The following is a 41,111-nucleotide window of genomic DNA, read 5'->3' as shown; positions in this document are numbered from 1 at the left end:
ACCCCGGCGGGCGGCTATGCCCCGAGCGGCTCGGCGATCAGCGGCGGCACGCCGGGCGCCGGCGTCACCCCGGTGTTCCGCCCCGCGCCGACCCCCGATCAGGCCTTCCCGGCCCCGGCGCCGCTCGCCAAATATCCGATCTGCAAGAAGGGTCAGTACGACCAGTGCATGCAGCGCGGCGGCAAGTAAGCCACGGCAGCCGGATCGACCGGTTGCCATCTGAAACCTGATCTTTAGGACAAGGCGCTCCAACCTTCGTGCGGGAGCGCCTTTTCCATGTCCTCGATCCGCTTCGACGGCCGCGTCGCCATCGTCACCGGTGCCGGCGGCGGCCTCGGCCGTCATTATGCGCTCGACCTGGCCGCGCGCGGCGCGAAGGTCGTGGTCAACGACCTCGGCAGCGCGCGTGACGGCACCGGCCAGTCGGATGCGGCGCTGGCTGTGGTCGAGGAGATCCGCGCCGCGGGCGGCGAGGCGATCGCCAATGGCGGCGACGTCGCCGATTACGAGCAGATGGCGGCGATGGTCGCCGAGGCAAAGGCGCGGTGGGGCGGCGTCCATATCCTCATCAACAATGCCGGCGTGCTGCGCGACAAGACCTTCGCCAAGATGACGCCGGAGGATTTCGCCTTCGTCGTCCGCGTCCACCTGCTCGGCACCGCGCTCACCACCAAGGCGTGCTGGGATACGTTCCGCGAGCAGAATTACGGCCGGGTGCTGATGACCAGTTCGTCGAGCGGCCTGTTCGGCAATTTCGGTCAGGCGAATTACGGCGCGGCCAAGCTCGGCATCGCCGGACTGACCCGGACGCTCGCCATCGAGGGCGCGCGTCACGATATCCGCGTCAACACGATCGCGCCGACCGCGGGCACGCGGATGACCGAGGATCTCTTCCCGGAGGCCGCCTTCGCCGCCTTCGCTCCCGAAAAGGTCGCGCCCGGCGCGCTCTATCTTGTCAGCGAGGACGCGCCGACCAACGTCATCCTCGGCGCCGGCGCCGGCGCGTTCCAGGCCGCCTATATCACGCTGACGCCGGGCGTGCTGCTCAGCGGCGACGATCTCAGCCCCGAGGGCGTCGCCGCGCATTGGGACGCGATCGTCGACCGCAGCGGCGAGATCGTCCCCCGATCCGGCGCCGAACAGGCGATGTCGATCGCCGCGCTGCTGCCATCCTGAGGTGTATTGAACCTGCAATACACGTCCGCTACCCTCGCGCGGATAACGGGGGAACGGCATGTACAGCGAAAGCGATATCGACGGCGCGGTCGGGGCAGGCGCGATCACCCCGCAGGCAGCCGCGGCGCTGCGCGACTATGTCGCCGCGCGTCAGGCCAGCCCGGCGGTGGACGAAGAGCATTTCCGGCTGCTGACCGGCTTCAACGACATCTTCGTCACCATCGCGTTGGTGCTGCTGCTCGTCGCGCTCGGCCAGATCGGCCAGACGGTCGCGGCGTTCGGCGGCGGCGTCCTGCTCGCCGCCGCGTCCTGGGGGCTGGCCGAATATTTCACCCGGCAGCGGCGGATGGCCTTACCGAGCATCCTGCTGCTCGGCAGCTTCGTCGGTGGAATCGGCTGGACGATCCTTGGCCTGCTCAGCGCCGTGCTGCCGAACCTGACCGATCGCGCCGGGGCGCTAGGCATGGCGGCGGCGAGCCTGGCGATGGCGGCGGCAGCCTGGCTGCACTGGCGGCGCTTCATGGTGCCGATCACCGTCGCGGCGGGGGCGGCGGCGCTGGTCGGCACCGCGATCGCACTGCTTCTCGCCGCCGTCCCCGGTATCGATCGGGCACGCTGGCCGCTGCTGCTGATCGGCGGGCTGATCGTCTTCGCGGTCGCGATGCGCTGGGACATGAGCGATACCGAACGCAAGACCCGCCGCTCCGACGTCGCCTTCTGGCTGCATCTCACCGCCGCGCCGATGATCGCGCATTCGGTGTTCCAGCTGCTCGGCGTGTTCCGCGGCGACATCGGCGTCGGCATGGCGGTGGTCGTGCTGGCGCTCTACATCGGCTTTGCGGTGATCGCGCTGGCGGTCGACCGGCGCGCCCTGCTCGTGTCGGGTCTCGCCTATGTGCTGGCGGCGCTCTACGCGCTGTTCCGGACCGCCGGCGCGATCGAGCTCAGCGCGGCGCTCACCGCCTTCGTGATCGGCTCGGCGCTGCTCAGCCTCTCCGCCTTCTGGCAGACGATGCGCCGCGCGGTCGTCATCCGCCTGCCGGACGGGACACGCCGCCGCCTGCCGCCGGTCGCGTGACCGGCGTCGCGCCGTCCCGGCTATTCGACCAGCTTCATCAGCCGCCGCTCGACCGGCGCGAGCACCGGACCCAGTTCGTGGCCACGCTTGAGCACATTGCCCTGCTCGCCGATCAAGGCCCACATCCCCTGCCGCTGGCGCAAGGCGGGGCGCTTCTCGATGCGGAATTCGGGACGTTCGGCGGCGCGGCGGAAGGCGGCGAAGACCGCGGCGTCCTTGCCCAGCTCCATCGCATAATCCTTCCAATGCCCCGCCGCGACCATGCGTCCGTAGAGGTCGAGGATGCGTGACAATTCGATGCGATCGAAGCCGACCTGCGACGGTTTGCCGGCATGCGGGAACGGGGTGACGATACCCATCAGGCGCGATCACGCTCCGCTTCGGGCACGGATTCGCCGAGCAGCGCATCGAGCCGCTTGCGCATCGCCTCCAGCTCGCACCGCATCATCTCCATCTTCTGCGTCGCCGGGTCGAACACCTCGCTGCACGGCGTGCCGTACGGGACGAAGCGCGGCGGCTGCGCGGCGCCGCCGTCGACCATCGTCGCCCGCGCCGGGATGCCGACCATCACCGCGCCCTCGGGCACGTCGCGCGTCACCACCGCATTGGCGCCGACCCGCGCGCGCTCGCCGACCAGGATCGGCCCGAGCACCTGCGCGCCGGACCCGATGATGACGCCGTCCGACAGCGTCGGATGCCGCTTGCCCGCGACACCATTGTCGGGGCTCGTCCCGCCGAGTGTGACGCATTGATAGATGGTGACGTCGTCGCCGATGTGCGCGGTCTCGCCGATGACGACGAAGCCGTGGTCGATGAAGAAGTTACGCCCGATCGTCGCGCCGGGATGGATGTCGATCGCGGTCCAGGCGCGGGCGATATGGTTGACCAGCCGCGCGAAGAAGAACAGCCGGCGCCGGTACAGCGCATGCGCGATCCGGTGCAGCCCGAGCGCCCAGACGCCAGGGTAAAGCAGGATTTCGGCACGCGAATGGGGGGCGGGATCGCGCGCCTTGATCGAATCCAGATAGGCGGCCAAGCGTCGCAACATGCGCCAACGTCTCCTTGCAGACGCGTTGATGTAATCGGTCCATCGCCGAATTGCCATAAGCGCACGCAGCGCTTTGGGGGGCGACAAAGCCTAGCTTTCTTGTAGGCAATCGCCTCCGCGTGCAGGACAGCATATTGTCCCGCCGTCCCGTCCCCCGATCCACCGGAAAGATGTTTGCCGATGCTCGATTATGTCAGCACCCTCGACTGGTCGCAGATCCTGCCGTTCATTGCGATCGGCTTTGCGGCGCAGGTCGTCGACGGGGCGCTCGGCATGGCGTTCGGCGTGATCAATTCGACCCTGCTCGTCACGGTGATGGGCGTGCCGCCCGCGGTCGCCTCCGCCAGCGTCCATGCGGTCGAGACCTTCACCACCGCCGCGTCGGGGATCAGCCACGTCGCGCATCGCAACGTCGACTGGAAGCTGTTCCGCAAGCTCGTCATCCCCGGCGTGATCGGCGCGATCCTCGGCGCGACTTTGCTCAGCACGATCGACGCCTCCGTCGCCAAGCCGTTCGTCATGGCCTATCTCGCCTGTATCGGCCTCTATCTGCTGTTCCGCGCGATCCGGGGCCGGATCGAGCCGCGCAAGCCCCGCGTCATCGCGCCGCTCGGCCTGGTCGGCGGCTTCCTCGACGCGGCGGGCGGCGGCGGCTGGGGGCCGGTCGTCACCTCCAACCTGCTGATACAGGGCGCGACGCCGCGGCATACGATCGGCACCGTCAATACCGCCGAATTCTTCCTCACCGCGACCGCCTCGGTCACCTTCTTCATCGCGCTCGGCTGGTCGGCGTTCACGCTGCATACGCTCGGCATCCTGATCGGCGGCCTCGTCGCTGCGCCGATCGGCGGCGTCCTCGCCAAGCGCGTGCCGACCCGCGGGCTGATGGCGCTGGTCGGCGTGCTGCTGACCTTGACCAGCGCCTGGTCGATTTACGCCGCAGTTGCGAAGGGATGACGGCGCAGGTGCAGCACCTTTAGAACGCGCAAAAAGCACGGCTTTCCGCTACTGATCGTCCAGTTCGATCAGCACGAGCGAACAGATTGATTTTGCACTGCGGCAAGCCGCCCTATATCCGGTTCACGTCATTCACACCGGAGACCCGACATGGCCCTTATCGGCAGCAAACTGAAGCCGTTCACCACCCAGGCCTATAAGGAAGGCAAGTTCGTCAGCGTCAGCGACGCCGACGTGCTCGGCAAGTGGGCGGTCTTCTTCTTCTATCCGGCCGACTTCACCTTCGTCTGCCCGACCGAGCTCGAAGACCTCGCCGACGTCTATCCCACGTTGCAGAAGATGGGCGTCGAAGTGTTCAGCGTCTCGACCGACACGCACTTCAGCCACAAGGCATGGCATGACAGCTCGCCGGCGATCGGCAAGATCAACTATTACATGCTGGGCGATCAGAACCACACGATCAGCAACAATTTCGAGATCCTGCGCGAAGGCCAGGGTCTGGCCGACCGCGGCACCTTCGTGATCGATCCCGAGGGCGTGATCCAGCTGATCGAGGTCACGTCGGAAGGCGTCGGCCGCAACGCCGCCGAGCTGCTCCGCAAGATCAAGGCCGCGCAGTACATCGCCGCGCATCCGGGCGAGGTCTGCCCGGCGAAGTGGGAAGAGGGTGAAGAGACGCTCGCCCCCAGCCTCGACCTCGTCGGCAAGATCTAAACCTATCCCTGCCTCTCCCCGTGGCAGGTGATCGCGGCCCGGGGTGGTTCCCTCCGCCCCGGGCCGCTTGTTTCTGAAGACCCATTGTTTCGGAGTCCCCTATGCTCGACGCCAATCTGACGCAGCAGCTGAAGGCCTATCTGGTCAACATCCGCGAGCCCATCGAACTGGTCGCGAGCCTGGGCGACGACGCCAAGTCGCGGCAGATGCGCGAGCTGATCGACGAGATCGCCGCGCTCTCCGACCAGATCACCACCGCCGAGGGCGACGATGCGCGCCGCCCGAGCTTCCTGATCCGCCGCACCGGCACCGATATCGGCGTGCGCTTCGCGGGCCTGCCAATGGGGCATGAGTTCACCTCGCTGGTGCTCGCGCTGCTCCAGGTCGGCGGTCATCCGTCCAAGGCGGCGCCCGCGCTGCTCGATCAGGTGCGCGCGCTCGACGGCGACTATCACTTCGAGACCTATTTCTCGCTGTCCTGCGCCAATTGCCCTGACGTGGTGCAGGCGCTCAACCTGATGGCGGTGCTCAACCCGCGCGTCACGCATACCGCGATCGACGGCGCGCTGTTCCAGGACGAGGTCGCCACCCGCAAGGTGATGGCGGTGCCCACCGTCTTCCTCAACGGCGAGGTCTTCGGTCAGGGCCGCATGGAGCTCGAGCAGATCGTCGCCAAGCTCGACACCGGCGCCTCGGCGCGCGCCGCCGAGACGATCGCCGCCAAGGAGCCGTTCGACGTGCTTGTCGTCGGTGGCGGCCCGGCCGGCGCGGCGGCGGCGATCTACACCGCGCGCAAGGGCATCCGCACCGGCATCCTCGCCGAACGGTTCGGCGGGCAGGTCGCCGACACGATGGCGATCGAGAATCTCGTCTCGGTACCGCACACCGAAGGTCCCAAGTTGGTCGCCGACCTCGAACGCCACGTCCGCGAATATGATGTCGACATCATCAACCTGCAGCGCGCGAGCAAGCTCGTCCCCGCCTCGGCCGGCGGACTGCATGAGCTGACGCTCGCCAATGGCGCCTCGCTCAAGGCGCGCACGATCATCCTGTCGACCGGCGCGCGCTGGCGGCAGATGAACGTGCCGGGCGAGGATGCGTATAAGAACAAGGGCGTCGCTTATTGCCCGCATTGCGACGGACCGCTGTTCAAGGGCAAGCGGGTCGCGGTGATCGGCGGCGGCAATTCCGGCGTCGAGGCGGCGATCGACCTCGCCGGGATCGTCGCGCACGTCACGCTGATCGAATATGACAGCCTGCTCCGCGCCGATGCCGTGCTCCAGCGCAAGCTCGCCAGCCTGCCCAACGTCACCGTCATCACCTCGGCGCTGACCACCGAAGTGCATGGCGACGGCGACAAGGTCACCGCGCTCTCCTATCGCGACCGCACCCACGGCACGATGCACCGCGTCGAGCTCGCCGGCATCTTCGTGCAGATCGGGCTGGTGCCCAACACCGAGTGGCTCGCCGGCACGGTGGCGCTCAGCCCGCGCGGCGAGATCGAGATCGACGATCGCGGCCACACCTCGCAGCCCGGCATCTTCGCCGCCGGCGACGCGACGACGGTGCCGTTCAAGCAGATCGTCATCGCGATGGGCGCCGGCTCGACCGCAGCGCTCGCCGCCTTCGACCACCTCATCCGCCTGCCCGCGGAAGAGACGCACGACTGGGAAGAAGCGGCGGAATAGCCGTTAAAGTTAGTTCCCCGGCGCGGGGAGGTAGCCGGGATGCGGTGACGAAGGGGCTTCCGCAACTGCGACGTTTGCGGAAGCCCCCCATTCGCTTCGCGAACGATCCCTTCCCCGCACCGGGCAGGATAAGGGGTAGCGCCCTCCGCCCCGCCCGCCTATCTCGCGGGCCATGGCGGCGACCTACCTTCCCACGCTCAAGCAGCTGCAATATCTCGTCGCGCTCAAGGATGCGGGCCATTTCGGCCGTGCGGCCGATGCCTGTTTCGTCACCCAGTCGACGCTGTCCGCGGGTCTGCGCGAACTCGAGACGCTGATCGGCGTGACCCTGGTCGAGCGCACCCGCCGCGTCGTCCGCTTCACGCCGCTCGGCGACCGGATCGCCGACAAGGCGCGGCGGGTGCTGCGCGAGGCGGAGGAATTGGGCGACATCGCCCGCGCCGCCGGACGGCCGCTGTCGGGCGAGATGCGGATGAGCGTCATCCCGACGATCGCACCGTTCATGCTGCCGCATATCCTGCCGCGGCTGCGGCGCGACTATCCCGACCTCAAGCTGTTCCTGCGCGAGGAGCCTTCGGGCGCGGCCTGCGAGGGGCTGCACAACGGCCGTACCGATTGCGTGCTGCTCGCCCTGCCCTTCGCCTGCGGCGACGTCGCGTCGGAGCCGCTGTTCGACGATCGCCTGTTCGTCGCCTACCAGCCGCAGGACATGCCGAGCGACCCGCCGTCGATTCCCGCCGCGCTGATCGACGAGACGCGGCTGCTGCTGCTCGAAGACGGGCATTGCCTCAAGGATCACGCGCTGTCGGCCTGCAACCGGCCGGAGCTGCGCGCCGAGGCGACGATGCTCGGCACCTCGCTGCATACGATCGTGCAGATGGTCGACAACGGCCTCGGCATGACGATGCTGCCGGAGATGGCGCTCAAGGCCGGCATCCTCGACCATACCAATATCGTCGCGCGACCGCTCGATGCCGACAATGCGGTGCGGCGCATCGCGCTGGTGTGGCGGCGGGCGAGCCCGCGCGAGAAGGACTTTCAGCTGCTCGCCGCGGCCCTCGCCGAGGCGCGGTGACGCAACCGCGACGCGGCTCGGGCGTAGAGGCCTGCGCATGAACCGTTTTTCGTATGCCCGGCCGCTTGCCGTCGTCGCCCTCGCGCTGCTTGCCGGCTGCGTGCCCCCCGCCACCGCGCCGGTCGCCGCGCCGCCGCCGCCCGCCGCCGCCGCCGCGCCGGTCGCGGTCGATCCGTCGCGGATCGAATCGGAGGCGACGATCGCCGCCTCGATCGCGGCGACGCCGGGGCTCGGCACGCTCGCCAGCGAACTGCGCACCGCCGAACTTGACGCCTTGCTGTCCGGCACCGGCCCCTATACGCTGTTCGCGCCGAGCGACACCGCCTTCGCCCGCCTCGCGCCGGGGATCGCCGGCGATCTGCTCGCCCCCGCCAACCGTGCCGCGCTGGTGACGCTGCTGCGCTATCATATCGTCGCCGGCACGCTGACCACCGAGCAGCTGACGCAGCGGATCCGCGCCGGTGGCGGTCGCGCGACGCTGGTGACGCTCGGCGGCCAGCCGATCACCGCGACGCTGACCGGCGACGTGATCACGCTGACCAGCGCCACCGGCAATCGCAGCTATGTCGAGGCCGCCGATATCGCGCAGGTGAATGGCGTGATCCATGTGGTCAACGGCGTGCTGGTGCCGACGCTGCCGCAATAAGCGTGCCCTCGGCCGGTCAGGGCCGGAGCGGCGATCCGGACCATCGCCGCGCCACCCGCGCCTGCCACAGCATCAGCAGCGGCACCGCGCCCAATTCCATCGCGAAGCCGAACAGATGCCCCGACGACGGCACGCCGACCGCGACGAGCGACACCACCCGCGCCAGTCCGCCCGCGACGATCAGCGCGCCGAGCAATCGGAACCGCGCGCCGCGCGCCTCGATCTGCGGCACGCAGCTCGCGAAGGCGACGCCGACCGCGAAGAAGATGCCCGAGACATAGCGGAAATGGCTGTCGAGATCGGTCGGGATCACCGGCGGATGGCCTAGGAACCCCGGCCCGTGCAGCACGCTCTGCCCGCCGACGATCAGCGGCACGAGGCAGGCGATCGCCACCACCCCCTGCAGGGCGCGCCGCTCGATCGCGGGGCTCACGACAGGATCTCCTTGCGCACGTGGATGGCGCGCAGCGACACGCGCACCTCCCACATGAAGGCGGTGAGGCAGCAGATCAGCAACGACACCGCGACGATGAACACCAGAGCGATCCACGTCCCGATGTGGAATTTCGCGATATTGGCGATGAACAGCAAGGCGATGACGAGGCAGGCCATCACCGCGCTCGACACCGCGAGGAACAGCGCCGCGTTGATGATCGACATGCGCTCGTCGAGCAGCTTGAGCTCCCAGATGTAGCGCGTGCGGTCGGCGGGCACGTCGATCTCCACCACGCGCTCTTCGAGGATCCGCGCGCGATCGATCACCCGCGCCAGCCGGCCGGCGAGAACGTTGAGGATCTGGCCGATCGCCGCGAGCATGAACACCGGCGCGAGCGACAATTGGATCGTCTGGGCGATCGTCGAAACCTGGAACAGCACGGGCATGATGCTATCATAAGCTGCATCCGCGATCGGGGAAGGGCTGGTGCACCGCATGGTAAGACGCCGCAGCCTATGCGTGGCGACGTGATGCCCCCCGCCCCCATCGCCACGCTCGTCGACGGGCTGCCCGCCGCGATCGATACGGTCGCCGCAGCGGCGGCACCGACACATCGCTTTCTGCGGCGCGGCTGGTATCGCGCGGCGATCGCCGCTTATGGCGGTACGGCGCGGACGATGCTCGTCACCGCGAGCGGGATACCGGTCGCCGCGCTGCCGATCGTCCCGCTCGGCCCACGGCCTGCGCGCCTTGCCACGATACCGGGAAGCTATTGGCCGTTCCGAAGCTTCCCGCTCGCCGCCGATTCGGACGATGCCGTGCTCGACGCGTTGCTCGTGATACTGGCGCAGACCGTCCGCGCTTTGCGCATCGGCCCGGTCTATGACGGCGACGCCGCCGCCGCGCGGCTGATCGCACTGGCCCGCGCGCGTGGCTGGAGCGTGCTCGACCGGTTCGTCGCCGACAGCTGGCTGCTCGACATGGCGGCAGCGCAGGCCCAGGGCTGGCCACGCAATTCGACGCTGCGCAAGAACCGCTTCCACGAAAAGCATCTCGCCGAACACGGTACGCTCGCCTGGCGCTTCCTCGATGGCGCCGACTGGCCGGCGGGGTTCGACCTGCTCGCGGACGTCGAACAGGCGAGCTGGATCGCCGCGCGCACCGACGGGTCGGACGCCAAGTTCACCGCGACCGGCCATGGCGCCTTCTGGCGCGCCGCCGCCGCCGACCCGGCGCTCGCGGCGATGTTCCGCGCGGCACTGCTGACGATCGACGGCAGGCCGGTGGCTTTCTCCTTCGACCTCGACGCCGGCGCCCTGCGATATGCCATCGCGAACAGCTATGACCCGGCCTATGCGAGACATTCGCCCGGCAAGCTGCTCTCCTACCGCAATCTGGTCGCTGCGCTCGGCCGCGGCGTGACGCGCGTCGACTGGGGCGCCGGAGACAGCGGTTATAAGCGGGTGATCGGTGCCGAGCAGGGACCCGCGATCCGCGACTGGCTGCTGCTCCGCCCGGGCGCGGCGCGATGGGTCCGGCTGCTGCTCGCGCTGGCGTGGCGGCGATCGGCGCGCGACTGATCCCTTTCGCGCCGCTGCGCGTTGCACAGCCATGTACGTCTTCCTCGACTTCGAAGCCTCCTCCCTCGCCAAACGCAGCTATCCGATCGAGGTCGCCTGGGTGTTCGAGGACGGGCGCGAGGAAAGCCACCTGATCCGCCCCGCGGCGCAATGGACCGACTGGGACGATGCCGCCGAGGCGATCCACCATATCCCGCGCGCGACGCTGGCGGCAGACGGCGTCGCGCATGACGTCGTCGCGCGGCGGATGGTCGAGACGCTCACCGGGCATGACCTGTTCGCGAGCGCGCCGTCGTGGGACGGCAAATGGCTGAGCGCGCTGCTCCGCGCCGCCAAGCTGCCGCGCCACGCCCTGCGCCTGCGCGACACCGAGGAGGCGCAGCGGGCGACCGCCACCGCTTTGCTGCGCGACATCGTGCCGGCGGATATGCTCGGCCGGACCGTGGCGGATGTCGTCGCGCTCGCCGAGGTGCGCGACCGCGACGTGCCCACGCATCGCGCGCTCGCCGACGCACGCGACGAATGGCGGCGCTGGTGCCTCGTCCGTGACGCGGCGCAGGCGCGCGCGTGACGCCCCTCCCCCGCCCGGCCGCGCTCTGCTAGGCGGCGGCATGGCCGAGATCATCAACCTCCGCACCGCGCGCAAGGCCGCCGCCCGCGCCGCTGCCGACCGCACCGCCGCCGCCAACCGCGCCAAGTTCGGCCGCACCAAGTCCGAGCGCGCTGCCGATGATGCCGATCGGGCGCGCGTCGACCGGATCGTCGACGGGGCGAAGCTCGAGGATTGATAGAATTCACCTGGAGGCGCGGAGGTAGCTAGGCGCCGCGAGCGCAGCTCTTCCTGTCTGCCGGTGAGGCGAAACTGACGCGAGCCTCCAAACAGTCTCCGCGCCTCCGCGCCTCCGCGCGAACCCTCACCGGTCTGATGAACCGGCCGACGGCCGCCGCACCCGCCATGCCATCAATGCAACCAGCGCCGCGAGCCCGAACCAGGTCAGCGCATAAACGAGATGGCTGTTGCGGAAGGTCACCACCGTCAGCCCGCCGCGTGGGAAACCCACGTGCGGCTCGCGCGCGTCGATGAAATAGGGCGCCACCGTCCCCAGCCGCCGCGTCGCCGCGATCGCCGCGACATCGCGCGAATACCAGCGATCCGCAGCCGGATCATTGTGCCGCAGGAAGCCGCCACCCGGCTCGCTGAGCCGCAGCAGGCCCACCACCGTCTGCGGGGCGGCGGGCACGGCGATCCGGCCGCGTCGCTCCGCCGGCACGAAGCCGCGGTTGATCAGGACGGTGAAGCCGCGCGTCTCGAAGGGGGTGAGCAGCCAGAAACCGCCGCCGAGCTCGGTCACCGCCTGCACATAGGTGTCGGCGCCGGCGCGATAACGGCCGGTGACCCGCACGGGCCGGTAGACGTCGTCGCTGCCGACCGCCGGCCAGGCCGCCGGCCCCGGCGCTGCGACCGGCGGCTGGCGGAGCTGGCGTTCGGTATGCGCGATCAGCGCGAGCTTCCACGTCCGCCGCTCGAGCTGCCAGATGCCGAGGCCGATCAGCAGCGCGATCGCGACCAGCGTCAGGCCGGTCGCCAGCGCAGAACGGGACGCCCGCCCGCTCACATCGCGCTCGCGTCTCCGCCCATGTTCGGCATCATGTTGAGGTTCATGTGGTACATCACCCACATCGACCCGGCGAGACAGATGGTGAGGACGATGATCGTGAAGATCAGCGCCATCAGCGTCCAGCCCTGTTCCGACTTGGCGTTCATGTGCAGGAAGTAGATCATGTGGACGACGATCTGCACCAGCGCGAACACCATGATGATGCCGGCGGTGATACGCGGATCGGCGATCACGCCGCTCATCACCAGCCCGAACGGGATGGCGGTGAGGATCACCGACAGCACGAAGCCGATCAGATAATCCTTGCGGCTGCCGTGCGCGCCTTCCGACGAATGGCCATGGCCATGCGCATTGTCGTGCGGGTCGTGACCGTGCGCGCCCGGCGCATGGCCATGATCGTGATGCGTGTCCGCGCTCATCGCAGCACTCCCAGCAAATAGACGAAGGTGAAGACGCCGATCCAGATCACGTCGAGGAAGTGCCAGAACAGCGACAGGCATTGCAGGCGACGCTGGTTGGCGGCGATCAGCCCCTTGCGGCCGACCTGGACCATCAGCGTCACCAGCCAGATGATGCCGAAGGTGACGTGCAGCCCGTGCGTGCCGACGAGGGTGAAGAAGGACGACAGGAAGGCGCTGCGCTGCGGCCCCGCGCCTTCCTGGATCAGCGTCGAGAATTCGTACAGCTCGATGCTGAGGAAGGCGAGGCCGAACAGGCCGGTGATCGCCAGCCAGCCCTGCACGGCGCGCACCTTGCCGTCGTTCATCGCCAGCATCGCAAAGCCGTAGGTGATCGACGACAGCAGCAGCATCGACGTGTTGAGCGCGACCAGCGGCAGCTCGAAGATCTCGTGCGGCTGCGGTCCGCCGGCATAGCTGCCGCCGTAGACGCCATAAGCGGCGAACAGCATCGCGAAGATCAGACAGTCGCTCATCAGGTACAGCCAGAAGCCCAGCATCGTGCTGCCGCCGGCGTCGTGATGATGTTCGTCGGTCTCGTAAAAGACCGGGGCCTGGGTGCCCGGTGGAATGGTTGCTTCGCTCATGATCCTCAGGCCCCCGCGACCGCAGCGTGTCCGGTCAGCTGCCGGGTATGTTCGTCCTCCGCCGTGGTGACCTCGGCGGCGGTGATGTAGAAATCGCGGTCATAGTTGAAGGTGTGGCCGACCGCGACCGCCAGCAATCCGACGAACGCCAGCGCGGCGAGCCACCAGATGTACCAGATCATCGCCAGCCCGATCACCGTCGACAGACCGGCGAGGATGACGCCGGCGCCGGTGTTGCGCGGCATATGGATGTCGCGGAAGCCGTTGACCGGCCGCGCGGCATTGTTCGACTTCATGTCATACCAGGCGTCGAGATCGTGGACGACCGGGGTGAAGGCGAAATTATAGGCCGGCGGCGGCGACGAGGTCGCCCATTCCAGCGTGCGCGCATTCCACGGATCGCCCGTCCAGTCGCGCAGCGCCTCGCGGTTGCGGAAGCTGACGTAGAACTGGATCAGGAAGGCGGCGATGCCGACCGCGATCATCGCGGCCCCGATCGCGGCGATGATGAACCAGATCTGCAGCGACGGATCGTCGAAGTGGCGCAGGCGCCGCGTCACGCCCATCAGGCCGAGCACGTAGAGCGGCATGAACGCGACGTAGAAGCCGATCACCCAGAACCAGAAGCTGATCGTCCCCCACTTCTTGTCGAGCTTGAAGCCGAACGCCTTCGGGAACCAGTAGTTGATCCCCGCGAACATGCCGAACAGCACGCCGCCGATGATCACGTTGTGGAAATGCGCGATCAGGAACAGCGAATTGTGCAGCACGAAGTCGGCGGGCGGCACCGCGAGCAGCACGCCGGTCATGCCGCCGATCACGAAGGTGATCATGAATGCGATCGTCCACATCATCGGCAGTTCGAAGCGGATCCGCCCCTTGTACATGGTGAACAGCCAGTTGAAGATCTTCGCGCCCGTCGGGATCGAGATGATCATCGTGGTGATGCCGAAGAACGAATTGACGCTCGCCCCCGACCCCATGGTGAAGAAGTGGTGCAGCCAGACGAGGTAGGCGAGGATGGTGATGACCAGGATCGCGTAGACCATCGACGTATAGCCGAAGATCCGCTTGCTGCAGAAGGTCGAGGTGACCTCGCTGAACACGCCGAACGCGGGCAGGATCAGGATGTACACCTCCGGGTGACCCCAGATCCAGATCATGTTGACGTACATCATGGGGTTGCCGCCCATGGTGTTGGTGAAGAAGTGCGTGCCGACGTACCGGTCGAGGCTGAGCATCGCCAGCACCGCGGTCAGCACCGGGAAGGCGGCGACGATCAGCACGTTGGTGGCAAGCGCGGTCCAGGTGAAGACCGGCATCTTCATCAGGCTCATGCCCGGTGCGCGCATCTTGATGATCGTCGCGAGCAGGTTGACGCCGGACAGCAGCGTACCGACGCCGGCGATTTGCAACGACCATATGTAATAGTCGACGCCGACATCGGGCGAATAGTCGAGCCCCGACAGCGGCGCCATCGCCAGCCAGCCGGTCCGCGCGAACTCGCCGACGAACAGGCTCGCCATCACGATCACCGCGCCCGCGGTGGTCATCCAGAAGCTGAAATTGTTGAGGAACGGGAAGCTGACGTCGCGCGCGCCGATCTGCAGCGGCACGACATAGTTCATCAACCCGGTGACGAACGGCATCGCCACGAAGAAGATCATGATGACGCCGTGCGCGGTGAACACCTGGTCGTAATGGTGCGCGGGCAGGAAGCCTTCGTTCGGGCCGAACGCCATCGCCTGTTGCGCACGCATCATGATCGCATCGGAAAAGCCACGCAGCAGCATGACGATGCCGAGGATCATATACATGATCCCGATCTTCTTATGGTCGACCGAGGTGAACCATTCCTTCCACAGATAGCCCCAGACCTTGAAATAGGTCAGCGCGGCAAGCATCGCGGCGCCGCCCATCGCGACCACCGCGAAGGTGCCGATCAGGATCGGTTCGTGGATCGGGAAACTGTCGAGCGTCAGGCGCCCGAATATCGTCTTGAGCAAGGCATCGGACATCATCTGGGTCCTACGAACGGTCAGCGGCGGTGAGGCCGGTGATGGGGGCGGGCAGCGGATCGGCGGCGGTCATCGAACGATTGTCGGCGTTGCCGGGTTTGCTGCTGCCGGGCGCGGGAGCGCGCGGGGCGTTGCGGTGCGGGCTGCTGCCCTTTTCCTCGGGCTCCTTCTGCAAGGCGCCCTTCGACTCGCTGCCACGCATGTGGCCGCTGTCGTTGACGGTCATGCCGTGGCCACTGTCACGATGCGGATCCATCGCACCGTCCTTCATCATCGTCGCCTGCATGCAGGTCTCACCCGGCTTGGTGCACATGCCGACGATGCGGTCGAACAATTGCGGCTGGACCGCGGCGTAACGGATCGCCGGCACCTTCTCGCTCGGCTTCTCGAGCTGGGCATAGGTCGGCATGTCGAGCCGCTGCTGCGCCGATCGCGCCTCCGACGCCCATTTGGCGAAGGCCGCATCGTCGACGCTGTCGACGGTGAAGTGCATGTAGGAGAAGCCGGCGCCGCTGTAATTGGCGGACTGGCCCTCGAACCGGCCCGGCTTGTTGAGCACGGCGTGCAGCCGCGTCTCCATACCCGGCATCGAATAGATCATGCCGGCCATCGCGGGCACGTAGAAGGTGTTCATCACCGACGACGAGGTGATGCGGAACTGCACCTGCCGGTTGGTCGGCAGCACCAGTTCGTTGACCGTCGCGACGCCCTGTTCGGGGTAGATGAACAGCCACTTCCAGTCGAGCGAGACGACCTGGATCTCGAGCGGCTTCCCGTTCTTCGCCACCCGCTGGCCCGGTGCGATCCGGCCGAGCGGGCGGTAGGGGTCGAGCGCATGCGTGCTGATCCAGGTCATCGCGCCCAGCGCGATGACGATCATCAGCGGCGCCGACCAGATGATCAGCTCGAGCCCGGTCGAATGGTCCCAGTCGGGCTGGTATTCGGCGTCCTCGTTGGTGTGGCGGAACTTCCACGCGAACAGCAGGGTCAGCACGATCACCGGCACGATGATGAGCAGCATCAGCCCGGTCGACCACAGGATCAGATTGGCCTGCTGGCGGGCGACGTCGCCCGACGGGTTCATCACCACCCAGTCGCAGCCGCCGAGCAGGGCGGGCGCAGCGAGGACGGCGGTGGTGCGCAGGGCGCGCATCACCCGCGGTGCGGCGGTGCGCCGGGCGCACGCGAGAAGAGACGGGGTTCGCATCACCATCGCCCGTACTCCTGCGTGCTGCACCGCAAAATAGGACATTTTGTCCTATCCCGCCCGCGCGCCGGCTGCGCTACACAAGGACGCTGGCGTTGCGTCCGTTTGCGGGCAAGGCGCGTTGATGACGGCTGGCCCTCGGGCTGTGAGACGACAGGATCGTGATACATGTCAGTGGCTTCTGCCCATTCCGGGGCGCTCGAACGCGATGCCCGTGCAATCAACACCAATGGCGACCATGAGGTCCGTCCCGGTGAGATCGCGATCGGCGTGGTCATCGGCCGGACGTCGGAATTCTTTGACTTCTTCTGCTATGCGATCGCCTCGGTCATCGTCTTCCCGGCTTTGGTCTTCCCCTATGTCGACCGGCTGACCGGCACGCTCTATTCGTTCGCGCTCTTCCCGCTCGCGTTCATCGCGCGGCCGATCGGCACGCAGATCTTCATGTGGGTCGACCGCGAGCACGGCCGCGGCACCAAGCTGACCATCGCCTTGTTCCTTCTCGGCACCTCGACCGTGTCGCTCGCCTTCCTGCCCGGCTATGCCGAGGTCGGCATCTGGTCGGCGATCCTGCTCGCCGCCTTCCGCATCGGCCAGGGTCTCGCGCTCGGCGGCGCCTGGGACGGCCTCGCCTCGCTGCTCGCGCTCAACGCGCCGCCGGAGAAGCGCGGCTGGTATGCGATGGTGCCGCAGCTCGGCGCGCCGCTCGGCCTGATCGTGGCGAGCGCGCTGTTCGCCTTCCTCCTCGCCAATATGGAGGGCATCGACTTCCTGTCATGGGGCTGGCGTTACCCGTTCTTCGTCGCCTTCGCGCTCAACGTCGTCGCGCTGTTCGCGCGGCTGCGCATCGTCGTCACGCCTGAATACAGCCGGCTGTTCGAATCGCGCGAGCTGACGCCGTCGCGCGTCACCGCGACAGTCAAGGCGCAGTGGCGCAACATCGTCATCGGCGCCTTCGCCCCGCTCGCCAGCTTCGCGCTGTTCCACATGGTGACGGTATTCCCGCTGTCGTGGGTCGCATTGTTCACGCGTGAGGATATCGCGCGCTTCCTCGGCATCGAGATCATCGGCGCCTTCTTCGGCCTCGGCGCGGTGGTGATCTCGGGCCTGCTCGCCGATCGCATCGGCCGCCGCTCGGTGCTCGGCTATACCGCCGCCGCGATCGCGGCGTTCAGCGGCTTCGCGCCGCAGCTGCTCGCCGGTGGCGATGCGGGCGAGCTCGCCTTCATGATCGGCGGCTTCGTGCTGCTCGGCCTGTCGTTCGGCCAGTCGTCGGGCGCGGTGACCAACAATTTCCCCAAGCGTGCGCGCTACACCGGCGCGGCGCTGACCTCGGACCTCGCCTGGCTGTTCGGCGCCGGCTTCGCGCCGCTCGCCGCGCTGGTGCTGGCGAGCCAGTTCGGTCTGCTCGCGGCGGGCGGCTATTTGCTGTCGGGTGCGTTCGCGACGCTGGTCGCGCTGGGGCTCAACAAGGAATTGGCCCGCCGGCTCGACTGATCGGCGACGGGGCGGCCGGCGCGTGCCGCCGCCCCGGATCGTCGGCGACGCGGATTGCGTATCGCGATCCGGCTCTGATCTGTTGCAACGCCGCAGGTCAGTCATTGTCTGTGCGGCGGACCGATGGCCCGCCATAAGCCGAACCCTATGACGGGTCGCTCCACTCGGCGGCAGCACCAGTGTTCCCGCGCGAGCCGAACCTCAATAGCCAGTCAAAACGACGGCTTATGGCAAAGCGCCACTGGGCTTCCGCCTTCGCGGGAGCATGATGAGATATCGGCAGCGATTTCGAACATGTCCGGAATGACGGAACGCTCGGGGTAAGGTCAGAGCGGTCAGGCCTCGTCTCAGCAGCACGATCGTGCGACTCGGCCGATTGCTGCGCTCTTCCGGCTGCGACGGGCTTATTCCTCGCCGCGGCCCATGCCCGTCATGTCGCCGCCGGGGCTGCCGAAGCCGCCGCTGCCCATGCCGCCCATGCCGCCCATGCCGCCGCGCCCACCATGGCCGCCCCGGCCGCCGCGCCCGCCACCGCCGCCGCCACGTCGGCGGTCTTGCGCCGAGACGCGGCCCGAGACGTGCGGCAATTCGTCCCACGCCAGCTTGCCGTCGTGGTTCGTGTCGAGCGATCCGAACCGCTTGGCTGCGGCCTCGGCGAATTCGCGGGCATCGACGCCGCGGTTGAAGTTGCGATCGGCGGCGGTCACCGGCTCGGGCAGCTCGAAATAGCTGAACCGCGCCGCGCCGAGCTTGCCCGCGTCATAGCTCGGCGCCTTGCCGCCGCCCTCGCCATCCGGATTGCTCATCACATAGCCGCCGCCGCCACCCGATCGGACCTCCGGCGCGACGGTGCTTTCATAATAATCGATATCGTCGGGGTCGATCTCGCCATCATGCTTGCGGTCGAGCTGCGCGAAGAAGCGGCTGGCATCCGCCTGGAATTCGGCGCGGCTGACGAAGCCGTCGCGATCGGCGTCCGCCGCGTCGAACCAGGCACGCTCCGGGTCGGGCGCGGCGTCGGTGCCGTGGAACGGCTGGCCCATCGGGCTGATGAAGGTGCGGTGGTTGCCGTGCGCGGGCGGCGGCGGTGCCGGCGGCTGCTGCGCCGCGACGCTGGCGGAGCAGGCGAGCAATGCGGCGAAGGCGATGCGACTCATGATCGGTGTCCCCTGTAGTTCAGTGCGGTCAACCAGCCCAATGTTGCGGCTGGATGTCCACGCCGCCGGAAGAGACTATGATCCGGTTATTCGGGAGAAACATTTTGCCGCCAGAAGGGGAGCATGATGAGCCAACAGCATAATGCGACGGCGGCGGGGGACGAAGCGGCGGCGATCCTGGTGGTCGACGACGATCGTGAGATCCGCTCGCTGCTGACCGAAAGCCTCGGCGCGCGCGGCTATCGCGTGCAGGCCGCCGCCAACACCCGCGAGATGGACAGCGTGCTCGAACGCGAGCGGATCGACGCGGTACTGCTCGACGTGATGATGCCGGGCGAGGACGGCATCTCCGCCTGTCGCCGGATCACCCGCGACGGCGGCCCGACCGTGATCATGCTGAGCGCGCTCGGCGAGGAGCGCGACCGGATCGTCGGGCTGGAGATCGGCGCGAGCCACTATCTCACCAAGCCGTGCAGCGCCCGCGAGGTGATCGCCACCGTCCGCGCCGCCTTGCGCAGCCGTCATCAGGCGGAGCCCGCCGACCGGTCGCGACTGACCTTCGATGGCTGGACGATGGACCTGATGGCGCACGAATTGTTCGATGCGCAGGGCGTGCTGGTCGGCCTCACCGACGGGGAATTCGCGCTGCTGCGCGTCTTCGCCGAACGGCCGCGGCGCGTGCTGTCGCGCGAATTGCTGCTCGAGGCGGCGCGCGGCCCCAATTCCGATGCCTTCGATCGGGCGATCGATGTCCAGATCAGCCGGCTGCGGCGCAAGCTGCGCAGCGGCGGCGACGACATCATCCGCACCATCCGCAACGAAGGCTATCTGTTCGTGCCGGCGGTGGCGCGCGCATGACCGCCAACCGGCCGGTCCGGCCGGCGGTGCGTTGGGTAAGCAAGTCGCTGTTCTGGCGCGTCTTCCTCGTGATGCTGCTGAGCGTCGCGGCGGTGCAGGCGCTCAACGTGGCGCTGGTCGTGTTCCTCACCCCGCCGACGCCGCGCATCTTCTCGGTGCCGCAGGTCGCCAATGCGCTGCGCTCCGGGCAGGATGCGACCGGCGAGGTGCTGGTGACGCGCGAGGCGAGCAACCCCGCCCCTGCCGATCCGCGCGGCACGCGGATCAGCCGGCTGATCGCGATGCAGCTCGATCTGCCGCCGGCGCGCGTCCACGTCCAGTTCGGCGGGCCGCCGCCACTCGTCTTCGGGCCGCTGCCGCCGCGCGGCGGGTTCGGCGACCGGCCGCCGCCCGACGCGCGCAACCAGATCCTGTTCGGCCATTTCACCGTCGCGGTGGAGCAGCGCGACGGCAGCTGGCGGGTGGCGCGCGCAGCGCATACCGGCTTCGAAAGCTGGCGGTGGCGCGCCTTTCAGTGGCTGCTCGCCGCGCTGCTCGCGGTCGCCCCCTTCGCCTGGCTGCTCGCACGACGGCTGACCAAGCCGATCGCCGCCTTCGGCGCCGCGGCGGAGCGGCTCGGCCGTGATCCGCGCGCCGCGCCGCTGCCGCTCGGCGGGCCGGCGGAGATCGCCGAGGCGGCGGCGGCGTTCAACCGGATGCAGGCGCGGCTCAACCGCTATGTCGAGGACCGCACGATGATGATCGCCGCGATCGCGCACGATCTGCGTACGCCCCTGATGCGGCTCGGCCTGCGGCTCGAACGCGCGCCGGAACCGCTGCGCAGCGCGAGCGAGGCGGACATCCGTGACATGCAGGCGATGATCCAGGCCGCGCTCGCCTTCTTCCGCGACGGCACGCAGGCGGTCGAACGCCGCCGGCTCGACCTGCGCTCGCTGGTCGAGAGCGTCACCGACGACCTCGCCGATCATGGCGAGCCGGTGGTGCTCCACGACGGCGATCCGCTGGTGATCGAGGGCGACGCCGCCGCGCTGAAATCGCTGGTCGCCAATCTGGTCGGCAATGCGCTCAAATATGCCGGCGACGCCGAGGTGACGCTGGCGCGGATCGATGGCCATGCGCTGATCGAGGTGCGCGATCACGGCCCCGGCATTCCGCCCGAGGACGTCCACCGCCTGTTCGAGCCGTTCTTCCGCGGCGAACGGTCGCGCAACCGCGACACCGGCGGCATCGGCCTCGGCCTCAGCAGCGTCCGCGGCGTCGCCCGCGCGCATGGCGGCGACGCGACGATCGCCAACCACCCGCAAGCGGGCGCGGTGGCGCGGGTGACCTTGCCGGTGTGAGAGCGGCCGGCTGTAAGCCGGTGCCGCCGGAGCGCAACGTTGCGGCTATCGCCCTCGCAACGCGCGCTCGCCCTCGAACATATAATCCCGCGTGATCGGCAGCGCGGTGCGGCTGCGGCTGAACTGGATCTGGAAATTGACCAGCCCGCCATTCTCGAAGGCATTGGCCGCGCCGGCGAGATAGAAGGTCCACATCCGGTAGAAGCGCTCGTCGTACAAGGCGACGATCGCGTCGCGCGCCGCCACCGTGCGGCGATACCATTCGTGCAGCGTATAGGCATAGTGCAGCCGCAGGATCTCGACGTCGGTGAGGAACATCTTCAGCCCCTCGAACGCCGCGATCGTCTCTGACAAGGCGGGGTTGTAGCCGCCCGGGAAGATATATTTGGTCGTCCAGTCGTCGGTCACGCTGGGCGGCCCGAGCCGGCCGATCGTGTGGATCAGCGCGACACCCTCCGGTGTGAGGAGGTCGCGGCATTTGCGGAAGTAGGCCCGGTATTGCGGCGGGCCGACATGTTCGAACATGCCCACCGAGACGATGCGGTCGAACTGGCCCTCGACGCGGCGATAGTCGATCAGCTCGAACCGCACCTTGTCGGCGACGCCCGCCGCCGCGGCGCGTTCGCGCGCGATCTTGAGCTGTTCTTCCGACAGGGTCACGCCAAGCACCTCGACGCCGAAATGCTTGTTGAGATACAGCGCCATGCCGCCCCAACCACAGCCGATGTCGAGCACCGTCATGCCCGGCTTCAGCGCCAGCTTGGCGGCGATATGCGCGAGCTTGTCCGACTGCGCCTGTTCGAGGCTGTTGTCGGGATCGGTATAATAGGCGCAGCTATATTGCTTGTCGGCATCGAGAAAGAGATCGTAGAGCCGCGCCGACAGATCGTAATGATGCGCGACATTCTGCTTGGAGCGGCGCTCCATGTTGATCCGGTCGAGCCGGTGCTTGACCGCGCCGACGCCGCGCACCACCGCCGAGGGCTGGAGCGCGTTCTGGCCATGCTCATAGGCGCTGTTGTGCTTCATCAGCCGGACGAGGCCCATAATGTCGTCGCCGTCGACGGTCATCCGCCCGTCCATATACATCTCGCCCGCGGCGAGCGCGGGGTTGCGGACGATGCGACCGGCGACGCCATTGTCCTGAAACCGCAGCTGGATATGACCGAGGTCGGGATCGGGCGTGCCGAAGGTGGCGGGGGGTTTGCCGGGACGGTGGAGGGTGAGTTGGCCACGCTTGACGGCGCGGCTGAGGAACATGTCGATCAGCGCCATGCGCGCCGCCATAATCGCCTATATGCCAGCATACCAATCGTAATCGACATTGTCCTCCCAATAGCCGCCCTTGCCCTTGCCGATCGCGGCGAGGCTGGCCACCGCGGTGATGCCGGTGACGTATTTGGCGTGCTTGTAGCCGAGCTGGCGCTCGACGCGCAGCCGCACCGGGGCGCCATGCGGGACGGTGAGCCGCGCGCCGTTCATCTTGAGCGCGAGAATCGTCTGCGGGTGGAAGGCGTCGACGGTGTCGATCGATTCGTAATAGGGCTGGCCGTTGTAGAGGTCGGCGCAGGTAAAGACGACGTAGCGCGCCGAGCGGCGCACCCCCGCGGCCTGGAGCACCGTGCCGAGCATCGGCCCCTGCCACTGGCCGATCGCGCTCCACCCCTCGACGCAATCGTGGCGGGTGATCTGGCTGCGCGCGGGCATCGCGGCGAGCTGATCGAGCGACAGCGACAGCGGCCGGTCGACCAGCCCGTCGACGGCGAGCCGGTAGCTGCTGAACTGGTCGGCGACCATTGCGGCATAAGCCGGCGTACCGGGATCGCGCGTGCCGTTGGCGCGGAAGATCGGCGACATCTGCTCGCGGGTGAATTCCGGCGCGAGCGCGCCGCGATCGAGCAACGCACGTTGCAGGCCGCGATGCATGTCCTCGCCCGCGAACAGGATCTTGCGCGCCTGCGGGATCGCGGCGACCTTGTCGCAGCCGGCGAGCAGCAGCCCGGCGCCTGCCGTCAGGAGCGAACGACGGGGGAGGATCATGCCTCGGGGACCTTCCACTTGCCGGTGATCATCGAGCGCAGTTCGTTGCCGGCGCCGGCGAGGATGACGAGGGCCACATGGACGACGATGAACGCGCCGACCAGCGTGGCGGTGACGAAATGCAGCGAGCGCGCCGACTGGCGGCCGCCGAACAGATCGAGCAACCAGGGCCAGGCCGCGTCCATCCCCGGCGACAGCGCCAGCCCGGTGGCGATCATCATCGGCAGCGCGACGAAGAGGACGAGGATGTAGCTCCACTTCTGGAGGCTGTTGTAGGCGGCAGGATCGTCGGCGTCGTGAAAGCGCAGGTTGAAATGATCGCGCACGTCCGCGGCCAGATGCGCGGGGCTGACATCGGCGCGGCGCAAAGCGAGCTTGCGCGCGAAATGGCGGTTGATCAGGCTGACGATCATATAGCCGAGCAGGCCGAAGGCGAAGACCAGCGCGAACAGCAGGTGCCAGCGGCGCGAGATGGCGAGATTGTAGTTGGCGGGGATCGTTATCCACGCCGGAAAGCGCGGCAGCTGCGCCCAGGCATGGTCGAAATTCGCCCCGTAACGCCCCCAGTAGAGCCGCGGATGCGCGTTGGAGATGCCAAGGCCGCTGCCGAGCAGGATGACGACCGATACGGCGTTGACCCAATGCCACAGCCGCGTCGCCAGCGCGTGGCGGACGATCGACGTTCCGGGAGTGTTTGCGTCCATTCCCGCATCATAGCAGTTAAGCAGCGATGATCGACTGGCATTTCTACGAACCGCGCGACGGCCACCGGCTGCCGCATGATCCCCTCAACGCGATGGTCGCGCCGCGTCCGATCGGCTGGATCAGCAGCGTCTCGGCGGACGGCGTGCGCAACGTCGCGCCGTACAGCTTCTTCAACCTGATCAATTATACGCCGCCGCTGATCGCCTTCTCCTCGATGGGCTGGAAGGACAGCGTCGCCAATATCGCGGCGACCGGCGAATTCGTCTGGAACCTCGCGACGCGCGATCTCGCCGAGGCGATGAACGCGACCGCGGCGGCGGTGGCGGCGGAGGTCGACGAGTTCGACCTCGCCGGGCTGGAGACGCTGCCGTCGCGGCTGGTCGCGCCGGCACGGGTCGCGGCGAGCCCGGTGGCGTTCGAATGCCGGCTGACCCAGCTGATCCGCCTCAAGGACCGGCAGGGCACCGACCTCGACCAATATCTGGTGATCGGCGAGGCGGTCGGCATCCATATCGACAGTGCGATGCTCGACGACGGCGTCTACCAGACCGCCCGTCCCCGCCCGATCCTGCGCGGCGGCGGTCCGGCCGATTATTTCGAGGTGACGCCCGAGACGCGCTTCACGATGCGCCGGCCGGGCTGAGGGCGCGGGCGGGGGCGCGGATGCGCCTTCCCCGTTGGCGTGCCCCGCTCCGTCCGCTATGCCGATCACAATAGCGCCACGATTGAAGGCCGTTGATCGCATGTTGAATGCCATGGGGTTGCTGAAGCAGCGCCGCTTCCTGCCCCTCTTCACCACCCAGTTCCTCGGCGCCTTCAACGACAATCTGTTCAAGACGTCGATGGTGCTGTTCGCGACCTATGCGATCTTCAACGATCCGCATATGGAAACGAACTTCAACGCGCTGGCGACGGGGATCGCCATCCTGCCGTTCTTCCTGTTCTCGGCGCTCGCCGGGCAGCTCGCCGACAGCCACGACAAGGCGCGGATCATCCGCATCGTCAAGACCGCGGAAATCGGCATCATGCTGCTCGGCGCGGCGGGGCTGATGGTGGCGCGCGCCGGCCTGCCGACGCTCGGCGTCGGACTGATGCTCGGCGCGGTGCTGTTCCTCGGCGTCCACTCGACCTTCTTCGGCCCGATCAAATATGCGATCCTGCCGCAGCACCTCAAACCGCACGACGTGCTCGGCGGCACCGGGCTGGTCGAGGCGGGGACCTATCTCGCCATCCTGCTCGGCACGATCGTGGCCGGCTATGTGCCGATCGAGGGCGCGGCGATCCTCGTGCTGGTCGTCGCGGCGATCGGCTGGTTCGCGGCGCGCTTCGTGCCGCCGGCGCCGCGCGAGGGGCCGCGGCTGACGCTCAACTACAATCCCTTCTCCGCCTCGTGGCGGCTGATCCGCACGACGATGCACATTCCGCGGCTGTTCCTGGCGATCTGCGCGATCAGCTTCTTCTGGACGATCGGCGCGGTGCTGATCATTATCTTCCCGCCGCTGGTCAAGAACGTGCTCACCGCCGACAAGATGGTGGCGAGCGGCGCGATCGCGGTCTTCTCGGTCGGCGTCGCGATCGGATCGGTGGTCATCAACACGATGCTGCGCGGACGGATCAGCGCGCGCTATTCGCCGCTGTCGGTGATCGCGATGGGCGGATTCGTCGTCGTCTTCTCCTTGCTCTGCCGCACCTGGGTGCCGGCGCCGCCGGGGCAATTCTACGACTGGACGCAATTCGTCGCGCAGCCGCGCAGCATCCCGATCATGCTATCGCTGCTCGCGATCGCCACCACCGGCGGCATGTTCGTCGTGCCGCTCTATGCCTTCCTGACCACCACGGTGGAGAAGGACCAGACCGCGCGCACCGTCGCGGCGAACAACGTCGTCAATTCGGGGGCGATGACGCTGGGTTCGATCGCGGCGATCGGGATCAACCTCGCCGGCGTGCAGCCGGTTGACATGCTGTTCCTCGTCGCCGCCATGTGCCTGATCTCCGCCTGGATCGCACAGCGACTGCATCGCGCCTGCGACTGAGCGGCGCCGCTGCTAGAACAGGAACGTGTAGAAGCAGGTAAAGAAGGCGGCGAAGCTGAGCAGGAACAGCTTCCAGTCCGAATCGTCGCCGCGCCGGGCGTCGGGTGCCACCGGCGGCGGCAGAGTCTGCCGGAAGGGATGGCGGGCGGCTTCATTGGTGAGGACGAGGCGTCTGGTCATGGCGACCGGGTTAACGAATTGTTTACGAATTGGACCAGTGGCTAAGGTGGTTAATATCCGGCTGTCCGACTGTGGGACGCAATTGTAGGAGTAGATCGATGAGCGTCGCCTTCCGCCGCGAGAGCGACGAGGAACATCTCGAACCTAAATTCGAATTGCCGATCCCGCGTGCGCCCAATCGCGTCACCGCCGCGGGCCAGCGGCTGATCGCGACGCGGATCGCCGAACTGGAGGCCGCGCTGGCGACGGCGGCGCCCGATGCGGTCGACGCGCTGCGCCGCGACCTGCGCTATTGGCAGACGCGCCGCACCACCGCGATCCCGACCGCCGCGCCCGAGGATGGCAGCGCCGGCTTCGGCACGCGGGTGACGATCCGGCTCGGCGGACGGGAGCGGACGATCGACATCGTCGGCGACGACGAGGCGGACCCCGCCGCCGACCGGCTGGGCTATGGCGCGCCGCTGGCGCAGGCGCTGTTCGGGGCGGAGGTCGGCGACCGGCTGGCGTTCAACGGCCGTGACGAGACGATCGAGGTGCTGGCGGTCGCGCCGATCGATGCCGCCGAGGGGCCGAGCTACGAAGCCGGGGGGGCTTCGTAGCTCGACGGTCGGGCACCGGGGAGCGCCCGGACGTCGACGGGTGAGTGGGAGAGAACGCCGCCGACAGCGGCTGCGATACGGGCGGCATGTTGCTCCGATATGTCTGGGATCGACCGAACCGGACATCTGCCTGCAATCCGCCGGCGCGATGGCCTGCGGCGAAGGAGCCTCGCCATGCCGGCACCGCCGCCGATCGCCACCTGCCTTGCGACCCGCCACCGCCCCGGCCGCAGCCGCAGCGAGACCGACGGCATCCGCCGCGCCCGCTGCCTGTGCTGCGGCCTGCTGCTGATGCGGACCGCAATCAGCCGGCGATGGATCATCGCGGATCGGCTGGGGTAGCGGCCGGGCCGGGGAGTCGGCCGTGATCGATCGTCGCGCCCGGACCGACGGCCATCACACCGCCGGTCCGGGCATCATGATGCCGGGCGCAGCGGGGCATGCCCATCCGGCGCCTGGTCGCGGCAGATCGTGCTAGCGCCCCTTGGGTACCGGTGCCGGCGCGATGATCGCCGAGCGCGCGGCGTTGCGTTCCTCGACGCTGACGACGCCGTCGTGGTTAGTGTCGTAGCGATAGGCCAGGGCGCGGAACAGGCCCTGCATCTCGGTCGGCGTCACCTTGCCGTCGTGATTGGCATCGGCGGTGTTGAACCAGGCGGCGCTGATCGCCTTGGCCTTGCCCGGCGGCATCTTGTTCTTGCCGACATCCATCCTCGCGACGCGCGCGTCGATCTCGGCGCGGGTCAGCACGCCGTCGTGATTGGCGTCGGTGCGGTCGAACTCCGCCTGCAATTTGGGATCGATCTTCTCCGCCGCCAGCGCCGGGGTGGCGAGCAGCAGCGGCAGGATGACGAGCAACGGACGCATGATATCTCCGGTCGAACGAAAGGATGGCGCCCGCTTAGGCGCGGGCGTTTAAACCCATCGTGAACGCAACCGTTGCGCCACCGCGCCCGGACGCTTAGTGGCGCGGCGACTTGCCCTATCCAAGGATGCTGCCGTGACCGATCAGATCAACCGCGTCGTTCTCGCCTATTCGGGTGGGCTGGATACGAGCGTGATCCTGAAATGGCTCCAACAGACGTACAATTGCGAGGTGGTGACCTTCACCGCCGACCTCGGCCAGGGCGAGGAGCTGGAGCCGGCGCGTCAGAAGGCGCAGATGGCCGGCGTCAAGCCCGAGCATATCTTCATCGACGATCTGCGCGAGGAGTTCGTCCGCGACTACGTCTTCCCGATGATGCGCTCCAATGCCCTGTACGAGGGGCTGTACCTGCTCGGCACGTCGATCGCGCGGCCGCTGATCGCCAAGCGCCAGATCGAGATCGCGCGGCAGGTCGGCGCCGATGCGGTCAGCCACGGCGCGACCGGCAAGGGCAACGACCAGGTCCGCTTCGAACTCGGCTATTATGCGCTCGCGCCCGACATCAAGGTGATCGCGCCGTGGCGCGAATGGGACCTGACCAGCCGCACCCGGCTGATCGAATTCGCCGAACAGCATCAGATTCCGGTCAGCAAGGACAAGCGCGGCGAATCGCCCTTCTCGACCGACGCCAATCTGCTGCACACCTCGTCCGAAGGTAAGGTGCTCGAGGATCCGTGGGAGGAGGTGCCGGACTATGTCTATTCGCGCACCGTCAACCCGGAGGATGCGCCCGACGCGCCCGAATATATCACGATCGACTTCGAGCGCGGCGACGGCGTCGCGCTCAACGGCGAGGCGACCAGCCCGGCGACGCTGCTGGCCAAGCTCAACGAGCTCGGCCGCCGTCACGGCATCGGCCGGCTCGATCTGGTCGAGAATCGCTTCGTCGGCATGAAGAGCCGCGGCATGTACGAAACGCCGGGCGGCACCATCTATCATCTCGCCCATCGCGGCATCGAGCAGATCACGCTCGACCGCGGCGCCGCGCACCTCAAGGACGAACTGGCGCCGCGCTACGCCGAGCTGATCTACAACGGCTTCTGGTTCTCGCCGGAGCGCGAGATGCTGCAGGCCGCGATCGACCACAGCCAGGCCAAGGTGTCGGGCACGGTGCGGCTCAAGCTCTACAAGGGCGGCGTCTATATCGTCGGCCGCAAGTCGCCCAATTCGCTCTATTCGGAAAAGGTCGTCACCTTCGAGGACGATCAGGGCGCCTATGACCAGCGCGACGCGGCGGGCTTCATCAAGCTCAACGCGCTCAGGCTGCGCCTGCTCGGGCGGCGCGACCGGTAAGGGGCAGCGCGACGAGGCGGCAAGCGGCGATAGCCAGCCTGTCCCAGGCGTCGGCCCCGAAGGGGTAACGTGGCGTGACCGCCGCCTGGCGCCTCGTCACCACCCTTAAACCCGCCTTAACCACCCTCCCCGCACAATCGCCGCCATGGCCCGGCGGCTCCGATCCGATACGCTGATCGCAGCCGTGCTGGCGCTGCTGCTCGGCCACGTCTGGACGATCCGCGCCAGCTCCGATCTCGGGCAGCTCCGCCTGCCCGATACCGACGACGTGATGCGGCTCGCGCAGATTCGCGACTGGCTGGCCGGTCAACCGTTCGGCGATCTGCGTCAGCATCGCCTCGCGGGCGGCTTGCCGATGCACTGGACGCGACTCGCCGATCTCGGCCCCGCGGCGATCATCGTTGCGTTGCGGCCGCTGCTCGGCAGCCACACCGCCGAGGTGATCGCGGTCACCGTCTGGCCGATCGTACTGTTCGCCGTCGCGCTGCGGCTCGTCATCCGTATCGCCCGGCGAATGGGCGGGGAGCGGGTCGCGGCCACCGCCGGAGTGATCGCCGCGCTCGCCTATCCGGCGACGACGGTCTTCCTGCCGGGGCGGATTGATCATCATGGCTTGCAGCTCGTGCTGTTGCTCGCCGGCGTCGCGGGGCTGCTCGCCCGCGATGCGCGCGGCGCGGCGTTCGCCGGCGGCTGTACGGCGGCGAGCCTGATCGTCGGGCTGGAGACCGCGCCGCTGCTCGCGCTCGCCGGCCTCTGGCTCGTCGCGGGATGGGCACGGCACCGCGTCGCCGGCGCGACGCTGGCCGCCTTCGCGCTCGGCCTGCTCCTCACCCTGATCGTCGGCCGCGCGCTGTTCGCGAGCGATGACTTTGCCTATCCGGCCTGCGACGGCTTCACCCGCATCGCCTGGCGCGCGTTCCTGGCGCCCGCCGGCGCGGTGCTGCTGCTGGCGCTGCTCGACCGGCTCTTGACCGGTCACCGGCTCCGCTGGATCGCGGTGGTCGCGCTCGGCGGCGGCGCCGTCGCGTTGGGGCTCGCCCTGTCGCCGCAATGCCTGCATCCCTATGGCGCGGTCGATCCACGGATCGCCGCGCTCTGGCTGCATCAGGTCGGCGAGGCGCAGTCGATCCGGTCGGCGCCCGTCGCGACGAGCTTCGGCTATGCCGGGCTGCCGCTCGTCGGCTTCGCGGCGACCCTATGGCAGATGGCCCACCGCCGACGCCTCGCGTCGCACAGGGGAACGCCCGGCGACACCGCGAGCGGCATGGCGGCAGAGACACGTCCCGGCTGGGAGCTGATCGCCTTGTTGCTCGCCGGCGCGCTCGCGATCACCGCGGTGCAGCTGCGGGGTGCCTATCCCGCCGCCCTGCTCGCCGCACCCGCCCTCGCCGCGATGGTCGCCGCGGCGCGTGACCGCGGTCCGGCGGCGCTGGTCGCGAGCTGGCTCGCCGCCGCCGGCATCCTCTACCCGCTCGCCGCCCGAGTCCTGCCCTCGCCGACCGGCGAGGCGAGCGTCGGTCGCGGCGATTGCGGTGCGCCGGCGATGATCGCGACGCTCGACCGCCTGCCGCCGGGGCGCGTGATCGCACCGGTCGATGCCGGGGCGCGGATTATCGGCGGCACTGCGGATACGGTGCTGGCCGCCCCCTATCATCGCGACGGCGCCGGACTGCGCGCGGTCTACGCCTTCTACGCCGCGCCGGCAGGCGTTGCCGCCGCCACCGCCGACCGGCTCGGCGCGCACTATCTGCTCGCCTGCGCGGCCCTTCCCGGCGCGCACCGCCGCGGCAGCGCTGCCGCCGCGCTCGCCCGCGGCACCCTGCCCGGCTTCGCCACCGTCGCCGTTTTGCCGGACGGCGCCCGCATCCTCGCGCGGAACCGCTTGTCGGGGGGCGCTCCGCCCGCGTAAGGCGGTCGGATGCAGGGGCATAAGCTGCACTGGTGGCAAACGCGCTGGTTCGTCGTGGCGATGGTGATCGCGACGACGATTCCCTTATGGTGGCCGGACATCCCGCCGCTGGTCGACTTGCCCGGCCATATGGGGCGCTATCGCGTCCAGCTCGACGGCGCGGCCTATCCCTGGCTCGCCGACTGGTATGATTTCCGCTGGGCGCTGATCGGCAATCTCGGCGTCGACCTGCTGATCGAGCCGCTGACGCCGATCTTCGGGCTCGAGCTGGCGGTCAAGCTGATCGTCATGGCAATCCCGGCGCTGACCGTCTCGGGCCTGTTGTGGATCGCGCGCGAGGTGCACGGCCGGATCCCCGCCACCGCCTTGTTCGCGCTGCCGCTCGCCTACAGCTATCCGTTCCAGTTCGGCTTCGTCAATTTCGCGCTGTCGATGGCGCTGGCGCTCAACCTGTTCGCATTGTGGCTGCGGATGGGGCGGCTCGGCAGCCTGCGGCTGCGCGCGATCCTGTTCGTGCCGCTGTCCTGCGCCTTATGGGTCTGCCATACCTTCGGCTGGGGCGTGCTCGGCATCCTCGCCTTCTCCGCCGAGATGATCCGCCAGCACGACCTGCGCAAGGACGGGCCTGATGTGCCGGGAGGGGGCGGGCATTGGGCGGAGAGCTGGGCGCGCGCCGCGATCGGCTGCCTGCCGCTTGCCTTGCCCTTCCTGATGATGGTGCTGTGGCGGTCGGGCGATCACGTCACCGGCAAGACGATGGACTGGTTCAACTGGCGCGCCAAGGTCAACTGGATCATCATGGTGCTGCGCGATCGCTGGATGGCTTTCGACCTCGCTTCGGCGACCATCCTGTTCGTCATCCTGTTCAAGGGGATGCGCGACGACCGCATCGAATATTCGCGCAACCTGCTGCTCTCGGCGCTGTTCCTCAGCGCGATCTTCGTGCTGCTGCCGCGCATCGTCTTCGGCTCGGCCTATGCCGACATGCGGCTGGCGCCGTTCGTCATCGCGATCGCGCTGATCGCGCTGCGTCCGCGGCGCGGCCTGTCGTTCCGCGGCGCGGCGACGCTTGCCGCGCTCGGCCTCGCCTTCTTCGGCGCGCGGCTCGTCGCGACGACGGTGAGCTATGGGATGTTCGATGCGGAATACGACCGCACGCTCGCCGCGCTCGACCGCGTGCCCAAGGGCGCGCGGCTGCTCACCATGGTCGGGCGCACCTGCCGGGACGAATGGCTCTATTCGCGGCTCGAACATGCCGCCGGCATCGCGCTCGAACGCCGCATCGCTTATGCCAACGACCAATGGTCGATGGCGGGCGGGCAGTTGCTCACCGTCCGCTACACGCCCGCCGGCGCCTTCGCGCACGATCCCTCGCAGCTCGTCACCGACCGGCGCTGTCGCGGCGAATGGTGGCGGCCGCTGCGCGTCTCGCTCGCCTATCTGCCGCGCGACGCCTTCGACTATGTCTGGCTGATCAATCCGGCGCCGGTCGAGCCCGAATACCTCACCGGCCTGACCCCGATCTGGCGGAGCGGCCGCGACGTGCTCTACCGCATCGACGATCGCAGCCGGCCCAAGGTGACGCTCGATCCCGATCTGCTGCCGCCGCGGCGGCGGCTCATCCCCCGCCCTTCCTGAACGGCGCCAGCTCGGCGAGGTAGCTCTGCTCGTCGCTGACGGCGGCACGCTCGCGCACCAGGAAGTCGCTGATCGCGCGGCGGAAGCCCGCGTCGGGAATATAATGCGCCGACCAGGTCGGCACCGGCACATAGCCGCGCGCCAATTTATGCTCGCCCTGCGCCCCCGCCTCGACCGTCCTGAGCCCGCGCGCGATCGCCGCGTCGATCGCCTGATAATAGCAGAGCTCGAAATGGAGGAACGGCACCTCCTCGGTACAGCCCCAATAGCGGCCGTAGAGCGTCTCCTCGCCGATCAGGTTGAGCGCCCCGGCGATCGGCCGGCCGTCGCGCTCGGCGAGGATCAGCAACACGTCGTCGCCCATCGCCGCGCCGAGCAGCGGGAAGAAGCTGCGGGTCAGATACGGCCGCCCCCATTTGCGGCTGCCGGTATCCTGATAGAAGGTCCAGAAGGCGTCCCAATGCTCCGGCCGGATCTCGGCGCCGCTGAGGTGGCGGATGGTCAGCCCCTCCACCGCAGCGGCACGTTCCTTGCGGATCGCCTTGCGCTTGCGGCTGGCGAGCGCGCCGAGGAAATCGTCGAACGTGGCATAGCCGTCGTTCGCCCAGTGGAATTGCGTCCCCTCGCGGATCAGCCAGCCGGCCTGTTCAAACGCCGGGACCTGATCGGGACTGACGAAGGTGGCATGCGCCGACGACAGGTCATGCTGGTCGGTCACCGCCTCCAGCGCGGCGATCAGCGCCGGCGCGGCACCGGGATCGCGCAGCAGCAGCCGTGGCCCCGGCACCGGGCTGAACGGCGCGGCGACCTGCAGCTTGGGATAATATTGGCCGCCGGCCCGCTCCCAGGCGTCGGCCCAGGCATGGTCGAAGACATATTCGCCCTGGCTGTGGCTCTTGGCATAGGCCGGGGCGATCGCCACCGGCACGCCGGCGGCATCGTCGACGACGATCGGGATCGGCTGCCACCCCGATCGTCCGCCGGTGCTGCCCGATTCCTCGAGCGCGGCGAGGAAGGCGTGGCGGACGAAGGGGTTGGCGGTGCCGGCGCAGGCATTCCATTGCTCGGCCGGGATCGCGCGGACCCCGTCGACAAGGCGGGCGGCAAGCGGGCTCATGCGGCGAAGGACGATAGGGTCATCGCCCGCCGATATAGGTCATGAACCGCGCTTGGGCAGGGGTCAGGCCAGTTCGATGATCGCATCCACCTCGACCGCGGCGCCGAGCGGCAGCACCGGCACGCCGACCGCACTGCGCGCATGCTTGCCGGATTCGCCGAACAGCGCGACCATCAGCTCCGACGCGCCGTTGGCGACCTTGGGCTGATCGGTGAAATCGGCGGCCGAATTGACGAACACGCCGAGCTTGACGATCCGCTTGACCCGCGACAGGTCGCCGCCGAGATGCTTCTTGATCTGCGCGACGATCATCAGCCCGCACAGCCGCGCCGCCTCCTGTCCGTCCTCGAGCGACACGCCGTCGCCAAGCCGGCCGGTGACGAGCTGTCCCGCCTTGAACGGCAACTGCCCCGACAGGTGGAGCATCCCGCCCGCCTCGACCACCGGCACATAGGCCGCGACCGGTGCCGCCGCCTCGGGCAGCGACAGGCCGAGCTCCTCAAGCTTGCGATCGACGTGCGTGGTCATGCGAAGTCCTTTCGGGAAGATGGCGGGTGCGTCTAGCCGATTTGCCGCGCCGGTGGAACGGGTGCGTTGGGCGGCGATGGGAGCCGTTCGCTCCTCATGCGGCGGCCTGTCCCACCCCCTTCGTCATCCCGGCGCTCGCCGGGATCCATGGAGGCGGGTGGCTGGCGACGGCGCGCGACGGCGATGGCGCCGTGTCCATCGATCCCGGCTTGCGCCGGGCTGACGAAGCTGAGGGAGGATCGCCCCCGCCTACGCGTCCGCCCCCACCCCCGCCGCGAAGCGCGCGGCGATCCAAGCGCCCGCCTCGCGCCAGTCGTCGATCCGCGCATGCGCGAACGGCGCCGGCGGCACCCGCGGCGCGAGCGTCGGTTCGGACACCATGTGCAGCCGGTGGACCGCCGGCGCATGATCCGCGACCGACTGGTGATGCGTGGCGAGATCGTCGACGAACACCGTCACCGGGTCGCCATATTCCGCCCGCAGCCGCGCCACCGGCTCACCCTTGCCGCCCTGATTGCACTCGACGCGATGCGCGATGCCGAAGCGGGCGAGCTGCGCGATCCGCGCCGGCTTGCACGCATCGGTGATGTTGGTGAGCACGACGATATCCGCCTGCGTCGCGAGCTGCGCCAGCGCCTCGGCGGCGTGCGGCACCAGCGTCTGCCGGTCCATCTCCGCCGGGAAGAAGCCGCCGAGCAGCGCCCACATCTCGTCGCGGGTCGGCGCCGGACCGCCGTCGCGGCGGCGCAGGCTGTTGGCGAAATCCTCGCCGTCGGGGGTGAAGTCGATATCATGCGCCTCGCCCACCCAGGCGCCGAAATGCTTGACCATGTGCAGCAGCACTTCGTCGCAATCGGTGATCAGCAGCGGTCTCATCGGGCCTCCAGCATCGCATGGGCGGCGACCAGCGCCTCGGGCGAGACGCCGAGCGCCTCCGCGCAGGCGATCAGATCGGGTTCGTAGGATTCGAGATAGGCGATCACCGCCGCCAGCACCGCCGGCTCGCCGGCACGCGCGCGCAGATCGTCGGGGAACAGGCCGGTGACCGCGATCAGCCGGTCGGCGCGGTCCGGCTCGCCGATCGTCCAGACCAGCGCCTGCAGGCCGAGCACGTCGGCATCCGGGAGATTTGTATCGCGTGCGCGCATTGCCTATCGTCCGATCTTGGAAGGGTGGTGACGCACGTGGCGAAACGGGTACTCGTTGTCGAGGACAACGAACTCAACCTCAAACTGTTCTGCGACCTGCTGCGGGCCCACGGCATCGCGGCCGAGCCGGTGCGCGACGGCCGCGAGGCGGTGGCCCGCGCGCGCGAGCTGGTTCCCGACCTCATCATCATGGACATCCAGATGCCGCACGTCACCGGCTATGAGCTGATCCTCGAACTGATGGCGGACGAGCAGCTGCGCGCGATTCCGGTGATGGCGGTGACCGCTTATGCCGGCCGCGACGACGAGGATCGCATCCGCGCCGCCGGAGCGCGCTCCTACGTCTCCAAGCCGATCAGCCTCGCCCGCTTCATGGAAGCGGTGAACGCGTTGCTGTAGGGGGAGCGGGCCGGCGCCGGCTGCGCGGGCGCGCATATGAAGACGCCCTGCCGAGCCGGCGGGGCATCGACAGGGCGTCGCGCGCTTCGTAGCCCTTGCCCCCCGAAAAGGGCCAGATGCTGCGAGCATGGTAGAAAACTACCCGACGCCGCTGCGGTTCCGCGACCCAAAAACCAAGGGCGGCGCCCTCCCGTGGAGACCACCGCCCTTAGCCCGTAGTGACGCGATACAGGGCAACCGGACGATCCGGTGCCAGACGCCGCTATGCCGTAAGAAGATGAACGCAAGGTGTCCGAAGCACGCCCGAATCAAGGCGCTGGTGCAAGCATCCCGCGGACATGCGCAATGCCGCCGGCACCCGTGGCGCCGGCGGCATTGCGATCATCACCCGCAGACGGCAGAACGCCGCCGCGTGGGGTTACTTGATCTTGGCTTCCTTGAACTCGACGTGCTTGCGCACGACGGGATCATACTTGCTGAAGCTCAGCTTCTCGGTCTTCGTCCGCGGGTTCTTCTTGGTGACGTAGAAGAAGCCAGTGTCGGCGGTGCTGACGAGCTTGATCTTGACGGTAGTCGGCTTGGCCATGAGCCCCAAATCCTGAAAACAAGGAGAGCGGCAGCACTAACGCCGCCGCTCGATCAGTCGCGGCGCATGGCGGATAGGCGCGGCAAAGTCAACCGTCGACGGCACGATCCTGTCCCCTTAACCAGCCGCTTACCGTCCGCGCCCATGGTCGCGCGGTCACAGGGGGCGGGACATGCAGACGGATCGGCATAGCATAGGGGACGATCGTTGGACGCGCTGATGGCGGCGCTGGTCGCGGCGGCGCTCGCCCAGATCGGCGATCGTCCGGCGGCGCTCGCTGCGATCCTCGCCGATCGCTACCGCATGCCGCTGCGCGTCATCCTCGCGGCCGCGCTGGCGCTGCTCACCGCCGGGCTGATCGCTGCCGCGGCGGGCGCGTGGCTCGCGCCGCATCTGACACCCGAGGCGAAACAGCTGTTCCTTGCGCTGGCGCTGCTGTTGCAGGGTGGCGGTGCGCTGTTGCCGGCGAAAGCGCCCGAACGGCTCGCCGGCTGGCGGATCGGCGGCTTCGCCACCAGCGCCGCCGGATTGTTCATCCTCGCCTTCGGGGACGGCATCCAGTTCATCGTCGTCGCGCTCGCCGCGCGTGCCGCCCTCCCCTGGCTCGCCGCGGTCGGCGCGATGCTGGGATCGCTGGCGGTGATCGCCCCTGCCGCGATCCTCGGCGAGCGCGACTGGCGGCGCCTGCCGCTCGCTCCCGCCCGTCGCATCGTCGGGATCCTGTTCGTCCTCGTCGCCCTCTGGCTCGGGCTCGGCGCGCTGCGGCTGATCTGAGCCGTCGATCATCGACATCACCAAAATGGCCCCACCGTGCGGAGCGTTTGCGCTATCGGATCGTTGCCGCAACGATCCCATCCACGGAGACTGACATGGCCGACATCAACCCGGCGTTGAACACGCCGACCGATCTCAGCAACACCCGCTCGGTGGCGGACGCGCTCAACGCGTCGCTCGCCGATTGCTATGCGCTGTACCTCAAGACCAAGAACTTCCACTGGCACGTCTCGGGCCCGCATTTCCGCGACTATCACCTGCTGCTCGACGATCAGGCGGCGCAGATCCTCGGCGTCACCGATGCGATCGCCGAACGCGTCCGCAAGACCGGCAATACGACGCTGCGCTCGATCGGCGACATCAGCCGCCGCCAGTCGATCGTCGACAACGACCTCGACTTCGTCGACGCCGCGTCGATGCTCGCCGAACTGCGCGAGGACAATCTGAAGCTCGTCGAGGGCTTCCGCGTCGTCAAGGATGCCGCGGACGCGGCGCGCGACAATGCCACCAGCGGCATCGTCGACGATTGGACCGACGAGGCCGAAGAGCGCGCCTGGTTCCTGTTCGAGGCCAGCCGCAAGGGCTGAGGCGTCGCGACGGCGGGTGTATCATCCACCCGCCGTCGACGGAGCGGAACGCCCTCCCTGCGCGTTTCCCCGTCATGCACGCTTTCGCCGCGCTCCTCGATTCGCTCATCTACACGCGCGGGCGCAACGCCAAGCTCAAGCTGATCGTCGACTATCTCCACGCCACGCCCGATCCCGACCGCGGCTGGGCGATGGCGGCACTGACCGGCGATCTCGACCTGCCCGGCGTCAAGCCGGCACAGATCCGCGCGTTGATCGAGGCGCGCGTCGACCCGGTGCTGTTCCGGATGAGCCGCGACTACGTCGGCGACACCGCCGAGACGGTGGCGCTGCTCTGGCCGGCCCCCGTGGTGCCCCCGACGCCGGCGGCACCGCTGTCGATCAGCGCGGCGATCGATGCGCTCCGCCACCTGTCGCGCTCGGATGCGCCCGGCGTCCTTGCCGCGATGCTCGACCGGCTCGATGCCGAGGAACGGTTCGCACTGCTCAAGATGGCGACCGGCGGCCTGCGCATCGGTGTCTCGGCGCGACTCGCCAAGACGGCGCTGGCGCAGGCCTTCGGACTCGACGTCGATGTGGTCGAGGAGGTGTGGCATGGTCTCGCCCCGCCCTATGCCCGCCTGTTCGCCTGGGCGGAGGGCAAGGGCGACCAGCCGACCGCCGCCAACGTGCCGGTCTTCCGCCCCTTCATGCTCGCGCACGGGCTGGAGGATGCGCAGGTCGATCTCGCCGATTACGCCGCCGAATGGAAATGGGACGGGATCCGCGTCCAGATCGTCCATGTCGCCGGCCAGACCCGCCTGTACAGCCGCACCGGCGACGACGTCACCGCGAGCTTCCCCGACGTCGCCGCCGCCTTCACCACCCCCGGCACGGTCGACGGCGAGTTGCTCGTCAAGGGCGAGGTGCAGGGCGGCACGCTCGAGGATGGCGGCGGCGCGGCGAGCTTCAATGCGCTCCAGCAGCGACTCGGCCGCAAGCAGGTGTCGGCGAAGATGCTCGCCGAATATCCCGCCTTCGTCCGCCTCTACGATATCCTGCTCGACGGCGACGAGGATCTGCGCGCGCTGCCGTGGACCGAGCGGCGGGCCCGGCTCGAAGCTTTCGTGCCGCGGCTCGACCCCGATCGCTTCGACATCAGCCAGGTCATCACCGCGGCGAGCTTCACCGAGCTGGAGGCGATCCGTGCCGGTGCGCGCGATGCCGCGATCGAGGGCGTGATGCTCAAGCGCCGCGACTCGCCCTATGTCGGTGGTCGTCGTGCCGGCCTGTGGTACAAATGGAAGCGCGATCCGCTCACCGCCGATTGCGTCATCATGTATGCGCAGCGCGGCAACGGGCGTCGCTCCTCCTATTACAGCGACTATACGTTCGGCTGCTGGACCGAGGAGGGCGAATTGCTGCCGGTCGGCAAGGCCTATTCGGGGATCACCGACGAGGAATTGCGCATGCTCGACAGTTTCGTGCGCCGCCACACGCTCGCCCGCTTCGGCCCGGTGCGCGAGGTCGAGAAGTCGCTGGTGCTGGAGATCGCGTTCGATTCGATCCACGGCTCGACCCGCCACAAATCGGGCGTCGCGATGCGCTTCCCCCGCATCGCCCGCATCCGCACCGACAAACCGGCGGCGGAAGCCGACCGGATCGAGACCTTGCGCAAGCTGGTGACGTGAACGCACGGGTGGCGGATCGCATCAGGCCCGCCCCCGCACCCACAGCGCGCGCGCCGCCCCGGCGTCCTGGCCGCAGGCTCTGCCCGCGCCATGCCGGAGCCGAGCCATTCGGCCCGATCGGATCGCCCTCAGTTCGCCCGGCCGACCTCTTCGCCAATCTTGATCTCGAACAGCGTCGGCCAGTATTTGCCCGTCACGAACAATCGGTCGTGCGCGGCGTCATAGGCGATGCCGTTCGGCACCGCGTCCGGGTCGCTCGCCTGTACCTCGGCGATCAGTGGGCGCAGGTCGATCAGGCCGTCGACCCGTCCGCTCGCCGGGTCGATCCGCGCGATGAAGCCGGTCATCCACACGTTGGCGAGGATACGGCCGCCGACAAATTCGAGCTCGTTGAGCTTGGCGAGCGGCCGTCCGTTGAGCGTCACCGCGATCCGGCCGCGCTCGGTAAAGCCGGCGGGGTCGATGCGGCGCAGCGTCGGCGTGCCGTCGGAGAGCAGCAGCGAACCGCCGTCGCTCGTCATCCCCCACCCCTCACCCGTATAGTGGAACGGCGCGCCGACCCGCTTGAGCGTCGGCAGCGTCCAGCGGAAGCCGATCCCGGTCTTCCACGTCAGGCTGAGCAGGCTGTTCTTCCAGCAGCCGATCCCCTCGCCGAACAGATCGGGCGTCAGCCGCGCCCGCGCGAGCACCTTGCCGGTGGCGAGATCGACGCGGCGGATGTCCGACGCGCCTTCCTTGCCGGTGCTTTCGTAGAGCGTGCCGTTGCAGAACAGCAGCCCCTCGGTGAAGGCATCGCGATCGTGCGGGAAGCGCGCGACGACGTTGGCGGCATAGACCGGGGTGCCGGTTTCCGGTGGCGGCGCGGCGGCCGACGGCGGCGGGACGCTTGCCTGAGGCGTCGGCGCCGCGACATGCCACGCCGACGCGCCGAGCGCCCCGATCAGCCCCACCACCAGCGTCAGCTTGACCACCTGCATATCCTCACATCCGCCCGTCCGGCACGCCACGCCTATCGCCTGTCCTATGCCGAAACGCAAAAGGCCCGGCGCCGCGATCTGCGGAGCCGGGCCTTTCACTGATCGGGTCGGGACCGTTACGACGCGGCCGAGAGGTTCACCGCGGCATATTTGCCGCGACGATCGACTTCGAGTTCGAACTGGAGACGATCGCCCTCGTTGAGCGTCGCCATGCCGGCACGCTCGACCGCCGATATGTGAACGAACGCATCGGGCTGGCCATCGTCGCGCTGAATGAAGCCGAAGCCCTTCATCGCGTTGAAGAACTTGACGACGCCCGTCGCCTTCTCGCCGGTCAGCTGACGCCCAGCGTCGCGCTGAATGAAGCCGAAGCCCTTCATCGCGTTGAAGAACTTGACGACGCCCGTCGCCTTCTCGCCGGTCAGCTGACGCTGCGGCGCGCCACCGGCACCGCCGGCCCGCGGGCCACGATCGCCGAAGCCGCCTTCGCGGGGCTCGCGCGGCGCACGCTCGGTCACCGCCATCGGCTCGCCGTCGATCTTCAGCTCGGTCGCCGAGATGCGGCCGCCGCGGTCGACGAGGGTGAAGCCGAGCGGCTGGCCTTCGGCGAGCGAGCTCATGCCCGCCTGCTCGACCGCCGAGATGTGCACGAACACGTCCTCGCCGCCGTCATCACGGACGACGAAGCCGAAGCCCTTCTGCGCGTTGAAGAACTTTACGACGCCCGTGCCTTCGCCGACAACCTGCGGGGGCATGCCGCGGCCACCGCCGCTGAACCCGCCGCCACCGCCGCCGCCGCCGAAGCCGCCGCCACCGCCACGGTACCCGCCGCCGCCGCCGCCGCCGAAGCCGCCGCGATCGCCG

At 68.5% G+C, this 41,111-nt stretch carries 46 protein-coding genes and 1 pseudogene; 25 read left to right on the top strand and 22 right to left on the bottom strand.

The features are described from left to right. The 3 genes and pseudogenes from BW41_RS21365 to BW41_RS13010 all read left to right on the top strand — a co-directional run. A pseudogene (locus tag BW41_RS21365) lies at window positions 1-189 on the top strand (hypothetical protein); the annotation flags it as partial. Window positions 190-276: 87 nt separating this feature from the next. Next, a complete protein-coding gene (locus BW41_RS13015; RefSeq protein ID WP_037534953.1) occupies window positions 277-1,176 on the top strand; it encodes an SDR family NAD(P)-dependent oxidoreductase in 900 nt (299 codons plus the stop codon). Window positions 1,177-1,234: 58 nt separating this feature from the next. Beyond that, entirely contained in the window at window positions 1,235-2,254 is a 1,020-nt protein-coding gene (locus BW41_RS13010) for a hypothetical protein (protein WP_037534952.1), read from the top strand. Between the two features lie 20 nt (window positions 2,255-2,274). Here the strand turns inward: BW41_RS13010 and BW41_RS13005 are convergent, their stop codons facing one another. Together BW41_RS13005 and epsC are read right to left on the bottom strand one after the other, a co-directional pair. Further along, the gene (locus BW41_RS13005) at window positions 2,275-2,613 is read right to left on the bottom strand and encodes a DUF2794 domain-containing protein (protein ID WP_037534951.1); all 339 of its coding nucleotides are present in this window, start codon (window positions 2,611-2,613) and stop codon (window positions 2,275-2,277) included. Then, window positions 2,613-3,302, bottom strand: coding sequence for a serine O-acetyltransferase EpsC (epsC, locus tag BW41_RS13000; protein WP_037534950.1), 690 nt, complete (start codon window positions 3,300-3,302; stop codon window positions 2,613-2,615). The genes BW41_RS13005 and epsC overlap by 1 nt, the downstream gene beginning before the upstream one ends. Window positions 3,303-3,482: 180 nt before the next feature. On the opposite strand from epsC, the gene BW41_RS12995 reads away from it, so the two are divergent. The 5 genes from BW41_RS12995 (at window position 3,483) to BW41_RS12975 (ending at window position 8,382) form a co-directional block, all read left to right on the top strand. Continuing rightward, window positions 3,483-4,259 carry a sulfite exporter TauE/SafE family protein gene (locus BW41_RS12995; RefSeq protein ID WP_037534949.1) on the top strand — a complete coding sequence of 259 codons (777 nt, stop codon included), beginning with the start codon at window positions 3,483-3,485 and terminating at the stop codon, window positions 4,257-4,259. 150 nt (window positions 4,260-4,409) lie between these two features. After that, a complete protein-coding gene (gene ahpC, locus BW41_RS12990; protein ID WP_037534948.1) occupies window positions 4,410-4,973 on the top strand; it encodes an alkyl hydroperoxide reductase subunit C in 564 nt (187 codons plus the stop codon). A 101-nt stretch (window positions 4,974-5,074) separates the two neighbouring features. Beyond that, window positions 5,075-6,661, top strand: a complete 1,587-nt coding sequence (ahpF, locus tag BW41_RS12985) for an alkyl hydroperoxide reductase subunit F (protein WP_037534947.1) — start codon at window positions 5,075-5,077, stop codon at window positions 6,659-6,661. Window positions 6,662-6,833: 172 nt separating this feature from the next. After that, a complete protein-coding gene (locus BW41_RS12980; protein WP_037534946.1) occupies window positions 6,834-7,736 on the top strand; it encodes a hydrogen peroxide-inducible genes activator in 903 nt (300 codons plus the stop codon). A gap of 37 nt (window positions 7,737-7,773) precedes the next feature. Next, a complete protein-coding gene (locus tag BW41_RS12975) occupies window positions 7,774-8,382 on the top strand; it encodes a fasciclin domain-containing protein (protein ID WP_037534945.1) in 609 nt (202 codons plus the stop codon). Between the two features lie 16 nt (window positions 8,383-8,398). Here the strand turns inward: BW41_RS12975 and BW41_RS12970 are convergent, their stop codons facing one another. Both BW41_RS12970 and BW41_RS12965 read right to left on the bottom strand, forming a co-directional pair. Beyond that, window positions 8,399-8,815 (bottom strand): DUF4345 domain-containing protein, encoded by a 417-nt coding sequence (locus tag BW41_RS12970; protein ID WP_037534944.1) that lies wholly within the window; start codon window positions 8,813-8,815, stop codon window positions 8,399-8,401. After that, on the bottom strand, window positions 8,812-9,264 hold the full coding sequence (locus BW41_RS12965) for a DUF2721 domain-containing protein (protein ID WP_037534943.1): 453 nt from the start codon (window positions 9,262-9,264) through the stop codon (window positions 8,812-8,814). The genes BW41_RS12970 and BW41_RS12965 overlap by 4 nt, the downstream gene beginning before the upstream one ends. 84 nt (window positions 9,265-9,348) lie before the next feature. Here BW41_RS12965 and BW41_RS12960 point away from each other — a divergent pair, with 84 nt between their 5' ends. From BW41_RS12960 to BW41_RS20605, 3 genes are read left to right on the top strand one after another with little or no spacing between them, the layout of a single operon-like run. Then, window positions 9,349-10,398, top strand: a complete 1,050-nt coding sequence (locus tag BW41_RS12960) for a GNAT family N-acetyltransferase (protein ID WP_235199759.1) — start codon at window positions 9,349-9,351, stop codon at window positions 10,396-10,398. A 31-nt stretch (window positions 10,399-10,429) separates the two neighbouring features. Next, on the top strand, window positions 10,430-10,969 hold the full coding sequence (locus tag BW41_RS12955) for a 3'-5' exonuclease (RefSeq protein ID WP_037534941.1): 540 nt from the start codon (window positions 10,430-10,432) through the stop codon (window positions 10,967-10,969). A 40-nt stretch (window positions 10,970-11,009) separates the two neighbouring features. Then, complete coding sequence (locus BW41_RS20605; protein ID WP_081793085.1) at window positions 11,010-11,186, top strand: DUF4169 family protein; 177 nt, start codon at window positions 11,010-11,012, stop codon at window positions 11,184-11,186. 126 nt (window positions 11,187-11,312) lie between these two features. Here BW41_RS20605 and BW41_RS12950 read toward each other — a convergent pair whose 3' ends face one another. The 5 genes from BW41_RS12950 to cyoA are packed head-to-tail and all read right to left on the bottom strand — an operon-like array spanning window position 11,313 to window position 16,233. Further along, entirely contained in the window at window positions 11,313-12,014 is a 702-nt protein-coding gene (locus tag BW41_RS12950) for an SURF1 family protein (protein WP_037534940.1), read from the bottom strand. Continuing rightward, on the bottom strand, window positions 12,011-12,436 hold the full coding sequence (cyoD, locus tag BW41_RS12945; protein ID WP_037534939.1) for a cytochrome o ubiquinol oxidase subunit IV: 426 nt from the start codon (window positions 12,434-12,436) through the stop codon (window positions 12,011-12,013). The genes BW41_RS12950 and cyoD overlap by 4 nt, the downstream gene beginning before the upstream one ends. Then, window positions 12,433-13,062 (bottom strand): cytochrome o ubiquinol oxidase subunit III, encoded by a 630-nt coding sequence (gene cyoC, locus BW41_RS12940; protein WP_037534938.1) that lies wholly within the window; start codon window positions 13,060-13,062, stop codon window positions 12,433-12,435. The genes cyoD and cyoC overlap by 4 nt, the downstream gene beginning before the upstream one ends. A 5-nt stretch (window positions 13,063-13,067) precedes the next feature. Beyond that, window positions 13,068-15,083 (bottom strand): cytochrome o ubiquinol oxidase subunit I, encoded by a 2,016-nt coding sequence (cyoB, locus tag BW41_RS12935; protein ID WP_037534937.1) that lies wholly within the window; start codon window positions 15,081-15,083, stop codon window positions 13,068-13,070. A gap of 7 nt (window positions 15,084-15,090) precedes the next feature. Beyond that, window positions 15,091-16,233: a ubiquinol oxidase subunit II gene (gene cyoA, locus BW41_RS12930; protein WP_235199762.1), complete on the bottom strand. Its 1,143-nt coding sequence runs from the start codon at window positions 16,231-16,233 to the stop codon at window positions 15,091-15,093. Window positions 16,234-16,455: 222 nt separating this feature from the next. On the opposite strand from cyoA, the gene BW41_RS12925 reads away from it, so the two are divergent. Beyond that, window positions 16,456-17,784, top strand: coding sequence for an MFS transporter (locus BW41_RS12925; protein ID WP_037534936.1), 1,329 nt, complete (start codon window positions 16,456-16,458; stop codon window positions 17,782-17,784). Window positions 17,785-18,188: 404 nt separating this feature from the next. Here the strand turns inward: BW41_RS12925 and BW41_RS20135 are convergent, their stop codons facing one another. Continuing rightward, window positions 18,189-18,941 carry a hypothetical protein gene (locus tag BW41_RS20135; protein ID WP_051583484.1) on the bottom strand — a complete coding sequence of 251 codons (753 nt, stop codon included), beginning with the start codon at window positions 18,939-18,941 and terminating at the stop codon, window positions 18,189-18,191. 126 nt (window positions 18,942-19,067) lie between these two features. Here BW41_RS20135 and BW41_RS12915 point away from each other — a divergent pair, with 126 nt between their 5' ends. Then, window positions 19,068-19,799, top strand: coding sequence for a response regulator (locus BW41_RS12915; protein WP_373276486.1), 732 nt, complete (start codon window positions 19,068-19,070; stop codon window positions 19,797-19,799). Then, window positions 19,796-21,139: a HAMP domain-containing sensor histidine kinase gene (locus BW41_RS12910; RefSeq protein ID WP_037534934.1), complete on the top strand. Its 1,344-nt coding sequence runs from the start codon at window positions 19,796-19,798 to the stop codon at window positions 21,137-21,139. Before BW41_RS12915 ends, BW41_RS12910 begins: the two co-directional genes overlap by 4 nt. A 45-nt stretch (window positions 21,140-21,184) precedes the next feature. Here BW41_RS12910 and BW41_RS12905 read toward each other — a convergent pair whose 3' ends face one another. Genes BW41_RS12905 through BW41_RS12895 form a run of 3 tightly spaced genes read right to left on the bottom strand, consistent with a single transcriptional unit; the run spans window position 21,185 to window position 23,883 of the window. Beyond that, on the bottom strand, window positions 21,185-22,414 hold the full coding sequence (locus BW41_RS12905; RefSeq protein ID WP_037534957.1) for an SAM-dependent methyltransferase: 1,230 nt from the start codon (window positions 22,412-22,414) through the stop codon (window positions 21,185-21,187). An 18-nt stretch (window positions 22,415-22,432) separates the two neighbouring features. Next, complete coding sequence (locus BW41_RS12900) at window positions 22,433-23,179, bottom strand: molybdopterin-dependent oxidoreductase (RefSeq protein ID WP_037534933.1); 747 nt, start codon at window positions 23,177-23,179, stop codon at window positions 22,433-22,435. Next, window positions 23,176-23,883: a cytochrome b/b6 domain-containing protein gene (locus BW41_RS12895; RefSeq protein ID WP_037534932.1), complete on the bottom strand. Its 708-nt coding sequence runs from the start codon at window positions 23,881-23,883 to the stop codon at window positions 23,176-23,178. Before BW41_RS12895 ends, BW41_RS12900 begins: the two co-directional genes overlap by 4 nt. 26 nt (window positions 23,884-23,909) lie before the next feature. Here BW41_RS12895 and BW41_RS12890 point away from each other — a divergent pair, with 26 nt between their 5' ends. Further along, entirely contained in the window at window positions 23,910-24,527 is a 618-nt protein-coding gene (locus BW41_RS12890) for a flavin reductase family protein (RefSeq protein ID WP_037534931.1), read from the top strand. 100 nt (window positions 24,528-24,627) lie between these two features. Continuing rightward, on the top strand, window positions 24,628-25,917 hold the full coding sequence (locus BW41_RS12885; protein ID WP_037534930.1) for an MFS transporter: 1,290 nt from the start codon (window positions 24,628-24,630) through the stop codon (window positions 25,915-25,917). Window positions 25,918-25,929: 12 nt separating this feature from the next. Here the strand turns inward: BW41_RS12885 and BW41_RS21620 are convergent, their stop codons facing one another. Continuing rightward, complete coding sequence (locus BW41_RS21620) at window positions 25,930-26,097, bottom strand: hypothetical protein (protein WP_200870430.1); 168 nt, start codon at window positions 26,095-26,097, stop codon at window positions 25,930-25,932. 98 nt (window positions 26,098-26,195) lie between these two features. Between BW41_RS21620 and BW41_RS12880 the strand changes: the two genes are divergently transcribed. Continuing rightward, the gene (locus tag BW41_RS12880) at window positions 26,196-26,696 is read left to right on the top strand and encodes a GreA/GreB family elongation factor (RefSeq protein ID WP_037534929.1); all 501 of its coding nucleotides are present in this window, start codon (window positions 26,196-26,198) and stop codon (window positions 26,694-26,696) included. A gap of 174 nt (window positions 26,697-26,870) precedes the next feature. After that, window positions 26,871-27,038: a hypothetical protein gene (locus BW41_RS21265; protein WP_153810804.1), complete on the top strand. Its 168-nt coding sequence runs from the start codon at window positions 26,871-26,873 to the stop codon at window positions 27,036-27,038. Window positions 27,039-27,170: 132 nt separating this feature from the next. On the opposite strand, the gene BW41_RS12875 is transcribed toward BW41_RS21265, so the two are convergent. Next, window positions 27,171-27,563 (bottom strand): EF-hand domain-containing protein, encoded by a 393-nt coding sequence (locus BW41_RS12875; protein WP_235199758.1) that lies wholly within the window; start codon window positions 27,561-27,563, stop codon window positions 27,171-27,173. Window positions 27,564-27,696: 133 nt separating this feature from the next. Between BW41_RS12875 and BW41_RS12870 the strand changes: the two genes are divergently transcribed. From BW41_RS12870 to BW41_RS12860, 3 genes are all read left to right on the top strand, one after another. Then, window positions 27,697-28,914, top strand: a complete 1,218-nt coding sequence (locus BW41_RS12870; protein ID WP_037534927.1) for an argininosuccinate synthase — start codon at window positions 27,697-27,699, stop codon at window positions 28,912-28,914. 145 nt (window positions 28,915-29,059) lie between these two features. Next, window positions 29,060-30,823, top strand: a complete 1,764-nt coding sequence (locus BW41_RS12865; RefSeq protein WP_051583483.1) for a hypothetical protein — start codon at window positions 29,060-29,062, stop codon at window positions 30,821-30,823. A gap of 9 nt (window positions 30,824-30,832) precedes the next feature. Next, window positions 30,833-32,461 (top strand): hypothetical protein, encoded by a 1,629-nt coding sequence (locus BW41_RS12860; RefSeq protein ID WP_037534926.1) that lies wholly within the window; start codon window positions 30,833-30,835, stop codon window positions 32,459-32,461. Here BW41_RS12860 and BW41_RS12855 read toward each other — a convergent pair. From BW41_RS12855 to BW41_RS12840, 4 genes are all read right to left on the bottom strand, one after another. Continuing rightward, window positions 32,442-33,578, bottom strand: a complete 1,137-nt coding sequence (locus BW41_RS12855; protein WP_037534925.1) for a GNAT family N-acetyltransferase — start codon at window positions 33,576-33,578, stop codon at window positions 32,442-32,444. The two genes, BW41_RS12860 and BW41_RS12855, sit on opposite strands and share 20 nt — an antisense overlap. A 63-nt stretch (window positions 33,579-33,641) precedes the next feature. Beyond that, window positions 33,642-34,106, bottom strand: a complete 465-nt coding sequence (locus tag BW41_RS12850; RefSeq protein WP_037534924.1) for a RidA family protein — start codon at window positions 34,104-34,106, stop codon at window positions 33,642-33,644. A 249-nt stretch (window positions 34,107-34,355) separates the two neighbouring features. Beyond that, window positions 34,356-34,982, bottom strand: coding sequence for a hypothetical protein (locus tag BW41_RS12845; RefSeq protein WP_037534923.1), 627 nt, complete (start codon window positions 34,980-34,982; stop codon window positions 34,356-34,358). Next, window positions 34,979-35,254 carry a DUF3572 domain-containing protein gene (locus BW41_RS12840; RefSeq protein ID WP_037534922.1) on the bottom strand — a complete coding sequence of 92 codons (276 nt, stop codon included), beginning with the start codon at window positions 35,252-35,254 and terminating at the stop codon, window positions 34,979-34,981. The genes BW41_RS12845 and BW41_RS12840 overlap by 4 nt, the downstream gene beginning before the upstream one ends. Before the next feature lie 36 nt (window positions 35,255-35,290). Between BW41_RS12840 and BW41_RS12835 the strand changes: the two genes are divergently transcribed. Next, on the top strand, window positions 35,291-35,653 hold the full coding sequence (locus tag BW41_RS12835) for a response regulator (protein WP_037534955.1): 363 nt from the start codon (window positions 35,291-35,293) through the stop codon (window positions 35,651-35,653). 418 nt (window positions 35,654-36,071) lie between these two features. Here the strand turns inward: BW41_RS12835 and rpmG are convergent, their stop codons facing one another. Further along, window positions 36,072-36,239, bottom strand: a complete 168-nt coding sequence (gene rpmG, locus BW41_RS12830) for a 50S ribosomal protein L33 (RefSeq protein WP_017977469.1) — start codon at window positions 36,237-36,239, stop codon at window positions 36,072-36,074. Between the two features lie 207 nt (window positions 36,240-36,446). Between rpmG and BW41_RS12825 the strand changes: the two genes are divergently transcribed. The 3 genes from BW41_RS12825 to BW41_RS12815 all read left to right on the top strand — a co-directional run bounded on the left by BW41_RS12825 (window position 36,447) and on the right by BW41_RS12815 (window position 39,270). Beyond that, window positions 36,447-37,013: a TMEM165/GDT1 family protein gene (locus BW41_RS12825; RefSeq protein ID WP_037534921.1), complete on the top strand. Its 567-nt coding sequence runs from the start codon at window positions 36,447-36,449 to the stop codon at window positions 37,011-37,013. Between the two features lie 95 nt (window positions 37,014-37,108). After that, window positions 37,109-37,600, top strand: coding sequence for a Dps family protein (locus tag BW41_RS12820; RefSeq protein ID WP_037534920.1), 492 nt, complete (start codon window positions 37,109-37,111; stop codon window positions 37,598-37,600). A 74-nt stretch (window positions 37,601-37,674) separates the two neighbouring features. After that, window positions 37,675-39,270: a cisplatin damage response ATP-dependent DNA ligase gene (locus BW41_RS12815; RefSeq protein ID WP_037534919.1), complete on the top strand. Its 1,596-nt coding sequence runs from the start codon at window positions 37,675-37,677 to the stop codon at window positions 39,268-39,270. 128 nt (window positions 39,271-39,398) lie between these two features. Here BW41_RS12815 and BW41_RS12810 read toward each other — a convergent pair whose 3' ends face one another. Then, window positions 39,399-40,241, bottom strand: a complete 843-nt coding sequence (locus BW41_RS12810) for a glutaminyl-peptide cyclotransferase (RefSeq protein WP_327195597.1) — start codon at window positions 40,239-40,241, stop codon at window positions 39,399-39,401. 122 nt (window positions 40,242-40,363) lie between these two features. Further along, window positions 40,364-41,111, bottom strand: a 748-nt coding sequence (locus BW41_RS22015) for a cold-shock protein (RefSeq protein ID WP_037534917.1), incomplete at its 5' end; no start/stop codon positions are given.

It is taken from the genome of Sphingomonas sp. RIT328 (assembly GCF_000632225.1).
Taxonomy (GTDB): Bacteria; Pseudomonadota; Alphaproteobacteria; order Sphingomonadales; family Sphingomonadaceae; genus Sphingomonas; species Sphingomonas kyungheensis.
The sequence above is the reverse complement of the archived record's forward strand: the minus strand, read 5'-3'. Positions and strand labels throughout refer to the sequence as shown.

Excerpts from the sequence above, each read along its gene's own strand:
- BW41_RS12815 (WP_037534919.1), top strand. The coding sequence starts at position 37,675 with ATGCACGCTTTCGCCGCGCTCCTCGATTCGCTCATCTACACGCGCGGG.
- BW41_RS12980 (WP_037534946.1), top strand. The coding sequence starts at position 6,834 with ATGGCGGCGACCTACCTTCCCACGCTCAAGCAGCTGCAATATCTCGTC.
- BW41_RS12890 (WP_037534931.1), top strand. The coding sequence starts at position 23,910 with ATGATCGACTGGCATTTCTACGAACCGCGCGACGGCCACCGGCTGCCG.
- ahpC (WP_037534948.1), top strand. The coding sequence starts at position 4,410 with ATGGCCCTTATCGGCAGCAAACTGAAGCCGTTCACCACCCAGGCCTAT.
- BW41_RS12925 (WP_037534936.1), top strand. The coding sequence starts at position 16,456 with ATGTCAGTGGCTTCTGCCCATTCCGGGGCGCTCGAACGCGATGCCCGT.
- BW41_RS12895 (WP_037534932.1), bottom strand. The coding sequence starts at position 23,883 with ATGGACGCAAACACTCCCGGAACGTCGATCGTCCGCCACGCGCTGGCG.
- cyoA (WP_235199762.1), bottom strand. The coding sequence starts at position 16,233 with ATGCGCGCCCTGCGCACCACCGCCGTCCTCGCTGCGCCCGCCCTGCTC.
- BW41_RS12850 (WP_037534924.1), bottom strand. The coding sequence starts at position 34,106 with ATGACCACGCACGTCGATCGCAAGCTTGAGGAGCTCGGCCTGTCGCTG.
- BW41_RS12960 (WP_235199759.1), top strand. The coding sequence starts at position 9,349 with ATGCCCCCCGCCCCCATCGCCACGCTCGTCGACGGGCTGCCCGCCGCG.
- BW41_RS12995 (WP_037534949.1), top strand. The coding sequence starts at position 3,483 with ATGCTCGATTATGTCAGCACCCTCGACTGGTCGCAGATCCTGCCGTTC.
- BW41_RS12905 (WP_037534957.1), bottom strand. The coding sequence starts at position 22,414 with ATGGCGCTGATCGACATGTTCCTCAGCCGCGCCGTCAAGCGTGGCCAA.
- ahpF (WP_037534947.1), top strand. The coding sequence starts at position 5,075 with ATGCTCGACGCCAATCTGACGCAGCAGCTGAAGGCCTATCTGGTCAAC.
- BW41_RS12965 (WP_037534943.1), bottom strand. The coding sequence starts at position 9,264 with ATGCCCGTGCTGTTCCAGGTTTCGACGATCGCCCAGACGATCCAATTG.
- epsC (WP_037534950.1), bottom strand. The coding sequence starts at position 3,302 with ATGTTGCGACGCTTGGCCGCCTATCTGGATTCGATCAAGGCGCGCGAT.
- BW41_RS12915 (WP_373276486.1), top strand. The coding sequence starts at position 19,068 with ATGAGCCAACAGCATAATGCGACGGCGGCGGGGGACGAAGCGGCGGCG.
- BW41_RS12900 (WP_037534933.1), bottom strand. The coding sequence starts at position 23,179 with ATGATCCTCCCCCGTCGTTCGCTCCTGACGGCAGGCGCCGGGCTGCTG.
- cyoC (WP_037534938.1), bottom strand. The coding sequence starts at position 13,062 with ATGAGCGAAGCAACCATTCCACCGGGCACCCAGGCCCCGGTCTTTTAC.
- BW41_RS12820 (WP_037534920.1), top strand. The coding sequence starts at position 37,109 with ATGGCCGACATCAACCCGGCGTTGAACACGCCGACCGATCTCAGCAAC.
- BW41_RS12885 (WP_037534930.1), top strand. The coding sequence starts at position 24,628 with ATGTTGAATGCCATGGGGTTGCTGAAGCAGCGCCGCTTCCTGCCCCTC.
- rpmG (WP_017977469.1), bottom strand. The coding sequence starts at position 36,239 with ATGGCCAAGCCGACTACCGTCAAGATCAAGCTCGTCAGCACCGCCGAC.
- BW41_RS12875 (WP_235199758.1), bottom strand. The coding sequence starts at position 27,563 with ATGCGTCCGTTGCTCGTCATCCTGCCGCTGCTGCTCGCCACCCCGGCG.
- BW41_RS13005 (WP_037534951.1), bottom strand. The coding sequence starts at position 2,613 with ATGGGTATCGTCACCCCGTTCCCGCATGCCGGCAAACCGTCGCAGGTC.
- BW41_RS12880 (WP_037534929.1), top strand. The coding sequence starts at position 26,196 with ATGAGCGTCGCCTTCCGCCGCGAGAGCGACGAGGAACATCTCGAACCT.
- cyoD (WP_037534939.1), bottom strand. The coding sequence starts at position 12,436 with ATGAGCGCGGACACGCATCACGATCATGGCCATGCGCCGGGCGCGCAC.
- BW41_RS13015 (WP_037534953.1), top strand. The coding sequence starts at position 277 with ATGTCCTCGATCCGCTTCGACGGCCGCGTCGCCATCGTCACCGGTGCC.
- BW41_RS21265 (WP_153810804.1), top strand. The coding sequence starts at position 26,871 with ATGCCGGCACCGCCGCCGATCGCCACCTGCCTTGCGACCCGCCACCGC.
- BW41_RS21620 (WP_200870430.1), bottom strand. The coding sequence starts at position 26,097 with ATGACCAGACGCCTCGTCCTCACCAATGAAGCCGCCCGCCATCCCTTC.
- BW41_RS12910 (WP_037534934.1), top strand. The coding sequence starts at position 19,796 with ATGACCGCCAACCGGCCGGTCCGGCCGGCGGTGCGTTGGGTAAGCAAG.
- BW41_RS12840 (WP_037534922.1), bottom strand. The coding sequence starts at position 35,254 with ATGCGCGCACGCGATACAAATCTCCCGGATGCCGACGTGCTCGGCCTG.
- BW41_RS12975 (WP_037534945.1), top strand. The coding sequence starts at position 7,774 with ATGAACCGTTTTTCGTATGCCCGGCCGCTTGCCGTCGTCGCCCTCGCG.
- BW41_RS20135 (WP_051583484.1), bottom strand. The coding sequence starts at position 18,941 with ATGAGTCGCATCGCCTTCGCCGCATTGCTCGCCTGCTCCGCCAGCGTC.
- BW41_RS12865 (WP_051583483.1), top strand. The coding sequence starts at position 29,060 with ATGGCCCGGCGGCTCCGATCCGATACGCTGATCGCAGCCGTGCTGGCG.
- BW41_RS12955 (WP_037534941.1), top strand. The coding sequence starts at position 10,430 with ATGTACGTCTTCCTCGACTTCGAAGCCTCCTCCCTCGCCAAACGCAGC.
- BW41_RS12845 (WP_037534923.1), bottom strand. The coding sequence starts at position 34,982 with ATGAGACCGCTGCTGATCACCGATTGCGACGAAGTGCTGCTGCACATG.
- cyoB (WP_037534937.1), bottom strand. The coding sequence starts at position 15,083 with ATGATGTCCGATGCCTTGCTCAAGACGATATTCGGGCGCCTGACGCTC.
- BW41_RS12860 (WP_037534926.1), top strand. The coding sequence starts at position 30,833 with ATGCAGGGGCATAAGCTGCACTGGTGGCAAACGCGCTGGTTCGTCGTG.
- BW41_RS20605 (WP_081793085.1), top strand. The coding sequence starts at position 11,010 with ATGGCCGAGATCATCAACCTCCGCACCGCGCGCAAGGCCGCCGCCCGC.
- BW41_RS12855 (WP_037534925.1), bottom strand. The coding sequence starts at position 33,578 with ATGAGCCCGCTTGCCGCCCGCCTTGTCGACGGGGTCCGCGCGATCCCG.
- BW41_RS13010 (WP_037534952.1), top strand. The coding sequence starts at position 1,235 with ATGTACAGCGAAAGCGATATCGACGGCGCGGTCGGGGCAGGCGCGATC.